This window comes from Candidatus Uabimicrobium amorphum (genome assembly GCF_009002475.1).
GTDB classification, from domain to species: Bacteria; Planctomycetota; Uabimicrobiia; order Uabimicrobiales; family Uabimicrobiaceae; genus Uabimicrobium; species Uabimicrobium amorphum.
The window spans coordinates 4,729,059-4,786,729 of the sequence record NZ_AP019860.1 but is presented as its reverse complement, the minus strand read 5'-3'; the positions used below and the strand labels follow the sequence as shown (position 1 = coordinate 4,786,729).

49 protein-coding genes (2 of these 49 cut by a window edge) are annotated in these 57,671 nt (G+C 40.0%); 22 read left to right on the top strand and 27 right to left on the bottom strand.

Annotated elements, in window-relative coordinates:
• A protein-coding gene (gene dinB / locus UABAM_RS17410; protein WP_229759271.1) for a DNA polymerase IV crosses the window boundary here: on the bottom strand, positions 1-993 show its 5' portion. 108 nt of this gene lie to the left of the window's left edge; 993 of the gene's 1,101 nt are visible here — the first part of the coding sequence; the start codon lies at positions 991-993; the stop codon falls past the left edge of the window.
• Between the two features lie 145 nt (positions 994-1,138).
• Between dinB and UABAM_RS17405 the strand changes: the two genes are divergently transcribed.
• The gene (locus UABAM_RS17405) at positions 1,139-2,824 is read left to right on the top strand and encodes a hypothetical protein (protein WP_151969287.1); all 1,686 of its coding nucleotides are present in this window, start codon (positions 1,139-1,141) and stop codon (positions 2,822-2,824) included.
• Positions 2,825-3,197: 373 nt separating this feature from the next.
• Here UABAM_RS17405 and UABAM_RS17400 read toward each other — a convergent pair whose 3' ends face one another.
• Both UABAM_RS17400 and UABAM_RS17395 read right to left on the bottom strand, forming a co-directional pair.
• Positions 3,198-4,688, bottom strand: coding sequence for an aldehyde dehydrogenase family protein (locus tag UABAM_RS17400; protein WP_315854351.1), 1,491 nt, complete (start codon positions 4,686-4,688; stop codon positions 3,198-3,200).
• Positions 4,689-5,131: 443 nt separating this feature from the next.
• On the bottom strand, positions 5,132-5,794 hold the full coding sequence (locus tag UABAM_RS17395; protein ID WP_151969285.1) for a PEP-CTERM sorting domain-containing protein: 663 nt from the start codon (positions 5,792-5,794) through the stop codon (positions 5,132-5,134).
• A gap of 500 nt (positions 5,795-6,294) precedes the next feature.
• Here UABAM_RS17395 and UABAM_RS17390 point away from each other — a divergent pair, with 500 nt between their 5' ends.
• The 15 genes from UABAM_RS17390 to UABAM_RS17320 all read left to right on the top strand — a co-directional run bounded on the left by UABAM_RS17390 (position 6,295) and on the right by UABAM_RS17320 (position 20,801).
• Entirely contained in the window at positions 6,295-7,194 is a 900-nt protein-coding gene (locus UABAM_RS17390) for an LpxL/LpxP family acyltransferase (protein WP_173013383.1), read from the top strand.
• Positions 7,191-7,955, top strand: coding sequence for a polysaccharide deacetylase family protein (locus UABAM_RS17385; protein WP_173013382.1), 765 nt, complete (start codon positions 7,191-7,193; stop codon positions 7,953-7,955). The genes UABAM_RS17390 and UABAM_RS17385 overlap by 4 nt, the downstream gene beginning before the upstream one ends.
• Positions 7,945-9,630: a C45 family peptidase gene (locus tag UABAM_RS17380; protein WP_151969282.1), complete on the top strand. Its 1,686-nt coding sequence runs from the start codon at positions 7,945-7,947 to the stop codon at positions 9,628-9,630. Before UABAM_RS17385 ends, UABAM_RS17380 begins: the two co-directional genes overlap by 11 nt.
• A 1-nt stretch (position 9,631) precedes the next feature.
• Entirely contained in the window at positions 9,632-9,919 is a 288-nt protein-coding gene (locus UABAM_RS17375) for an acyl carrier protein (RefSeq protein ID WP_151969281.1), read from the top strand.
• On the top strand, positions 9,919-11,127 hold the full coding sequence (locus tag UABAM_RS17370; protein WP_151969280.1) for a beta-ketoacyl-[acyl-carrier-protein] synthase family protein: 1,209 nt from the start codon (positions 9,919-9,921) through the stop codon (positions 11,125-11,127). The genes UABAM_RS17375 and UABAM_RS17370 overlap by 1 nt, the downstream gene beginning before the upstream one ends.
• Positions 11,127-12,674: an HAL/PAL/TAL family ammonia-lyase gene (locus UABAM_RS17365; RefSeq protein ID WP_151969279.1), complete on the top strand. Its 1,548-nt coding sequence runs from the start codon at positions 11,127-11,129 to the stop codon at positions 12,672-12,674. The genes UABAM_RS17370 and UABAM_RS17365 overlap by 1 nt, the downstream gene beginning before the upstream one ends.
• Positions 12,667-14,805, top strand: coding sequence for an AMP-binding protein (locus UABAM_RS17360; RefSeq protein ID WP_173013381.1), 2,139 nt, complete (start codon positions 12,667-12,669; stop codon positions 14,803-14,805). The genes UABAM_RS17365 and UABAM_RS17360 overlap by 8 nt, the downstream gene beginning before the upstream one ends.
• Positions 14,805-15,491, top strand: coding sequence for a LolA family protein (locus UABAM_RS17355; protein WP_151969277.1), 687 nt, complete (start codon positions 14,805-14,807; stop codon positions 15,489-15,491). Before UABAM_RS17360 ends, UABAM_RS17355 begins: the two co-directional genes overlap by 1 nt.
• Entirely contained in the window at positions 15,460-15,891 is a 432-nt protein-coding gene (locus UABAM_RS17350) for a DUF2062 domain-containing protein (RefSeq protein WP_173013380.1), read from the top strand. The genes UABAM_RS17355 and UABAM_RS17350 overlap by 32 nt, the downstream gene beginning before the upstream one ends.
• Positions 15,888-16,283 (top strand): hotdog family protein, encoded by a 396-nt coding sequence (locus tag UABAM_RS17345; protein ID WP_151969275.1) that lies wholly within the window; start codon positions 15,888-15,890, stop codon positions 16,281-16,283. The genes UABAM_RS17350 and UABAM_RS17345 overlap by 4 nt, the downstream gene beginning before the upstream one ends.
• Entirely contained in the window at positions 16,276-16,632 is a 357-nt protein-coding gene (locus UABAM_RS17340; RefSeq protein ID WP_151969274.1) for a hypothetical protein, read from the top strand. Before UABAM_RS17345 ends, UABAM_RS17340 begins: the two co-directional genes overlap by 8 nt.
• A gap of 11 nt (positions 16,633-16,643) precedes the next feature.
• Positions 16,644-18,296: a fused MFS/spermidine synthase gene (locus UABAM_RS17335; protein WP_151969273.1), complete on the top strand. Its 1,653-nt coding sequence runs from the start codon at positions 16,644-16,646 to the stop codon at positions 18,294-18,296.
• A 9-nt stretch (positions 18,297-18,305) separates the two neighbouring features.
• A complete protein-coding gene (gene ssnA / locus UABAM_RS17330) occupies positions 18,306-19,631 on the top strand; it encodes a putative aminohydrolase SsnA (protein ID WP_151969272.1) in 1,326 nt (441 codons plus the stop codon).
• Between the two features lie 462 nt (positions 19,632-20,093).
• A complete protein-coding gene (locus tag UABAM_RS17325; protein WP_151969271.1) occupies positions 20,094-20,315 on the top strand; it encodes a sigma factor-like helix-turn-helix DNA-binding protein in 222 nt (73 codons plus the stop codon).
• Positions 20,316-20,327: 12 nt separating this feature from the next.
• On the top strand, positions 20,328-20,801 hold the full coding sequence (locus UABAM_RS17320) for a hypothetical protein (protein WP_151969270.1): 474 nt from the start codon (positions 20,328-20,330) through the stop codon (positions 20,799-20,801).
• Between the two features lie 271 nt (positions 20,802-21,072).
• Here UABAM_RS17320 and UABAM_RS17315 read toward each other — a convergent pair whose 3' ends face one another.
• Positions 21,073-22,119, bottom strand: coding sequence for an SGNH/GDSL hydrolase family protein (locus tag UABAM_RS17315; RefSeq protein WP_151969269.1), 1,047 nt, complete (start codon positions 22,117-22,119; stop codon positions 21,073-21,075).
• A 1,106-nt stretch (positions 22,120-23,225) separates the two neighbouring features.
• On the opposite strand from UABAM_RS17315, the gene aspS reads away from it, so the two are divergent.
• The gene (gene aspS / locus UABAM_RS17310) at positions 23,226-25,007 is read left to right on the top strand and encodes an aspartate--tRNA ligase (protein WP_151969268.1); all 1,782 of its coding nucleotides are present in this window, start codon (positions 23,226-23,228) and stop codon (positions 25,005-25,007) included.
• Positions 25,008-25,094: 87 nt separating this feature from the next.
• Here aspS and UABAM_RS17305 read toward each other — a convergent pair whose 3' ends face one another.
• Both UABAM_RS17305 and UABAM_RS17300 read right to left on the bottom strand, forming a co-directional pair.
• On the bottom strand, positions 25,095-25,451 hold the full coding sequence (locus UABAM_RS17305) for an Hsp20/alpha crystallin family protein (RefSeq protein WP_151969267.1): 357 nt from the start codon (positions 25,449-25,451) through the stop codon (positions 25,095-25,097).
• Between the two features lie 34 nt (positions 25,452-25,485).
• Positions 25,486-25,914: an Hsp20/alpha crystallin family protein gene (locus UABAM_RS17300; RefSeq protein ID WP_151969266.1), complete on the bottom strand. Its 429-nt coding sequence runs from the start codon at positions 25,912-25,914 to the stop codon at positions 25,486-25,488.
• A gap of 401 nt (positions 25,915-26,315) precedes the next feature.
• On the opposite strand from UABAM_RS17300, the gene UABAM_RS17295 reads away from it, so the two are divergent.
• Both UABAM_RS17295 and UABAM_RS17290 read left to right on the top strand, forming a co-directional pair.
• Positions 26,316-26,573 (top strand): hypothetical protein, encoded by a 258-nt coding sequence (locus UABAM_RS17295; RefSeq protein ID WP_151969265.1) that lies wholly within the window; start codon positions 26,316-26,318, stop codon positions 26,571-26,573.
• Between the two features lie 78 nt (positions 26,574-26,651).
• Positions 26,652-28,301: a protein kinase domain-containing protein gene (locus UABAM_RS17290; RefSeq protein ID WP_151969264.1), complete on the top strand. Its 1,650-nt coding sequence runs from the start codon at positions 26,652-26,654 to the stop codon at positions 28,299-28,301.
• 363 nt (positions 28,302-28,664) lie between these two features.
• Here UABAM_RS17290 and UABAM_RS17285 read toward each other — a convergent pair whose 3' ends face one another.
• From UABAM_RS17285 to UABAM_RS17270, 4 genes are all read right to left on the bottom strand, one after another.
• The gene (locus tag UABAM_RS17285; RefSeq protein WP_151969263.1) at positions 28,665-29,459 is read right to left on the bottom strand and encodes a hypothetical protein; all 795 of its coding nucleotides are present in this window, start codon (positions 29,457-29,459) and stop codon (positions 28,665-28,667) included.
• Positions 29,460-29,521: 62 nt separating this feature from the next.
• Positions 29,522-34,039, bottom strand: coding sequence for a hypothetical protein (locus tag UABAM_RS17280; RefSeq protein WP_151969262.1), 4,518 nt, complete (start codon positions 34,037-34,039; stop codon positions 29,522-29,524).
• A 41-nt stretch (positions 34,040-34,080) separates the two neighbouring features.
• Positions 34,081-35,370, bottom strand: coding sequence for an SPFH domain-containing protein (locus UABAM_RS17275; RefSeq protein WP_151969261.1), 1,290 nt, complete (start codon positions 35,368-35,370; stop codon positions 34,081-34,083).
• A 493-nt stretch (positions 35,371-35,863) separates the two neighbouring features.
• Positions 35,864-36,622: an NRDE family protein gene (locus UABAM_RS17270; protein ID WP_151969260.1), complete on the bottom strand. Its 759-nt coding sequence runs from the start codon at positions 36,620-36,622 to the stop codon at positions 35,864-35,866.
• 264 nt (positions 36,623-36,886) lie between these two features.
• Between UABAM_RS17270 and UABAM_RS17265 the strand changes: the two genes are divergently transcribed.
• Entirely contained in the window at positions 36,887-37,909 is a 1,023-nt protein-coding gene (locus tag UABAM_RS17265; protein ID WP_173013379.1) for a DUF2330 domain-containing protein, read from the top strand.
• 48 nt (positions 37,910-37,957) lie between these two features.
• Here UABAM_RS17265 and UABAM_RS17260 read toward each other — a convergent pair whose 3' ends face one another.
• The 5 genes from UABAM_RS17260 to UABAM_RS17240 form a co-directional block, all read right to left on the bottom strand.
• Positions 37,958-38,698: an alpha/beta hydrolase gene (locus UABAM_RS17260; protein ID WP_151969258.1), complete on the bottom strand. Its 741-nt coding sequence runs from the start codon at positions 38,696-38,698 to the stop codon at positions 37,958-37,960.
• 122 nt (positions 38,699-38,820) lie between these two features.
• Positions 38,821-39,624, bottom strand: coding sequence for a hypothetical protein (locus UABAM_RS17255; protein ID WP_151969257.1), 804 nt, complete (start codon positions 39,622-39,624; stop codon positions 38,821-38,823).
• A 109-nt stretch (positions 39,625-39,733) separates the two neighbouring features.
• Entirely contained in the window at positions 39,734-41,248 is a 1,515-nt protein-coding gene (locus UABAM_RS17250; RefSeq protein WP_151969256.1) for a hypothetical protein, read from the bottom strand.
• Positions 41,249-41,384: 136 nt separating this feature from the next.
• Positions 41,385-42,452 carry a DUF3419 family protein gene (locus UABAM_RS17245; RefSeq protein WP_151969255.1) on the bottom strand — a complete coding sequence of 356 codons (1,068 nt, stop codon included), beginning with the start codon at positions 42,450-42,452 and terminating at the stop codon, positions 41,385-41,387.
• A complete protein-coding gene (locus UABAM_RS17240) occupies positions 42,433-43,140 on the bottom strand; it encodes an iron-containing redox enzyme family protein (RefSeq protein ID WP_151969254.1) in 708 nt (235 codons plus the stop codon). Before UABAM_RS17240 ends, UABAM_RS17245 begins: the two co-directional genes overlap by 20 nt.
• A gap of 271 nt (positions 43,141-43,411) precedes the next feature.
• On the opposite strand from UABAM_RS17240, the gene UABAM_RS17235 reads away from it, so the two are divergent.
• Positions 43,412-44,257 carry a DUF4388 domain-containing protein gene (locus tag UABAM_RS17235; RefSeq protein ID WP_151969253.1) on the top strand — a complete coding sequence of 282 codons (846 nt, stop codon included), beginning with the start codon at positions 43,412-43,414 and terminating at the stop codon, positions 44,255-44,257.
• Between the two features lie 41 nt (positions 44,258-44,298).
• On the opposite strand, the gene UABAM_RS17230 is transcribed toward UABAM_RS17235, so the two are convergent.
• Positions 44,299-45,822 carry a PQQ-binding-like beta-propeller repeat protein gene (locus tag UABAM_RS17230; protein ID WP_151969252.1) on the bottom strand — a complete coding sequence of 508 codons (1,524 nt, stop codon included), beginning with the start codon at positions 45,820-45,822 and terminating at the stop codon, positions 44,299-44,301.
• Positions 45,823-46,175: 353 nt separating this feature from the next.
• Between UABAM_RS17230 and UABAM_RS17225 the strand changes: the two genes are divergently transcribed.
• Positions 46,176-46,580 (top strand): hypothetical protein, encoded by a 405-nt coding sequence (locus tag UABAM_RS17225; RefSeq protein WP_151969251.1) that lies wholly within the window; start codon positions 46,176-46,178, stop codon positions 46,578-46,580.
• Here the strand turns inward: UABAM_RS17225 and UABAM_RS17220 are convergent, their stop codons facing one another.
• From UABAM_RS17220 to UABAM_RS17170, 11 genes are all read right to left on the bottom strand, one after another.
• The gene (locus tag UABAM_RS17220; RefSeq protein WP_151969250.1) at positions 46,581-47,606 is read right to left on the bottom strand and encodes an FAD:protein FMN transferase; all 1,026 of its coding nucleotides are present in this window, start codon (positions 47,604-47,606) and stop codon (positions 46,581-46,583) included.
• Between the two features lies 1 nt (position 47,607).
• Positions 47,608-47,934 (bottom strand): YceK/YidQ family lipoprotein, encoded by a 327-nt coding sequence (locus UABAM_RS17215; protein WP_173013378.1) that lies wholly within the window; start codon positions 47,932-47,934, stop codon positions 47,608-47,610.
• Between the two features lie 122 nt (positions 47,935-48,056).
• The gene (gene nqrF, locus UABAM_RS17210; RefSeq protein ID WP_151969248.1) at positions 48,057-49,289 is read right to left on the bottom strand and encodes an NADH:ubiquinone reductase (Na(+)-transporting) subunit F; all 1,233 of its coding nucleotides are present in this window, start codon (positions 49,287-49,289) and stop codon (positions 48,057-48,059) included.
• Positions 49,290-49,311: 22 nt separating this feature from the next.
• On the bottom strand, positions 49,312-49,923 hold the full coding sequence (gene nqrE, locus UABAM_RS17205) for an NADH:ubiquinone reductase (Na(+)-transporting) subunit E (protein WP_151969247.1): 612 nt from the start codon (positions 49,921-49,923) through the stop codon (positions 49,312-49,314).
• 21 nt (positions 49,924-49,944) lie between these two features.
• On the bottom strand, positions 49,945-50,574 hold the full coding sequence (locus UABAM_RS17200; protein ID WP_151969246.1) for an NADH:ubiquinone reductase (Na(+)-transporting) subunit D: 630 nt from the start codon (positions 50,572-50,574) through the stop codon (positions 49,945-49,947).
• The gene (gene nqrC / locus UABAM_RS17195; RefSeq protein WP_151969245.1) at positions 50,574-51,554 is read right to left on the bottom strand and encodes an NADH:ubiquinone reductase (Na(+)-transporting) subunit C; all 981 of its coding nucleotides are present in this window, start codon (positions 51,552-51,554) and stop codon (positions 50,574-50,576) included. Before nqrC ends, UABAM_RS17200 begins: the two co-directional genes overlap by 1 nt.
• A complete protein-coding gene (locus UABAM_RS17190) occupies positions 51,538-52,797 on the bottom strand; it encodes an NADH:ubiquinone reductase (Na(+)-transporting) subunit B (RefSeq protein WP_151969244.1) in 1,260 nt (419 codons plus the stop codon). Before UABAM_RS17190 ends, nqrC begins: the two co-directional genes overlap by 17 nt.
• A gap of 6 nt (positions 52,798-52,803) precedes the next feature.
• Entirely contained in the window at positions 52,804-54,156 is a 1,353-nt protein-coding gene (locus tag UABAM_RS17185) for a Na(+)-translocating NADH-quinone reductase subunit A (RefSeq protein ID WP_151969243.1), read from the bottom strand.
• Between the two features lie 538 nt (positions 54,157-54,694).
• Complete coding sequence (locus UABAM_RS17180) at positions 54,695-55,399, bottom strand: HAD family hydrolase (protein ID WP_151969242.1); 705 nt, start codon at positions 55,397-55,399, stop codon at positions 54,695-54,697.
• Between the two features lie 12 nt (positions 55,400-55,411).
• Positions 55,412-56,758: a hypothetical protein gene (locus UABAM_RS17175; protein ID WP_151969241.1), complete on the bottom strand. Its 1,347-nt coding sequence runs from the start codon at positions 56,756-56,758 to the stop codon at positions 55,412-55,414.
• Positions 56,759-56,897: 139 nt separating this feature from the next.
• Positions 56,898-57,671: the final stretch of a protein kinase domain-containing protein gene (locus UABAM_RS17170; RefSeq protein ID WP_151969240.1), read on the bottom strand. It continues 2,772 nt past the right edge of the window; 774 of the gene's 3,546 nt are visible here — the last part of the coding sequence; the start codon falls outside the window, past its right edge; the stop codon is at positions 56,898-56,900.

Sequence of the window (57,671 nt, the reverse complement as noted above, 5' to 3'; positions counted from 1 at the left end):
TTCTCCCACTTTTGTTTGCTGCAAAAGCAAGGATATGGTTTCGTATAATTCGTGGGCCGACATAAAGTACCCTTCTTTTGTACTACGGCGCGTGATGGTTTGGAAATCGTGGTACTTGATTTTTAGCGTCGCTGTTCTAGCACGCAAATTTTGTTTGGTGATTGCGCGAAATACGTTTTGTGAACATTCACACAAATACGTGTGAATTTTTTGCATGTCGGTAATATCATCGGAAAAAGTAGTTTCGCGCCCATAAGATTTACGAATGCGATCGGCAACTACCTCACGCTCGTCCACCCCACGCGCAATGTTATGCAAATGAACGCCAAATTTACCAAAGTGATCGATGAGAAATGTCAACGGTCTTTGCGACAAATCAGCGATGGTTTTAATTTGTAAACGCTGTAACTTTTCGTTGGTAATCTTCCCAACCCCTGGAACTTTAGAGACGGGAAGTGGATGAATAAACTTCAATAGCGATGGGGGCGCAACAACACACAAGCCATCGGGTTTATTATAATCGGACGCAATTTTGGCGACGAATTTGTTTGGCGCAACGCCTGCAGAAGCGGTGAGATGTGTCGTTGCCAAGATTGTTTTTTTTATATGTTGCGCTACACGCGTCGCGCTTTCATCATGCAACTTATTTTGCGTGACATCGAGATATGCCTCGTCCAACGACAGTGGCTCCACCATGTCAGTTACGGTGTAGAAAATATCACGAATTTGCCGTGAGACCTCGCGATATTTTTCCATGCGTGGACGTATAAAAACACAATGAGGACAGCGCTTATATGCTTCGCGACATGGCATTGCCGAGCGAATACCGTACTTGCGCGCTTCATAATTTGCCGTAGCAACCACACCACGGCTGTTTGGTTTGCCACCCACGACAACAGGTGTGTAACGCAATTGCGGATGATCGCGTATCTCTATCGCGGCAAAAAACATATCCATATCAATGTGAATAATTTTCTTGATTATGTGTCCCAATCTATATCACCTATGACTACTAAAGTTGCAAAAATAACCACAAATTTGTATGATAACAAAAATAGGCAAAATGATTCATGTAAAATCCGCCTTTACACATGTGCATTTAAGAATGAATGTACCTCTATTTTGCGAGGAGCACCCCTTGAAAAAAAATATTTATTTTACGATTGCGTTGTACATTTTTATTGCGCTTACATTTGCGCAAAAATCAGAAGAGTTGCACGTGGTGGGAGTATACGAAGGGCATTATTCTCCAGGCGTAACCCACGGTGTGCAAGAAGACCCGCAGGACCCCGAAAACAACATCAATGTCCATCCCGCTGGAAAAGTGGAAATTGTGATAAAAAACACCACAAACGAAGCCCGCACCATTACCATTGCTCTATGCGCTCACGAACCGGTAAATTGGCATGTAAAGTGTCCTAAAAACGTTGTCGTAAGAAGAGTGATCTTGGGTGGTGCCTATGAGCAAAAAGTGGCGGGCATTCCTATGAGCACACCTATTTACACAGGTTCGTTTTATTGTCATCAGAGAAAAAGTCAAAACTATTACAAAATGGTCCAAGAGCTAAAGTCCTTCACCATCTTACCTATTTCTAGCTTTCAAGGACGATATCGCGGCAAACAATTTTTTATCAATGCCGCTGCGATAAAACGCGCGCAGCAGCTACAAGAATACGATTACAATGAAGAACTACACATTATAGGTGCCTACCAGGGCAAGGTGCCCCAAGAAAAAGAACTTATTTACAAAAGGAAAATGTTACAATATCATCGTGAAATACAAAAGCAAAGACAAGCGGAAAAACAAAAAAAGCAAGGAAAAAAAACCACCATAAAAATCAAAAAAATACTCCCTCCGCAAAAACCTCAAGGTGTTATAGATGTATTCGTAAAAAATACCATATCCCAACCACAATTGGCCGTCTTAGTCCTTTGTGCCTATGATCGCGTACGGTGGAATATCAAATTAGACAAAGATGTCGCCATAAAACAAATCATTCTCGGCGGCTATTATGATCCAGAAATCACAGGTATTACCGATGATGTTCCCGTATACAAAATTGCCTCTTATGTTTACAAACGTCCTAGTAAAAACTACAACGAAACCATAAAACATATCAAATATTTTTCGCAGTTACCTATTTCTGGTTTTCAAAGTAAATACACCGGGAGTTCTTTTTACGTAAATCTTGGTGATGGTGAGCATTTCAGAAATGTAGAAAAACAAAAAATCATAGAACGCGAATCCATTATACTGCCACCCGAGTTAAGCAAAAAAGTAAACGAGTGGCTCATGAAAAGTAAGTATGTTGTCGATAAACAGAAAAACAGGTCTTATACATTCCAAGGGAAATTACGCTGCTACGATGAAAAAAATATGCCAATAGCGGTGAAACAAATAAACAAATACCTTCCCAAACCAAGCCATCCGCGAGGTCTAGCGTTTGACAGCAAACGACGCAAACTCATTTTAGTGACACTAGGCGGTGTCGGCTATATGTACAACTACAATGTGGATACACAAGAGTGGAGTCTTGTACGCAGTATGAAAAATAAAGATTTTGTCGCGATCACCTATTCAGAAGAAGAAGATTGTGTGTATGCTTTTCCTGCCGCATTTGGCGACAATATGGTAAGTTCAATACAAAAAATGTCTTTTGATGGGCGCATGATTGGTACACTCAAGTTAACGGAACCAATCATTGTCGAAACATTTGCCCAAGTTCAGATGAAAATATTTTCTAACTATTTAGTCATTACCACACGAGGAAAATCTTACGTAGTCAATATAGAAAGCGGTATAACTCGTGAAATGCGCAAGTAGTTGTTTTTTGCCAGTATGCGATGCCCCCTCAATCGGCTTCGCCGATTACTCCCCCAGTGGGCTGACAAGAGTAGGTTTTTGTTAAATACAGATAAATAAAAGAGATAAAAGCTTTTACACTAAAAAATCTCAAGGTTGTCATCCCTGGCTTGACCAGGGACCCAGGCGCTTTCAAGTCGAATTTATATTGCTGGTTTCCTGCTTTCGCAGGAATGACACCCCTGGGAAAATTTAGTTTGAGGCAATATCTGTTTTTAACTACAAGTACTTTTTATCAAATGTTTTACAAAAAACCTACCCCTAACAGCCCCCAGTGGGGGAGCAATCGGTGCGCAGCACCGATGTGGGGGCATCGCATACCAACTAAATATCACTAAATTTGCACACAAACAGACTTAACTTCGGTGTACAACTTCAGAGCCTCTTCGCCCATTTCGCGACCCCAGCCAGACTGCTTGTAACCGCCAAAAGGCATCGCCGCATCAAACACATTGTAGCAATTTACCCACACAGTTCCGGCCTTAATACGTGCGGCAAGACGGTGCGCTTTACTAATATCTTGTGTCCAAATTCCCGCAGCAAGTCCATAAATGGTGTCATTAGCCACACTGGCAATCTCTTCAATATCATCAAAAGGCATCGCCGTAACAACAGGACCGAAAATCTCTTCTTGTACAACCTTCATATCAGGCTTAGTGTTCACAAGAACGGTAGGCTCAACAAAGTAACCTTGTTCCCCATGGCGCTTTCCACCGGCAAGAGCTTGCGCTCCCTGAGATGCACCCGACTCCAAGTAACTACAAACGCGACGCAATTGTTCGTCAGACACCAAAGGCCCCATTTGCGTATCGCCTTCCATACCCGCTCCTAAGCGAATTTTCTTTGCGCGTCCGGCAACACCTTCGGCCACTTGATCAAAAACCTCACGTTCCACATACAAACGCGATCCTGCACAACAGCACTGCCCGTGGTTGAAGAAGATCGCATTCGCCGCCGCCGATGTTGCGTACTTCAAATTAGCATCCTTGAAGACGATATTCGGAGACTTTCCACCCAATTCAAGTGAAACTTTTTTCAAGTTGCCCTTCGCCGCATCTAAGATGAGCTTACCTACTTCTGTAGAACCCGTAAACGCCACCTTATCTACATCAGGGTGTGCGGCAAGCGGTGCACCAGCTGCTTCGCCGTAACCGGTTACAATATTCACAACGCCTGCAGGGAAACCAGCTTCCACAATCAACTCGCCCAGACGCAACGCACTAAGAGGTGTTTGCTCCGCAGGCTTCAATACAACTGTACATCCCGCAGCAAGTGCCGGACCCAGTTTCCACGCCGCCATGAGTAGTGGAAAATTCCATGGAATGATTTGCCCGACGACACCAACGGGCTCGCGCAATGTATACACAAAATGTTGCGCCTTTGCCGACTTCGGAGTAGAAATGGGAATGGTGCTACCTTCGATTTTCGTCGCCCAACCCGCCATATAACGGAATAAATCCGCAGCAAGCGGTACATCGGCAACTTTGGCGACGTTATATGGTTTTCCATTGTCCAAAGACTCTAACTGTGCCAGTTCATCCAGGTTTTCATCGATGAGATCTGCCAAACGCCAAATGAGTTTCCCACGGTTGGAAGGTGTCATACTATGCCACTCGTTGCCTTCAAACGCTTTACGCGCTGCTTGTACCGCAGCATCAATATCTTCTTTGTTTCCCGCAGCCACTTTCGCAAGCTCTGCTCCTGTCGCAGGATTGTAGACTGGTAAGGTTTCTCCTGAAGCCGACGCCACCCATTCGTTGTTGATGAGTATTTTCTTTGGTTCTTCGGTAAAGGATTGTACTTCTTTTAAAACTTCCACTTGCATTTTATCCACCTATCTATGGGATGTCATCAATTAAAGAAATACTTTCCTTACAGTGTCATCCCGCACTTGATGCGGGATCCACGCTTCTTAAGTAACAACGAAAGAAAAATTTTTCATGCAAGAAAAAAAGCTTGTCTTTATTGCGTTTGGCACTTTTATTTGTGGATTCATGGTCAAGCCAGGAATGACACTATGTGTATATTTTCTCTACATTTGATGAGTTTAACTAATTGATGACACGCCCTAACAAAAGATTTGTTTTGCAAATTTTACAGTGTTTTGTTGTAACACATTGTTACCTACATTATAAACATTTGCGTAGATACTTGGCGATGAATTTTTAAAGTTTGTGGAGGAAATATTGAATGGGACTGCTTAAGAGGAAATAAATTTGAGGTTAGTTTTGATTGCTAGGGCAACTAGCAATCAAAGCGGCATTGTAACTACTTTTTGCGGCGGTATCCGATGAGTAAAGAGAACCCTAACAACATCGCAATGTAAGTTGAAGGTTCGGGAACAGCCGCAGATATCCCTAAAACTGTTGCGCTCCCAAGGTTAACAAGCCTGTCAGTAGCAAAATTACCAAAGATTTGGTCAGAGTCTATTTGAAGCTGGGCAACAAGAACATTACTGTCATCAACAATCGCTTGAAGAAGATCATTAATGTCGTTGGCGTCACGTCCTGTTAAGTCGATACCGTCTATAGTTATAGAATTTTCGATATTCACAGGGCCCGATTCGAAGACTTGGAATACACCGTTTGTAGTTCCTACTTGGTTAAAACGAACTATCAGGTTACCATCATCTGCAAGATTGGTTAAAGTTTGTCCGTTAACTCTCCATATTAATCCTTCACCAGATCCCTGTGTTATGACAGTTTCAAAGCCAGCTAAACCGCCACCACCAGAACCTGTAGTATTGGTTAGAGTAGCAAAATCCCCTGTAAATTCGACCTCAAGGCTAGTGATAACTGTACCAGAGGGAATAGTTGTAAAACCACCAGAGGCTCCATTTTCAAAAGTGGCACCTGCAGGATCTATTTGGATAGAAGTTGCCCAGCAGAAGTTCGCCATCATTATGATAGAAAATATAGCTATTTTTCGCATATGTACTCCTTATTCTAGAAATTTTATCGAGTATACCTTATTAAGTTTTATGGTGTAGCATTTCCTTTTTAGAGCCTTAATATACTACAAACATATAATAGTACAAAATGGCTATTTAAGACCATATTACAATCTTAAGCAAATCCTTACTAAAAATCCATATCAAAACTATAAAAAATAAAATTATCACAAAAGTATAAAAACCATAATTTCTAAAAACAAAAAGAACAACTTATAGACAAAAAAAGATGCAAAAACCCACATTTTTAATATTGATTTTCAAATATTCCTTCAGCGTAGAAGCATGATAGTGCTGTGGTGCCTCCACAACCAGATTCGTATCCAAAAAAATCCAGACCCCAAATTGCACTTCAAACACATAGAATCAAATGAAAAATCCGAAATTCTATTACCAACCGTCGCAAAATATTGTAAAATATTCACCGCAAATAGCTGAGCAATAGTATAAAATATTTTCCATTATGATCGAGGAACGGCAAATGCAGCAACAAAAATGGGATGGTAAATCATACGGGACACCTTTGGGTTATAAGATATTCATCTACAGTCTACGCCTTTTTGGACTGCGTTTTGCCTATGGGCTATTGTTTTTTGTGTGTTGCTACTACTATATGTTTCGCCCCAAAAGTCGTCGATCTACTGCGCAATTGCGCAAGATCTATGAAAACTGGGAACAAAGCGACAAACAAAAACTCGGTTTATTTTTTCCCTTCAAACGCATTTTTGTGTTTGGCCAGGTATTGATAGATCGCGTTGCGGTATTTTTTGGCATCAAATTTCACCTCGAAGCTCATGGAACCGATTACTTGGAGAGTTTAGAAAAATCAGGAGGTATTATCCTCGGTTCGCATTTGGGAAACTGGGAAGCGGGCTTATCGATTCTAAAGGACAAAAAAGACATCCACACTCACGTAGCGATGTCGGTGGTTGCCGGAGACTTTTTGCAAAAGATGCTGCGGCAAAAGGCAGATAATTTTGTGTCAATCATTTCCCTAGACGCGCAGCACGATAGTTTGTTTCAAATTAAAAACCGCCTCCAAGAAGACAAAATAGTCGCCATGCATGGGGATCGTTACTTTGGCAAAATGCGTACTTCTGTCGGTGAATTTCTCGGTAAAGACGCGCACTTTCCCGTGGGGCCTTATATTCTTTCGGCGACGCTTGGCAAAAAAATTTGCTTTGTTAGCGTCGTAAAAACAAAATGGAATGCCTATAAAGTTGTATGCAGTGAACCACTGCAATGTGTGTGGGACAAAAAATATACGCGTGAAGAACAACTGAAGAGTTGGTTGCAAAAATACATTGATTTTACCGAAAAAAATCTGGTGAAATATCCCGAACAATGGTTTAATTTTTACGACTTTTGGGCGCAAAAGTGAAACGATTCCACTTGTTCTCATTGTTATTGATTGTCGTGGCTGCTGCCATAAATAACACCACATACTACTTTTTGATATTCATTTTGTGGTTCATAATATTAAATATAGGCGTTTTTTATCTGCGTTCGCGTGTTTTCATCGACGGTATTCCGCGCAAACGCATCCCTGGCAAAATAGTATTGACCATTGATGATGGCCCACACCCGAACTTGACGCCTGATTTACTTCAATTGCTCGGCAAGTACCATTTTCAGGCAACATTTTTTGTCATTGGCCGCGATGCCAGCGAATACCCACATTTGATTAAGGAAATCTGTGATCGTGGACATACGATTGCGCATCACAGCTACCGCCATGTGCCGTGGTTAAATTTTATGTTGCGTCGTGGTTGGGAACAAGAGTTTACAAAAACGCACCGTGCTTGCGAACCGTACATAAAAAAGAAATGGTTTCGTCCACCTTATGCTTTAATGTCACCACATTTGGCAAAAGTATTGCAAAGTGGCGGCTATGAACTTATACTTTTTGATATTCGCGCCCTTGATTTTGGCAATCGCCGTACGGAAAATCTGGCGAAACGCCTTTTAAAAACAGTAGATAAAGGTGGCGTTGTTCTATTTCACGGAAAAATGCCTGAAAACTACACGGAATTTTCCAAAAAACAATTGCTCGAAGAACTAGATATTTTTTTTAATGCCCTACAAAACAAAAGCGATGTTGTCTCTTTAGATCATTACCTGGAGTTAACAAATGGCCCCTAAAAAAAAGTGGCGCACCATACTACGAAGATTACTATACTTTTTTACTAGCGTGTGTGTTTTGTTGTGTATCTTTTTCGCCTTCGTCGAAGAACTTTTTGAATACACTCCCCCGCACATCGACAACTTAGAACAAAGGTTAGCCTCTTTACAAAAAGTTCAAGTTCACGAGACGCATAGCCAACTTGCCAATTCGTGGAGTAAACGCGAACAAAATCTACTATTTCTCATGGCGAAGGGCGACCCGTTCACCGTAGGTTACACTTCGGGCAAACTCGTCGGACAAATTGCTCCTAAATTAGAAGACGCCCTACTACAACGCGTGGAAGAAATTGTCGGAAACACTTCCTTGATATGGATGTTCCGCAAAGTAGGCTATGTCATCTACTCTGATTTACAACAATACTTCTCGAATGACATACTACAGGAAGTCTACGGATACTCGCTAGCGGTTCCCGATAAACATCCCGAGTTGGGTTCGTCGTATTTTCGTGCGCTAAATTACCAAGCGGCTCATGACACAGGGCATCGCGTTTTAGAAAACGTATTGTCACTACAAGGATGCACTTCTTTTGCCGCATGGGGCGAAAGTACCACAAACGGAAATTTAATTATCGGACGCAATTTTGATTTTGAAATAGGAGATGTCTTCGACCGCTTTAAAATCGTACAGGTTGTGATTCCCGATAAAGGCATACCTTTTCTATCCGTAAGCTGGCCAGGAATGAGCGGAGCAGTTTCTGGAGTCAACAAATATAAATTAGCGGTGACCATCAACGCCGGAAAATCTGATCATGTAAAATGGAAAGCAACACCCGTTACTATTGTGGTGCGTAAAATTTTGCAGCACGCAAAAAATATCTCTGAAGCAGCATCTATTTTAAAAAAAAGCAGCACCTATGTTTCCGAATCGTTTCTCATTGGTGATGGTAAAACAAACGAAGTGGTCATTATTGAAAAGAGTCCTAGTATAACGCGCATGCGTCGCGCAAAACATTTTTCGCAAGCCATTGTTTGCGCCAATCACTTTTTTGCCAAAGAGTTCGCTTCACATCACAATCATCAGATTTTTGTTCGCGAAGGAAGTTCGCCAAAAAGATTAGAACGCATGCGTGAACTCATCAAAAATTCTTACGGGAAAATCGATCCCCAAGTCGCGGCTTCCATACTACGCGATACAAAATTAAAAAATAATGAACAAATTGGACTAAGCCACCTCCACTCGATCAATCCTAGCATATGTTCGCACTCGGTTATTTTTGATTTAACCGCCGGAATTTTATGGATAAACAGTGGTCCTAACCAATCCGGACGTTACTTACCTATTTCCATTAACGATATTTTTACACAGCAACCGCAAAAAAGTTTTATTTTGGATGAACAGATCATAGACGCTGATCCACTTGTTTCTCCTGAAAAAGTTTCACAACTTGTCTCCTGGCGGCAAAATGTTCGTCTATGGAAACAAAAAAAAGGGCAACTGGAGAAAATCGTTGCAGAAATGCACGAAGTGAATCCACAACATTTTTTGACAATGGTTGCCGCAGGAGACTTAGATTTCCAACACAAACGCTATAAAGAAGCACGTAAAAAATGGCAAAAAGCGCTTAAGAATCACCCTTACGGAGAGTGGATTAGCGACATAAAAACACGTATCAAAAAAGTCGGAGACCAATAATATGGATAAGGAAATGTCACACGAGGAAATCCTCGAAAAAGTATGTGGAATTCTACATGAAGAGTTCGAAATAGAAAACGAAGATCTGCAACCACAAGCACATTTGTTTGAAGATTTAGAACTAGACAGTCTTGACGCTGTGGATTTGATTGTCGCCTTGGAAAAACTTTTTGCATTTCGCGCCCAAGAAGAAAGAGCGAAAGAATTGCGAACAATAGAGGACATTGTACATTTTATTTTGGAAAATCAAAAAATGGTCAAAGAACAACAGGGAGCCACACAAAGCTAATGAACAGAGTTGTAATTACAGGTGTTGGTATCACATCAAATCTTGGGCATTCTTTTGCAGAGGTTTCGCAATCTCTACAACAAGGGAAAGGCTGTATGCACATAGACGAAGAGCGTGTCAAAAACGGTTTTCGCTCCTCGCTAACTTCGAAACTGCCACCGATTCTCCATACATATGGTTTAGATAGAACCAAAATGAGTGAAGCGGCATTTTATGCAGCACTCACCTGGAAAAAAGTATTAGAAGAAAATGGCTGGAGCGAAGACGAATTCGCCGGTGAAGATGTCGGTGTTGTTGTGGGAAATGATAGTGCGTCAGACCCCATAGAGGAAATTTTCCACAAAACCCACAAGTACAAAGATACGAAAAAACTTTGTGACAATATTGCATACAAAGCCATGAACTCTGCTTGTTCAAATGTTTTAACAGAAATGATTGGTTGTGGTGGTATGAGTCTAACTGCCAGCGCCGCATGTGCTTCTGGTGCTCATGCCATCGGTTATGCCTACAACCTTATACAAACAGGCATGCAACAAGCCGTTATTTCTGGTGGCTTTCAGGAAATGAATTGGCTATCGATGTCAAGTTTCGATGCATTGGGTGCTTTTTCCGATTACACAGATCCGCAACAGGCTTCGCGGCCTTTTGATAAAGGGCGTACCGGACTTGTTCCTGGTGGTGGTGGAGCCATAGTTGTACTAGAAAGTTTAGAACGTGCCAAGGCAAACAATCATAAAATTTACGGGGAAATTGTCGCCTTTAGTTTTTCTTCCGATGGTAGTCACCTAACCGTTCCTTCCGGAGAAGGGGCACAGCGATGTATACTGGATGCGATTGAAATGAGTGACGTCGAAATCGCAGACATCGACTACATCAATGCTCACGCGACATCTACACCAGTAGGAGATCGTGTCGAGGCTTCGGTCATTCACAATATATTTGGTGAAAATGGCCCTTTGGTTTCCTCAACAAAGTCCATGACCGGCCATGAATGCTGGATGTCGGGCGCTTCGGAGATCATTTACTCACTGGCAATGATGCACGATGGCTTTATTGCCCCTAGTGTTAATTTTCATGAGCAAGAAGATGAAGCACCAAAAATCAACGTTACCAACAAAACAGTTTACGAAGCACCGCGCGTTATATTGTCGAATTCCTTTGGTTTTGGCGGCACCAATGCTTGTATCATTTTAAAGTGGTTTGAATAATGGTTGTGGTAAAAGACGAGAATGTTGCCCTTAATGATGTTGTGAAAGTGGCACATGGCAAAGATGTATTAGAACTTCACAATGGCCATCAATATGTAGAAAAAATTAAAACAAATGCTCTTTTTCTACAGGAGCAAATAAAAAAAAATATTCCCGTTTACGGAACCACCACAGGCTTTGGTGATTCATGTCGCGAGTTTGTCGGGGAGAGCTTTGCCAAAACCTTACAACAAAATTTAATACGTTATCACCAATGCGGAACCGGCGAACCTTTTTCGGACCAACAAGCCATTGCCATTATGGCAGCGCGGCTCATCAGTCTCGCCAAAGGTCACTCCGGCATTCGCTATGAGCTACTACAAAATCTACAGCAACTCATCAGCAAACGAGTGATTCCCTACATTCCGCAACAAGGCTCTGTAGGAGCTTCGGGAGACCTGACACCACTCGCTTACATTGCGGCAGTGATGGAAGGTAGCGGACGTGTCATCGAAAACGGCAAGGTAGTTCCCGCACAAGAGGTACTGCGCAACCGTAATATTACTCCCATGGAACTGTTTCCCAAAGAAGGTTTGGCGATTATCAATGGTACATCGGTAATGACCGGGGTACTGGCATTGTCACTGTACAAGATTCGTCGCTTATGTTCCATCGCCGAAAAATTAACCGCTATTTGTATACAGGTCCTCAGTGGAAAACGCGAAGCTTTTGATAAGCGTATCCACAACGTAAAACCCTTTCGCGGACAAATATATACAGCACGGCGCATAGACAACGATTTAGAAGGAAGTACTTTTCTCACCGATTACCGCCAGGAAGCGGCGCAAAATCTCAAGGAAAATCGCAAGCAGCTCTTGCCTTTTGCCATTCAAAATGTTTACTCTTTGCGCTGTGCCCCGCAAATTATCGGTGTGGTCCGCGACAGCCTGGCGATCGCCGAAAAGTGGACGGAAATCGAGTTAAACTCCGTTACTGATAACCCACTTATTTTTCACGAGGAGGAAACGATACTCCTCGGTGGTAATTTCTACGGAGGGTATATTGCCCAGGCCGCCGATAGTATGAAAATTGCAGTTTCACATCTCGCGGACTTAGCCGACAAACAAATGGCACTACTGGTAGATGAAAAACTTTCGCAAATGCTTCCGGCGAACTTGGTGAGAAGCAATAGCGGCATTAACCATGGATTTAAGGGAATGCAAATCACCGTATCAGCGCTCACCGCCGAAGTTCTACGCAACACCACAGCCGCGAGTATTTTCTCCCGAGTTACCGAAAATAACAACCAGGACAAAGTGAGCATGGGGACTATTGCCGCGCGTGATTTAGATCACATCGCAACACTCATTGCCAAAATACTTGCCATCCAAAGCCTGGCAGCGGCACAAGCAATTGATATTAGAGGGCAACATGGTATTTCTTCAAACTCCCTAGATTTTTATCGACAAATCCGCAATGTTAGTCCTGTTCTAGAGGACGATAGACCTATGGATTTTGAAATAAATGCTGTTGCGGATTTTCTTTTAGCAGGATATGAAGATGGTTAAAAATTTTTGTCAATACATACGCGAGTTTGCACAACAAAAGCCACAAGAAATTGCCTTTGTGAGTGGCACCACAAAAATCGATTGGAAAACTTTGGATTTGGACATTCGTCGTTGTGCCTTTTTCTTAGAGCAACAAGGGACATTGTCCACGGCAGCAAAAAATCCCACAGTGCTTCTACTTATTCGCGATACCCTTACCATGCTCCATGCGTTTTTTGCTCTCATCCAAAGCGGTAAAAATCCTGTACTGGTCAATTTTAGTGACAACTTTCATTTACAAGAAGTTCTCACTACCCAAAAGTACGATTGGGTTTTGTACGATGACAAGGCCATTGAGAGTCATCACATCAACATGAACACGGCAACATATATAAATGATTTACCAAAAGACTCCTACGATGAAATACACGAAGTCGAAGACAATGCAACAATGTTTTCGTTATATACCTCGGGAACATCTGGGCAACCCAAATACATTGAAAAAACTTATCACAATATTTTGAGCGAGCTGCAATACCTTGAAGAGCTAGTCGGTATTCGCACAGATCATACGGTTGTAACAATCGTTCCCTTCATTCACATATACGGCTTACTCTTTGGTATCCTACTTCCATGTCGCGTAGGGGCAACAATGGTAGAATGCAGTAAAATATTGCCCTCGAATATACTCAACGCCCTACAACAACACAGCGCCGATTTTCTTGTCGCTTCTCCGGTGCACTATGAATCTCTTATCAAATTAGAAGATCATACACCTCTTAACAAATTAAAACGCTGTATATCGTCGGGTGCTCCTTTGCGAGAGTGTGTTGCCACACAGTTTTTTGCACAAACCAACGTCGCTATTCTCGAAGTATATGGCTCGACAGAAACAGGTGGAATTGCCTCTCGTTTATGGAAAAGTGCCGCGCAGCAACTACATTTTTTTCCTTACATAGTGCACGATAAAACACTAGGTGAAGGTGAGTTACGCATTCAATCTCCCGCCATTTCTCCTAATTTGCATGAGGATTGGTACGAAACCGGAGACTACATATCTCTCAACGAAGACGATAGTTTTTGCATCAAAGGACGTCAACAACATCTGATTAAATTCGCAGGAAAAAGAATATTCGCCACACAATTAGAAGAGGAGCTAAAAGCCTTACCTCTTGTAAAAGATGCGGCAGTTGTCCGCATTGCCGATGCAGGAGCCAAAGGCGAAAGAGCCGTCGCCTTTGTATCTACCGAAAAAGAGGTGAAAGAAGAACAACTCAAAAAACTATTCGCCCAAACTTCTTCAAATGCTAGCGTTGTGTACAAGTTTTTTTTGCAAAACACCATTCTGCGCAATCATAATAATAAGGTAGACTATCCTACGCTTACCCAGATGGCCAAGTGTAAGATACAGGCGCGTTCTCTAAAAATAGGTGTTGTCATCCCCACATACAATCACGCACATCTACTGAAAAAAGTGATTGACGATTGCAGTGACTATATTACGGATATTCTCGTTGTTGTGGATGGGTCAACAGACAATACATTGAATGTATTACAAGAGTGTGATGTGGAAAAAGTCATCTTTACTAAAAACCGCGGTAAAGGCCTAGCACTAAAAGCTGGATTTAAAAAAGCCCAAGAGCTTGGTTGGAGAAATGTTATTACCATTGACAGCGATGGACAACATTTTCCTTCTCATATATGGGACTTTGTACAAAAGATAGAAAAAAATCCGCGCGCAATTATCGTAGGCGACAGAGATATGAGTGCACAACACATCCCTGGCTCTAGTAAATTTGGTAAAAAATTTACTAATTTTTGGCTCAAAGTGGAAACAGGCAAAGACATGAGTGATGGACAAAGTGGCTTTCGCGCATATCCTGTCGCGGAAATCAATCGCGTCAGTACGTATTTTTCACGTTATGAATTTGAAGTGGAAATCCTAGCACGTGCGGCATGGCATAATATTCCAATTACGTCCATTCCCATCCGCGTTGAGTACAATCCTCCGGGCGGTCGCGTTTCGCACTTTCGTCCATTTATGGACAACGTAAGAACTTCGATCCTCAACACCATTCTTGTCACAGTGCGCGTCTTAAACTTGTGTTATCTAGTACGCTTCAAAAAAATTGTCGATAAGGAGAAGTCGTAATGCGCATTATATTTTTGTCGTTCATATTGTGCCTAAGCACAAGTGCCAATGAATACATTGCATTACCACAAAAAGATCAAGAACAGTACTTAAAAAAGCTACAAAAAAACGTTCGTGAAGTCCAAACAATGGCTTGTCAATTCAAACAAGAAAAACGTCTGGAATTGTTTGACGATGTTTTCCGTTTAAAAGGATGGGCGTATATTCGTAAAACTCCACGTAGTATACGCTGGGAGTACGCCAAACCCCTCAAAAAAGTCGTACTGATCAATAACGAAGACATGCAGGTTTACAAGTGGCGAAAAAACAAACGCAAACGCATCATAAATCCCAATGAAAAATACATAAAATTGGCATATGAGTACATACTTGCCTTTTTCGAAGGAGACTTTAGCGAAGCGCGTAAAAGATTCACTCTATCTATTCGCAAAAACTATCAAGGCAAACACCTACTTGTCTTTACGAGTAGTGCCGAACTCAAGAAATTTATACAGAGAATCGAAATCATCGTCGCTGCAGATCAAAAAACAATTGAACGCGTTCTTATATACGAGTCGGAAAAAAACTACACCAACATCAAATTTGCCAAAATACTACACAATGTAAAACTCAAATCAGATGTATTTACCGAAATCTTTATTGAAAACTTCTCTGATGGCATTGAAAAAACTACATCAAAAAATTAAAGTATTGTTTACTGAAGGTATTGAAAATAACTTTATAATGGCAGCTTCTGCAGGTCTGGGAATTTTCATGGGTATCGTTCCTATATGGGGGTTTCAAATGTTTGTGGCTGTGGGAGTTGCTCATCTTTTCAAACTAAATAAACCTATCGTACTCCTATTTTCCAACATATCTATCCCGCCGATGATTCCACTCATCCTCTTTTTATCTATGCAAACAGGGTCTATCTTTCTACATCAAAAATGGTTAACGATTTCTGTTACCGATATCCACTTAGAGTATTGCCTAAAACTCATGGAAAATTATATTGTCGGAAGTATTATCTTCGCTGCATTAAGTGGAATGCTTTGCTTCGCACTTATATGGACTTTTTTACACTTTTTTCGAGGAAACACACGTTGATAGAAAAATTTTTACCACACCGTCATCCGGTACGGCTAGTCGATGAAATTATTTCTCACGATGAAAATGGTATTGTTTGTAATGTAAATTGGCCACAAAAAACTTTTTTTCACAAAAATCCGCGAACGGCAATGGTAGAAATGATTGCACAAACGGCCGCAGTGATGATGGCAAAATTGGGAGGCGATGCGCAGGGATTGGGAATGTTAACCGCCATTAAAAATTTTGAATTTTTTGCCGACCCACAGCAGATGGACATTTGTGTAGAAGTCAACATAGAAGGTGAATTAGGTCAACACAAAATTGTAAATGGCATTGTGAAGCAATGTGAAATAGTTCTTGTAAAAGGGCGCGTTTTTTTGTATTTAGATCGCGGTGAAATCAATGAATAATTACACGATGACAGAGGATATTCTTGCAATGTTGCAAGAAGATAATACAATTAAAATTCCACAAAATTTACATGTTTTTGCCGGTCATTTCGAGGACAACCCCATTGTTCCGGGAATTTATTCGTTAGAGTTAGCAGTTTGTATCATGAGTCGCTTTCTAAAAAAGGAAGTGACACTAGAAAAGATCATACGTTGTAAATTTACAACCCCTCTTGTTCCGAGCATGGAATTGACGAGTAAAGTAGAACTTTTGTCCATAGAAAACGATTTGCAAAAAGCACGGGTACAATTTTGGGTTGATGATACCGTAACCGTCGATATAAAATTTGTCGTAAAGATAATTGAGTAAGGAAAAGTACATTGGGAAAAAAGCAAAAAAATAAAAAAAAAGCTCCACAAAGTAAAGAGAATCACTCACCTTCGCCAGCGAAAAAACCGGCGGCGGCGGAAAAGCCATCTTCCACAGCAAAATCGTCCGCAAAAAAATCATCAGCAGGCCATTTACCTACGGTGTTTTTAAGTGCCATATCCTTAATTTGTGGTTGCCTCGTGATGGTGATTGAGTTAACGTCATCTCGTGTTTTAGCCCCTTACTACGGAAATACCATTTATTGCTGGACGGGTGTTATCGGTACGGTGTTATTTGCCATGTCTTTAGGGTATCTACTCGGGGGATTTTTAGCAGAAAAACATCCGCGACAAAAGCTATTGTACACTTTGCTCATTATCTCAGGAGCTACCGCCAGTACCATCCCCTTTACCGCAAGTGCACTCGCGAACTTTTTAACAAATTACGACTCGTACACAACAGGCCCTATTGTTGGCTCGCTACTCATTTTTTGTTTACCAGCATTTTGCTTGTCCACAATTCCTCCTCTATGCGTAAAAATAATCTCCGATAATGTCAAAATGGTCGGTGTTGCTTCGGGAATTGTTTCGTCCACCTCGGCAATAGGCAGTATACTCGGGACTTTTCTCACTGGTTTTTATCTCATCCCCAATTTTGCTCTATCGCAAATTTACTATTTTACCGCTGTTATTCCTTTTGTACTTTGTTTGGTAGCTTATTTTTTGGACAAGACCTCCTTGAATCAAAAAGCAATAAAAACAGCTGCTCTACTCATCGTGTCTTTTTCTCTGTGGGGAGTTCAAGGGCAAGTGGATGTTTTTCCCGTAGTAAACGGTAAAAAAGAGATATACAAAAATCTAAATTCCTATCATCTCGTACGCGTTTACGATGAAAAGAATTATTATCTACTCACTTTAGATTCGACAAATGAGGGTGCTCTTACGAAAAAAGAGGGTAACTTAATCTTTCGTTACACAAAATACTGGGAACTCATCAAGTGTTTTCGCTCCCAAGAAGAACTAAAATCTGCCTGCTTTGTAGGAGGGGGGGCTTTTGCAATGCCCATGATTTTCCACAAAAACTTTCCACAGTGCAATATAGATGCTGTTGAAATTGATCCTGAGCTAAAGGAAGTGGGAAAACGCTTCTTTAAACTACAAGAAAGTGAAAAATTTCACATCAATATCGATGATGGGCGTCGATGGTTTCGTGGAAAAAGTAATGTCTATGACTTTATTTTCCTCGATGCGTTTCACGGAGTACGCAGCATCCCACATCACTTAGTAACCTCAGAATACTTTAAAGAGCTACACACCGCTTTAACCAATGACGGAGTTATTGCCATTAACGTTATTGCCGCACGTGAAGGTAAGCAGTCGCAATTGTACAAGTCACTGGTCAAAACAATTAAGCAGCATTTTGCCAATATCGTAGTTTTTGCGGTCAATAGAGAGATGAAAAAAGCAAGAACTAACCTCATATTTTTTGTATTCAAAAAGTCGCCCAACATGGTACAAGCGAGACGCAAAGCAGACAAATTACTTTTAGGTTCCATGTACTACAAAAAAGCAGCGGTCATAGATGATGAGTACGTCGCAAAATTCGCTGATCATCCCATACTCACAGATGAATACGCCCCTGTCGAATACATGGTGGCAGAATAGGAGAGTTTCATGAACGAATATTTAATTAGTGGCGGAACAATTGTCACACTAGGAACAGAGAACACCGTCATTCCCCAAGGAGTCATCTATATAAAAGATGGTAAGATTGCCGACTTTGGTGACAAGAGTCTGAAAGATAAATACAACTGTCCTGTGGAAGTGGATGCGACAAACAAAGTGGTTATGCCGGGCTTTATATGTGCACATCACCACTTGTACAGCACTATGGCCAGAGGATTTGCTCCTCCAGGGGAACCGGCATACACTTTTCAAGAAATACTAGAACGCCTATGGTGGAAACTCGATGCCGCACTTGAAGCAGAAGATGTATATTACAGCGCTTTAGTTCCCATGGTAGAGTGCATTCGCAATGGGACAACGACGATCATTGATCACCACGCAAGCCCGCAGTGTGCAAACGGAAGTTTAGATGAAATTGCCAAAGCGACTCTCGAAAGCGGCATTCGCGCCTGCTTATGCTACGAAGTGTCTGACCGCAATCAACTAGGCGAGGGAATCGCCGAAAATGCGCGTTTTTTAGAGAGAATGCAAAACGAAAATTCCGATTTTCTCTCAGCACTATTTGGCATGCATGCTTCTTTTACCATAAGCGACAAAACACTACATGAGTGTCGCGAAGTCGCAGAGAAATACAATGTGGGTTACCATATACATGTCTGTGAAGGTCCAGAGGATGGCGTCGATTCGCAAAAAAAATATGGCATAACCCCCATTGAACGTTTGATCAAAGAGAACATTTGTGGTGAAAAGTCTCTTTTCGCGCATTGTATTCACATTAGCGATCGTGAAATTGAACTACTGCGCGACTCTAAAACGATGATACTGCATAACCCCGAATCAAATATGAATAATGCGGTAGGTGTGACACCTATTTTAAAAATGATGAAACAAGGACTTGTTGTTGGTCTTGGTACAGACGGAATGTCATCGGACATGTTGTCACAAATGCGTTGCGCGTATTTGTTGCATCGTTTGGCAAACAAAGATCCGCGTGTGGCTTTTGCCGAAGTACCGCAAATGCTTTTGCAAAACAATCCACTCATTGCGCAACGCTGTTTCTCACAAAGATTAGGCATTATTGATAAAGATGTCCCTGCTGACTTGGCAATTCTCGACTACATACCTCCCACACATATGAGCAGTAGCAACTTTTTAGGACATTTTATTTTTGGTATGGTAGATGCAACCGTTGATACGACGATTGTTGGTGGAAAAATTTTAATGAAGAACAAAAAAATACTAAATCTAGACGAAGAAAAAATCGCTGCTCGAAGCAGGGAATTAGCAGCAAAACTTCATAAGCGTATTGTTTAATTCATTTTTTCTTCGTAACCCCATTCAGTAAAAAATACAATTAAAAATATGAAAAAATAGCGACTAGATAGTAGAATAAATATTACAAATAGACTCATCGTGGTAAAATTATCTTGGTAAAAAGAGATAATAAATAATATAAATGTACATAGGGTACAAAATAGAAATTTGTAAACACACATTCTTAGAGATTCCATTTGTTTCTCCTGGGAGTTTTTGGGATGTGTAGCATTAAAGTATAGTTTTCAAATTGCTTTTGTTTCTTTTCTATAAAGTTACTGTTTCAAACAAGTGAAAACGACCAAAATCCTTTTGCTATATAAATAGGGGGTTAGCGGTTAGCGGCAACTTCAAAACCTTATAAATAGGGCCTCTAATATTTGTGTGCCCAACAACATTTTTTTTCTTATAGTATTATTTAAGTGATAGGAATAATGCATTCCTAAAATTGAGGGGATATATATGGATGAAAGGTTAATTGAGTATATGAGAAGTTTGCCTGAGCGTGCAGTGCACGCATACATGTTGCAAAGAATGCTAAAATGGCCATTACGAAAAATCGCCAAAGAAATGAAGATAACCTCTCAAACAGTTGGTCGTTACACATATGATATAAGAGAAGCTTTGTATCGTTATGCGGTGGAAAATGGAATAGAACCATCGCAGATATACAGAGATGATTAAAGGAGAACCACAATGTCTGACAAGAATGAAGTATTACAAAACATCGATGAAGTAAATAACCGTAAACTAATTTCCAAAGCACTCAACGGAGATTTAAACTTTTTCGAAAAACTAAAGTTCAAAAAACTACTCAAAACCGAAAAATGGCAAGAGTATTACCAAAAAATTCGCGAAATGGAAAATCGCGTAGACAAACTTCTGTTTACAGATATCTCAAATGGTAGGATCAATCACCAAGCACTATCAAAGTTGGGTCTTCCACAAGAGTATAGAGAACTTGTGGAAAAACATTACAACGGCGAACCACAACAAATGCGCGTAGACATCCTTGATTTTATATTCGGTAAGCCTTTTATTGTTGCCTGTGCGGCATTAGCGATCATTACCGGGGTTAGCATGTATTGGGAGTCCATGCATTGGGGAAATCATCTTTTAGTTATAACAGCTGTAGCTGGAACAGCCTATGCTATCGTAGCCGACGCATAAAAAGATCACTTGCGCAAGTTTTCTCTCTAAGATTTTGTTATAATAAAGTTACCTTAGATCCAAAGTTATCAGAGTCATTAGCACGATGTAAAAAACTCGTGTCTGGACGTCGTATTGACTCGTAAAAAACACACCAAACAACACTTCGAATTATTCAACAACACCATCTAATCTACATACGGTTTTTATCACAAAAAAATACGAATTTTATACTCAATATTATTTAAGCACTCTTACCTAAACATACAACAATTTGCACAGCAACAACTAACTACTTTATAGTTTGGAAGATATCACCAGACATTCTTTTGCCAATAATACCGTTTCCTTGCTCTAGTATGTGAATCCAATCATAAAACAAGGTTCCTTCATGATCTTTTAAAGCATCATCTAAATTCACGATTCCTTGCGGCGACTTCTCTTTAAAAACCTTATAAACACCTGTTAAACCATTGTGGTAAGAAAAACCTTCCTCAAAAAGAGTCTTTTCAAACATTGTTCGATTGGTTTTGGATTCAAGAGTTGGTTGCCAATAAAAAAAAGCTTTAAAACCATAGATCTTAGCGAGTTGTTTCACAGTAGAAACATTTTGCAGATATTTTTCTACAATTTGTCGATCTAGATCCATGCGAGACTTTACAACAGATGATCCTTTTACCCGAAAATACCACAACAAATCGTTTACCACAAAACATACCGGAAACTTTTGTAGTGTTGCTTTAGTAAAAGCTCTGCCCAATTTGTTATATCTCCGAGACATATTAAATTCTTGATGTCTTCTGGGTGCACTTAGAGGAAACCCCGCGACCCCAGATTGATATCCTCCCACGGTATCGTTAAAACCATCATAAAAGATAACATAATCTGGTCTTTTTCCTTCACGGAGTAGCAATAGCAGTTTCAAAACTTCTTGTGTGCTTCCATGTCCCGTTTCTCCATAATTCGTTATATTTGCCACTATTCCTTTTTCGTTTAGGTAGTGCGCAACAAAAGACGGTATTGTGTAATCATCCCTAGCACCGTTTCCCCACATTGTTGAGCCACCAAACATAAAAATTTTGATACCGCTTTTATGATAATTTTTAGTTGCTCGAATGCTATTATTATCAACGTTAATATACTTTCCCTGTGTAGGTTTACATTTCCACACAAGATAGGGGGTCCACTCCGCCTTTATATTTACCAGTTCGTTAAAATAACTTTCACTCCATTTTTTTTCATTCGCAATAACAAATGCACATGGCTTGGGGGTCGTAAAAAAATTTGTTGTATAGATCACAGCACTTGCAATACCGTTGAGAACAAACCAAAAAAACAATGTGACTCCCACGATCAACCAAGAAATTTTAGCGAAATGAAATAAAGTGCTTGTCCATGTTTTTATCCTACGCAATTTTCTTCCCATCAATGATTAAAACAACATCAAAATTCACTATTGATAACGCAAACACCTACAAGGTTTTATAATTGTCATTGTACATTTTTTTGTACTAGGCGCCATCATTTTAGTTACAAAAACAAATTCTTCTCTAAAAACATCCCCATAACCACCTATATTAGAACAACTTATGCCTTATTGTTGAAAATCGTAAGTTTTCCGTAAATTATTATTGACTTTTATCTTTCATGGTGTATAATTAGATTAGCAGTAAAAGTTACAAAGTAAAACATCCTTTGGCAACTTACCAGAGAGAGCAGGTAAGAATAAAAGATTTGTTTCTATTTTGTACCAACACATTTTTATATCGGATATGGTAGGATCGTTAGAACCCCTACAACATGTCACTAAAAAAAAAGGTGAGCCAGAAAACGTACTTTTCTAGCTCACCTTTTTTATTTGATGTGAAGTTTTCACGATAAAATAATTGGAGGTTCGTATCCAAGATAGTTCATTTGTCTTTTTTGAGCTGTTCATCCTGCAAAAAAATTATAGAAAAAATAACAATCTAAATTATTACCACAAAAAAATAACGATTTAAATCTTTATTTAACAGCAACTTAAAAAAACAAGACAAAAAAAACCGCAAGTTTTCCGTATTTCACTATTGACTTTCATTCTATGTGCTGTTATATTGTAATTAACAATAGAGATAACAAAGACAAAACAACATCTTAAAAGTAAGAAACCCAAAAAAACGGGTTTGGCGTTCACGCCAAATAAAGAAAGTTGTTTTTGATTTGCGGAAATACCTAAAATTATATATTGGATATGGTAGGATCGTTAGAACCCCTACAACACATCACACGGATAAGAGAGGTGAGTCAAATGAATTTTGGCTCACCTTTTTTATTTGCTGATAACAAATCGCATTTGTATTTTCTTGATTTTTGCCACCATACGTAGTACAGTTAACAGCAAATTATTCGATCTAGAGATGTATTTTTATTGGAACGACAATAACTAATTTAGAGAGGCTGTAAGAAGTGTTACGTACTCATACTTGCGGAGAACTTCGCAAAGAACATGCTGGTAGCGAAGTTACCTTAAGTGGATGGATTCGCTCTATCCGCGACCACAACCATTTTGCGTTTGTCAATTTAACAGACCGTTATGGTTTTTGTCAGGTGTACTTCGATGAAAACTTAAAACCCCAGCTGGAAAAAGAAGCCTATGTACAACTAAAAGGCGAAGTCAAAGCACGACCAGAAAAAGAGATAAACCCCAATATGGCAACAGGGGAAATTGAAGTTATTTGTAAAGAAATGAAAATCCTTTCGCGCTCGAAGGTTCTTCCCTTTGAATTGTTTGACAAAATTGATGTAAAGGAAGAAACGCGACTCAAGTATCGCTTCTTAGATATGCGTCGTCCACAAATGATTGAGCGTTTGACAATGCGTAGCAAGATAGCTTCTGCTATACGCAAAGCTTTCGAAGAAATGAGTTTTCTCGAAGTAGAAACTCCGGTTTTGGTACGTAGTACACCTGAGGGATCACGAGACTTTGTCGTACCTAGTCGTGTACACCACGGTAAATTCTACGCCTTACCACAAAGCCCACAGCTGTATAAACAAATGTTAATGATTGGTGGGTTAGATCGTTACTACCAATTTGCGCGCTGTTTTCGCGATGAAGATGCACGTCGAGACCGTCAACTCGTACACACGCAAGTCGACGTCGAAATGGCGACAACACAACAAGAAGATGTATTTCGCGCCGTGGAACACGTCATGAAAACTATTTTTTCCGATGTACTGGATGTCGAGTTGAAAACACCTTTCCCGACATACACCTACGACGAAGTCATGGCGCGTTTTGGTATTGACAAACCCGATATGCGCTTTGGAATGGAACTCATTGATTGTGGTGAAGCAGTAAGTGAAAGTGGATTTGTACTTTTTGAAAACGCGCTTAAAGACGGAGCGACTATCAAGGGTATCGTAGCTCCTGGCTGCGCCGCATATTCGCGAAAACAAGTTTCAAAATTAGAAAAATACATACATCAGTTCCAAGCCAAGGGGCTGGTAGCCTTCAAAGTAAAAGACGGAAAACTTGAAGGAAGTCCCGTAAAAAAAATGAGCGAAGAAAGTGTACAAAAGCTTTATGAAAAAGCCGCGGCACAAGACGGCGATTTATTATTGCTATGTGTTGGCAAAAGTGACATTGTTCATCGTTCGTTAGGAGAATTGCGCAACTACCTCGCACGCGAATTAAACTTGATCCCAGAAGGAGAATACAATTTTCTATGGGTAATTGACTTTCCACTATTCGAGTGGGACGAAGAAGCGAATAGCTGGACACCAATGCACCACATGTTCTCCATGCCAAAAGACGAATTTATCGAAAATTTCGAAGAAAACCCAGGTGATGTGAAGGCGCAACTCTACGACTTAGTTTTAAACGGCGTAGAATTGGGAAGTGGTTCTATTCGTATTTCCTATCCAGAAATACAAAAACGCGTCATGAATCTCGTCGGCATGAGCGAAGAAGAAGCGCAAAAGAAATTTGGCTTTCTACTTGATGCATACCAATATGCGAGTCCGCCGCACGGTGGTATTGGTATGGGATTTGACAACTTAGTGATGACCATGTTACAGTTGGAAAACATCCGCGAAGTGATCGCTTACCCCAATGCAAGTAATGGTATGTTTTTATACGACGGTTCTCCGACTCCTATCGAATGCGAACAGCTAGATGAATTGCATTTAAATGTAGTGGAAAAAGAGGAAGACGAAGAAGCGAACAACGAAAAAAGCAGCGAAGAGTAAAGTACATAAAAAAACGTTACGCGATTTGCGTAACGTTTTTAGAAAGCTACATTAAATAGCTAAGTCAAGACTATATTGTCATTTTCACTATGCAGAGCGAACCTGAATTTTTTTCGCAGAACTTTTTATTTTGTGTAGTTTGAGAGTTAATACACCATCTTTAATTTGTGCGTCTATTTTTTCAGGGTCAAGACTTTCCTTAATCGCCCACGTTCGTTTAAAGTCTCCTGTATAATATTCTGTATGTTGAATTTTATAATCGTCTTTAAACTGAGGTTTTTCCGCTTTTGCAGAAATCTGTAATTGATTTTTATCTAATTGAACGTCTACGGACTCTTCATCGACACCTGGTAGGTCCACCACCAGTGTGATCACATCCTCTTCTTCATATACATCTGTATCGGGAACGAAAATCATAGCTTCATCTTTAATATCTGTACTCATTGTTACTCTCCTTGTTTTTTATTTTAATTGTGGCTTAGGCTTTTTTGACAGTTATTTTTTTTGGGGCACTTTGTTGTTGTTTGGAAACATGTATATATAAAATTCCCTTTTGGTAACTGGCATCTACTTTTTCTTCATTTACGTCAAAACCAAGTTGAATAGATCTTTTCCAACTTCCCGTACGTCTTTCTTTCAGATAATATTTTTTCTCACCTTCTTTATCGTGGCGCGTGACACTAACATGCACAATATTACCCTCTATGCTAATATCAATATCTTCAGTGTTGACACCTGGTACTTCGATACTAATAGTTGCTTCTTCATGATTTCCTTGGATATTAACCGGAAGATTTTTTTGTCCTCTTGTACCAGGTTGTACAAAGCGAAAATTTAAATGATCGAATATTTTGTTCATTTCTTCTTGCAAATCATGTACGTTGCGTAAGTCTTTGGTAAAAAACATGGCGCTCTCCTTTTTGTATTTTATGAAATTTATTTTATTTTTATTTTATCATTACATCTCACCCATTAAGCAACTACTGTGCCAAAACGAAAATAAAAAACATAAATATTTGCAAATAAATAACTTAACAAAAACAACACCTTTATAGCTTTACGTAAAATCAAATCAAGAAATTGTCATTTTGACAGAAAAGACTATCAATATGACATAGATCGTTGCTAACGAAAAATTAAAACCTTGTCATCATTTATGTTATTGTTTACTATAGAAATCTATGTGTAATCGATTAAAAAACTCAAAATTTCTCATGCTGCTTATACTTTATCCAAAAACCCACAACAAAAGAAGATGACAGTATGTGTAAACAGCGTGTTTCAAGCACATTCAGATTAGGATATATAATGGATAAACAAAACTCTGCAAACGCTCCCGTAAAACCGATGATGTTCGCTTTTATTCTCGGATGGTGTCTTTTTTTAGTGCCATTTATGGTATTCCTTGCAGTACCACTCATTGTGATCGGAATAATTGCTGCGGTGGTATGTTTGGTTAAGGGCGAAAAAAAATGGGGAATTCGCGGTCTGTTATTTGGATTTATCGTTTCTCCTGGGCTTTTTTACTTAGGCTTGTGGATAAGCGCTAAATTTTTAGTTGGTTAATAACAGATAAAAGCACTTTATTCTATTACCCACAAAGTCACAAATGCGACGTTTGAAAACAACTATGCGAGACCACCTATGAAATTTTCACAAAACGATGCCGCCTTTAATTCACAAGCGAACTTTGACGATACACTACAGCATTCATTTCCCAACTACAAAATTATTCGCGAATTAGGGCGTGGCGGGATGGGTATTGTGCTCTTAGCACAACATCGCCGCTTACAAAACTTCGTAGCGATAAAGGTTCTACTGGGAGTATCATCAAAAAGGTTTTCACGCGAAGGGCAAGCACTAGCAAAATTAAACCATCCTGGAATTGTACGCATTTACGAAATGTCTCCAAATGGTTCGTACTTTATCATGGAATATGTCGAAGGCGTAACACTACGCGACTTATTTCACGAAGGACAGCTTTCACGTAAGGAAGCCATCAAAATATTCATGCAAATATGCCAAGCGATTCATCACGTACATGAAAACGGCATCATACACCGCGATTTAAAACCAGAAAATATAATGATACAACGCGAAACCAACCAAGTAAAAATCATGGACTTTGGCATTGTAAAATTAAATTCAAATCAACAGACAGCTCTTTCGGCAGCAGGATCAATTATCGGAACAATCTCCTATATGCCCCCGGAACAAATAGAGTGTTCACGAAATGCGGGAAAACAAAGTGATATTTACGCAATTGGTATCATGATCTATGAGTTTCTAACAGGAAAGCCTCCTTTTCATGAAGGTGGTCACGTTCAAATCGCATACGAAATTATACATTCGCCCACCCCACCTATCGTGGGTAAGTCACCCGCATTGACAAAAATATGTATGAAATGTATAGAAAAAGATACCAACAAACGCTACCAAACCTGCAACAGTTTGTACAAAGCATTGCAAGGTCTTTTGGTTAGAAAACCTATTGGTAAACCTGTACAGAAAGAGAAAAAACCATACATCCTCTACCTTAGTGTATTTTTGCTTATGGGTATTTGCATTGTCATTGCCGGCGTTTTCTCGTCTTCAACCGCTTCGACGAAAAAAAATTCACTAAGTAACAAGCATACCACGAATAACAAAGACAAAAAGAATGGAAAGTTGGTATTGCCTGATGGAGTCGTTTACAAAGGGCAAAGAAAAAACAATAAACCACACGGCAAAGGAAAGATGCTCTACAAAAATGGTGATTGTTATACAGGAAACTTTGTCAACGGTAAATTCCATGGGCAGGGAGAAATGATTTACAAAAATCAGCGCAAGTACATCGGAGAATTTGCAAATGGCGAGTACCAAGGTACGGGGCGTTTTACATACAAAGACGGCAGCCAATACATCGGAGAGTTCGTCAAAAACAAAAAGCATGGTACAGGACTTTACATAGATCCCAAAGGAGAGGCAATTTTAGATGGTATGTGGCGCAACGACAAGTGCATACAAACCAAACGTCGTCCCTCTGCCCCAAGCAAAACACAAAGTTATTTCCGGATTGTCAATAATACCCCTTTTAAGCTCAAACTATTTTGGGTAGATTACGGTAACAAACTCCGCGCCTATAGTGATATTTTACCGGGGAAAGCATTTGTCCAGCACTCCTATATTGGTCACAGTTGGGAAGCGTATGCCGAAGGAAAACCCATTGCGACATTTACCATCGGCAACGAACAACAACTATGGGAAATTCAACACAATGATCTCTATCGTCATTGGTTGGAAAATAAAGAGTGAAACACAAACGTCAGTGAAAAATTGCAAATAACATAAACTGTGCAAAAATAAGAAAGCCATGCGCACACAGTACATACACTTTTGATTTTTTCTCAGGCAAAAAATTCGCGATAAAAAAAAATCCCAATGGCAAAAACAAAAAAACAGACCTAAACATAATTTTTTGGTCGAGGTGCCACATCAACGTTACAAAGTACGAATCCGGATAAAACAGAGTATAGAGACTTAAGGTTGAGGTAAACATCAATATTGCCAAATGCGTATACACTAGAATTCGCGCAATGGCAATACTTCGGTCTTGAAAAGTATCGACAACCTCAAAAAATAAGTGTTGTTCTTTTTCCATAAAGCTCTTATTCCAATTTACAACACAAAACACTTAATTTGCGTTTTATCCATCACCACTTTTTGTTTACCGCGCTGTGGTTGCACGTTTTTTGTCGCTGCGAGTAGTTGCATGACGATGTCCATGTCCTGTGGATTTGTAAGTTTTCCTTGCTGAGGATCGCGAAGCGTCCGCTTTTCTTCATTACCAGTGTGCGGCCAATTGCATTTGTAATCCAAGTCAATAATTGTTTCATGATCGGCAAACGAAAATACGTACGAAAGAATAGGCTCTATACGACACCAAGTTCTTTCGTCATAGTCGGGTGTTTCTATGCGTAAAAAGCGTTCACAACACGCCACCCACAACGGCAACATCGCCATCTCCTCTTGCGGCGCGTCTTGGTTGACACAACAATAGTCAATCCAATAAAAAATTTCGGGTGTAAATCGATGCGTATCTTCCACCCATTTTTTGCGCCACTTGGTAAATTCGTTGATCGCTAGAGCCTTGCGGTTGTCTTTGTCATCGGGGTGTGATATGGTTGCGTCCATGGATGGATTTAGCCAGCGATGGCTGACCATAAAGATTTCCACAACAGGTGCTCCGTAGTGACGAATACCGTCAAGCGCATCTAGCGTCATATTTTCGCTACTGCGCGGTAAGCGGCCTATTTCTTGTAGGGTGTCGCTGTGAACTAGGCGCATCTTCGGTCCAATTTTATTGGCCATTTCAATCATTGACACACGTGAAGCTGTCGCCGTACTCTTCGCAAAATCGTATTGCTGTATCAATTCAGTTACTTTTTGCCAGGTTTGTGCAAAACGACTCATTGTTCTATTTCCTTAAAAAACAAAGGACGGATTAACCGTCCTTTGTAAACAAAAGTGAATATCTAACTCCAAGTTTTCAAATCTTCACGCCATTTACTCTTCTTGTCAGATAAGTATTTGCGTATATCGTTTAACCATTCCTTTTTGTACTCGATAATTACCCACGAACCGATGCACAGAACCCCAAGCCCTGCCCACCATATCGACTGAGGAATTACACCAAAGTTGACATAGGCAAACAACACCAGGGTCACATCAGCGAGTAAGAAAGTTAAACCTGTAAAAAAGAATAACAATTCTTTGCGATAGGCACCTACCAATAAGATAATTAGTGACTCCACCACAAGGAAGAATGAATGCGTTAAATGATAATATGGTGAAACGCCTAATGCATACAGATGATCAAACCATCCATGATAGCTTTGAACCAATGTCGGAACAAAAATCATCAACAAACCCACAAACAGTAAGTCTTTGTAGTAGGCAAAACTATGCTTCCGATGTAGATAGTAAGCATAGGCGATCATGGCCATTCCCACAGGAACCGTGTAGAATTCCCATACGGATGTTGCCCACGAAAAAAGAATCACGTAGTAGGAGAATGCAAAAGAAACACCTGCGACCGTAAGATGTTGCTTACTTCTAGTATATAAGTACAAAAGTACCACACTATTGGCAAGAGTCAACACCGCCACTAGATATACCGAAACATTGGCATCGACTAAAAATAGTAACAAGAACACCGCATAATTGCCATAAGCAACTAGAGTCAACGGTTTCATTGCATAGTCCGCAAATTTCTCTGGTATAAAATGCGCGGCATACAGTAACAACACACCCATCATTACTGACAGTATCATCAAATTCTCATAGCTAAAGTACATGAAGGCAACAAAAGAATAACACGCAATTGCTGCCGTTGTCAAACCAAGGGGTGCGAACAATGTAATGCGTTGCTTATATCCCACAACCAAATACATGACAGACGCCAAGGCCATAAATAACGTTATGTGTAGACTTGCATGCGCGTGAATTAGCGAAAGAAGCGGTAAAACTGTGGCTGCAAAGAAAAAAGCTTTTTGTAGAGATGGTACGGCGCTGGATATTCGCGCAACAAACAAGTGAACCGCGGCGAGAAAAATGACGAGTAGTCCACTTGGCACAGGGTGTAAATCCATTTTTTCGATAATCAAGTAATTCGCAAGTGCAAAGAGAGCCATCGAAAAGAACGCACAGGTATTGTAATATCCTGCGGGCGTTGTTTTCAAATATACTGTTACCGCAGCGATCATCGAACTCAGTAATAAACTGAGTAACGTTGGATAATTGATTTTGCCAATAAAAACTAGTGACAAAGATATCAAAAGTACGTTGGACATCACCACGTAAAAAATGGGTCGGGCAATATCCTGCTCTTTTTGCAACACAAAATAACCTGCGGTCGCAATAAGTGCACTAATCACTGCCATGGCCAAAGCAATTTCAGCCCCCCACAATGATTTCGAGGCAAAAAGTGCCACGAGAGCACAGCCACTAAACAGCGCAGTGCTTATGTAACTGTACAAAGGCTTTTTTTCGTAGTAAAGACATACAAAATAAAACACAAATGCCATCGCGATCACCCACATCGAAATAAAGGCCGATGGCACCATGCCGGGAAGTGCTATGGGCAAGAGCAAGAAAAACAATACCGTGGCATGGGAAATCATCCATGTGGGAGATACCCATATTTGCGGCAAACGCTTGCAAACAGCAAACAATCCAATGGCTACAGGGATAAAGAACAACGCGTACTGAAAAGTAAATAGTCCCTGAGGTAGTAGGAAAAAGTATAGTGCGTATGAATGAACAAAAAAACCATACACGAGCCACAAACGTACGTCTTTTATTGCCAATACAGCGTTTAAAACGACAAGAAGCGCAGGAAACCATGCGTTTTCATGATAATAGAAACGAATAAAAGCAATAAATTGTACACTACATACGATAAACAGTATTCGTACGTAATTGAGAGTGGTTTCGGTTATTTCCTCGGCAAAGAACTTAGTACCTAGAGCTAAAATAATCGCAAGTATGGCAAAATGCATTCCCCAATCGAAAAACGATTCGCCATTACATGTAAACATAAAGTAGCTGAGTGTAATATAGCCTAGTCCCCAAAAAACAGTCGTTTTCTGTGGATGTAGTGCGTATTTCATCACGAAAAACAACACCGCTAAAATGAGAACGATATGGACTTGCCACACCTCATTTCCCAACGCCATACATGTAGAAATTGTCGAAAATGTAGTAACGATCGGAATTAAAATAAAGCCTAAGATACGCTCACTTATTTCAATCTCGCGAACTTTTGCCCACATCCGTGCCAAATACAAGGCAACAATACAGAAAAAGACAACAGCAGCGGCAAGGTAGTGAAAAGAGTAATCGTAATAGTTGTGGATCATGGTACACAGCGTGATAAACACCGCAACACCCGCCGCAATAAGATCGTTGCGTCGTAGTAAAATCGCCGTGTAAATGCAAAAAGCACTTGTCATTAATAAAATGAGGCACATGGTAAAGAAGTGATTGTAGTAAAAATCATGTCCCCATATGACAAGATAAAACAACACTGCTGGCATTGTCCACAGAGAACAGCGCTGCAAAGGAGCCGTGAGCCACTCATATTCACGCCATTTTTCGTGTACGCTCAACCATGCGGCGATCGTAGCCCAGACTAAAAATACACATGAGTATATATGAACATCTAAATGGAGAATTTTTAGAATTTCAGCGATGGCCAACAATTGAAAAATAATCGCACAATAACTAATCGCTGTTTTTTGTAGTCGTGCATTACAACTCGTGTATCCCCAAGTCGAAAGCAAAGAGAATAGCAACACCGACAACTGTCCTTCGTAAGAGCTATAAGCTCCGTAGTGGATGTATATCAAAAACAATACGATCGGCGTCACGAAACCGCAGTGATGTAGTGCCAATGTCGTTTCTTTTTTTCCTATTTTGTTATGTAACAATAGCAGCGCAACGCTTGCCGTTGGCACACCTAACCAAAATGTAGACAAATCGGCAATGCAACACAGGGATATTGTGAGTCCGAGACTTGAACCGGCGAATAGCAAACCATAAAAGTAGGCATTCCACGTGTGCAAAATTGTATTGATTTGCCATAATGCAAAGCCAATACCACACATCATCACAAACGCAAAGACATATGCGTCCCAAAATAATAGAGACGTAATACATGTCGCCACAAATACGATATTCGCTGTGCCGATTAAAATCCACTCACAGCGTTTGTTTTCGCTCACAACTAAACGTGTCGCAAATTGCAATAAAGCTAAAATGGCAAATGCAATGGCATACGTTTCATAATATGGTGATACAAATTTTTGCAATGTCAAAAATGTCGAGGAAATGGTCAAAACCGAAGACACAAACGTAAAAATTGTACTGTGGTACATACGCATATGTATTACAGACAATATCGTTGTCATCCAAAACACGGTATATTTGTTACCGTGATCTTCAAGAAGACCTATTTTGACGGCAAAATAAAACACAAAGGGAAAAAATATCGTCGCTAAAAGAGACAACAACAATGATAATTTGACAAGGCTCTTTTTCTTAAAGAAAATATAATAACTACCGGCAAACAAACTTATTGTCAGTAAACAATAGCAAACAAACACAATATATTTAAATTGATCCCAATTACTACGTAAAAAAGTGACAAGTGCTGTCAATACAAACAACACACCAAATAGTAGTAAGAGATTTCCTATATTGTTTTTAATAAAAGCTGCGACATTTTTCCAAAACTCACTGGGCTTTTTCGTAGGTACAGGCTTTGGCTTTACAGCTTGTACCTCACGCTGCTCACCTGATTTCGCTTCTTCGCTCTTTTCTTTTGCAGGTTCTGGTGTATCTTTATCTTCGGTCTCAAGAGCATTTATTGGTTTGGATGATACGACATTAACTGTGTGTTCTCCGTCACTACGACGTTTCCGATATGCTAGGAAGGACAATATCCCAAAAAAGAGCAACATCGTCAATGTCGACCCAACGTGGTAAGAACGGTAGTAGTTAGAAGGCATCATGCTTATTACAGAAGCGAACATACAAAAGCCATAGGCAATTTCCACTCCGAAATTTATTTTTACAGCGTTTTTCTGCTGGATATAGTCACTCAACTCATGGTGGCGATAGAAAAAGTACCAGTAAATGCTCAAAACAATTACCGATAACTCGTGCATCATACAACATAAGCACATAAACACAAAAATAGATAACCACCAATACTTCGAGGTGTGTTGCACCATCCCAAAGCGATTGATAAAGAAAAATATCAAAAAATAAATCGCATAACTGATTTCCGACGTGGCCACAATGGTAACGCCAAATACAAAAATCCAAAATAAATGCTTTAAGATACTGAGAAAGTTCCAACGTACCTCGCGAAGGTTTTGTGTAATGACAATCCACAAAATGCCTAACATGACCACAGCAACAACGGATTCAGAGACGAGTCCCATGAAAATGGCAGCAGCAGCCAGTAAAGTTACGAAAAACTGTAACATACTTAGCTCCTTACTAATAGTTGAAGAAACATAGATTTTGCCTACTTGCTCTTGTCATGCATTAAGTTGTCGATGCTTAGCTTATTGTCATTACTTGGCATCACAATTACTTTGACTTTGTCTGATATCTTATCCACATATAAATAACGTAAAATATCTGGGTTTTCCGCAATGATCTTTTGTACCTTTAGTAGCGCTTCGGCCTTACCTTCTGCACGAATAATTTCCGCTTCGCGTATTCCTCTAGAACGTATTAACTCCGCTTCCTTTGCGGCCTCTGCATCTAGTTTTTCATTTTCGCGCTTTCTCGCCAAAGCTTTATCTTCTATTTCCGCGCGTATTTTATTTTCTTGTTCTTCGATCTTGAGGCGTTCCATATTACGGCGTGATTTTTGGATTTGGTCGAGAATGTTTTGATAATCGGCGTCAAAACTAACATCGGTGATCATGACATCATCAATTTCAATACCATTGTCCGCCATTTTTTCTTTTAAATTCTTTTCGATATCTGCTTCTACTTTTGCACGGGTTTTGCCGTTGTAAATATCTTCCATAGGATACAACGTGGTTACGCGGCTAATCACACTTTTTGCAGCAGGTTCAATGTCTTTCTTTACATATGCTGTTCCCAATTCATTATGAACACGCTCCGCATTTTTGGGATCAATGTGGTAGTACACTTTAAAGTCAAGTATCAGACGTTGCTTATCACTGGTGTTACAATCAAAATTATTCAGGCTCATTGGAATGGAGGTCGTTGGATAACTGTTAATATCTTCGGTGTAGTTATTTGGAAAAGACACATCTTCAATCACCACTTCGTTGATCATAATTCCTTCAGCATCAAAACTATCCTTCATCCTCTTTGTCATAAGCTCCACCAATTTTGGTCGTTCTTTGCCAAAAACATCTTCGCGTGAAAACTCTGACAATGTCGCTTTGAGCTTCCACTCAAAAAACGATTTCACTTTATTGTCAATACGGTATGAGTTATCGTATTTTTTGTGTAAATCTACCAATTTTTCTCCCTGCAGTTGGTAGTACACAGTACCACGAGCATTTACCCACTTTTTGTGCTGATCTAATGCATTACGCATTTCTATTCTTGCGGATCTTTCGTTAATCGAATATGTTTCGATTTGCACCATCAAAGGACGCCGCCAGTACCAACCAGCACGTAAGGGCTGTGGTAAAACGCGCTCTTTACCCACAACGCTAATCTCGACACCCATATAGCCGTCTTGAATATAACGAAAGCCAACAGAAAACAATACAACCGCGGCCACAACTAAAACAATGCATATGACCATGCGAATAATAATTTTGTTCATAAAAAATTCCTTAAAAGAAAATCCCTGATTCTAACTTTTGGTGATTTCATTTACTTTGTAAAGATCCATACGTTCTACGGGCTGTCATCAATTAAAGAAATATTTCCTTTACGGTGTCATCCCGTACTTGATGCGGGATCCACTCTTTTTAAGAGAGAAAACAATAAAAGAAAAAAATTCTTATGTAAAAAGAAATTCTTGTCTTTATTGGGTTTTGCACTTTTATTTGTGGATTCCTGGTCAAGCCAGGAATGACACTAGGTGTATATTTTCTCTACATTTGGCGAGTTTCGCTAATTGATGACACGCCCTAATCGATGTGTGATCATTGCCTTTTGAAAAGACCTTTGGTACGGATTCGCGCTCACAAGCGGGCTCGTGCTAAAATAGACAATGACCAAATTCGTCAGAATCACATAAACTCCGCACATAACGCAGTGCGTTATAATAAGTACGTAACATCTATTATATCTGTTGAGATTTTTTTATAAATTTATAATTTTATAGAAAATTCAAGTAGTTGGGTATCTTTATCTTGGTGAGTGTATTCGTAATAGTTTGCCGTGCCGTCATGAGTGATGAAAAGCAGAGTTGTAGTGCGCGTACCGTAACCGCGCATATGGACAAAAATGGAGGAAAAATACCACTCAAAATATTTAGAAACACCGGTCTTGGGAAGTTTAAAAATAGAAGCACGACGCTTGTTTTGCATCAAATGCAACAACTGATCGCGAATTTGCCGTTCGTCTTCACTTTGAATCGCTTTAGTAAACGCCTGCTTTCCATAGACCAATTTTGGCCAAGAAGTGTCCAGCAAATGATTCGACAAACCATAAATACCTGGAGAGAGTTCGTGAATTTCTTGTGTGATCGTTGAATAATAGCACAATTGTTTCGTATCTCCGGCAACGACATTACTACCGCCATAAAGTTGCGCTTCCTTGTTAATATCCTCAAAATATACACTAGGTGAGGTATTGGACAACAGATAATTTGTCACAAGCGCTCCACGAGACTTTTGCCCAGAAATAGGCCTTGAACCGCTGCGAAAGTTCGTTAACCACGAATAACGGCCAGTTGTTGTCATACCAAACCACGTCCCACCACGTACGGCATCTTTTCCTGCCAGTATCGGAGTTTCATCCCAAAAGTGCGCCGCCAATGTCTCGCGATCCAGATACTCATCGCGATTAAACGCCGCGATTAGAAAATAGCGCGGGTGCGATTTATAGCTAAAAAAAACAATACACATGTGTTCACCTATATTATCAGCCTATCGTAAAAGTTATCCACAAAGTTATCCACATCCATCCACATTTTGTAGGTTTGTCTATCATTTCATTTTATAATTTTGCTAAAATGAATTTTCTACTACTCTAACTTGAAAATGCAACGCAAGCAATTTAATTTTAGTAGTGATCGCAGAGGCGAAATAAAAAATATACGAAAAAACGTCAAAAATAATTTAAACGGACTTCAGCAAAACAATAAATACCAAAGGATAAGGAAATATAAAATGCAAAAACTTCTTCTCTTATTAGTTACAATATGGTCTTTGATTGAGACAACGCAAGCCTGTGCGCCAGCACCGCCCCCAAATGTACAGGTGGATATTGCCACAGAAAGTGCGATTATTATTTGGGACCCCACGACAAAAACGCAGCACTTCATACGTCGCGCCTCTTTTGTTACCCCAGCAAAAGACTTTGGCTTTTTAGTTCCCACACCTACAAAACCAACATTGGCAGAAGCAAGCGACGACGCATTTGTATATTTGCGCGAATTGACCAAACCGCGTGTTATTACCCAAAGTCGTCCGATGCGTCTAGCATGCAGCTGTACAGCAATGGATAAATCAATGGGAGCGCAAGGCGTAACGGTACTAGAAGAAAAACGCGTTGCCGGATATGATGCGGTCATTTTGCAAGCCAGCGACAGTAATTCTCTGCAAACGTGGCTACAACAACACGGCTACACATTTCCCAAAAATCTGGTTGATTGGGTCAACCCTTACGTTGAAGCTGGCTGGAAAATTTCAGCGTTTAAAATTGCCAAAACAGACGAAACCAATAAAGTATCCACCTCAGCTGTACGCATGACCTTCGAAACCCCGAAACCTTTTTTTCCCTACCGCGAACCGGTACAAGAAGTCCATAATGAGCAACAACGGTTATTGCGTATCTTTTTCTTGGCCAAAAAACGCATGCAGGGAACTCTGGGAAAAAAATTGTGGCCAGGGAAGGTGGTGTGGGCAAATAAACTAAATAAGGGTAGCAAGGAATTGTTGCTCCAGCGACTAAATCTTCCGCTAACAACACCACCCGTCAATTGGTTTCTCACAGAGTTTGAAGACTATTCATCGCCGCGTCCAGGTAGCGACGACGTGTATTTCTCCATATCAAAAAACCAAAGCCCTGTAGAACGTCCACCGATCACACAGTATGTGTATACAGGACATGATGCGGGATTTTATTTGGTAATTTTGTTTATTGTCTTTCCCAAGATTATGCGCCGTAGAAGACGACAAAAACACAGTTAGAGATGTGATATTAGGCTAAGTTTAGGAAAATTTCCTAAACTTAACTTTTCAAATATGTTTGTGGCAAAAATCTTCAATTGCAGGGAAATAATTAGGTGCGCCCATGATATCGTTATGTCCTACATGCTCTAACACCACGAGCTTCTTATCTGTGGCTTTGGCATTCGTATAATTTTCCTGCGCTTCTTCCACGCGAATAATATAATCCTGTTTGCCGTGCAAAATGAGTAGCGGTTTTGTGACTTCGCGTATCTTTTCACCGTTGTCGAAAATACGTTCTTCGGGACTCAGGCGATCGAGTTGTATACCACGTCGCGCCGCTAACGCAATAGGATCAGCATAACCACTTTCCACAATCACGCCACAAATTTGCGTCAGAGCAACGCCTAGTTCAATGGCTGCCGCACTTCCCAAAGATCGTCCCATAATAAAATGATTGTCATGTAATTTATTTTCCTGTTGGAGGTAATCGTAAACCTTATGGCTATCCGACAACAAATTGCGCAACGTCGGAGTTCCTCCGCTTTTTCCATAACCACGATAATCACAAACGATAAATTCACAACCAATACGGCGATACATTTCCTGGATAGTATCATAATCCGCAACAATTTCACCGTTGCCGTGAAAGTACAGTATGGAGTATTCCGCTTGTGTGTTTGGATAACGCCGTGCGTGAATTTTCACACCCGATTCCACTTCGATCCAAATCTCATCGGCCTCGCGACCACTACCGCGCCGAGGATAAAACATGTTATTGTTAAAAGCGTCCGTATCAAATATAGACATGAGAAGTTCCTTTTGGTTGTTATTTAAAAACGTGTATCCACCTGTATTTGAGGGAACGGGCGGACATTGGGTCCGCCCCTACATTTCCACAACGACTCCCGAGGTGTTATGGTTGACAATCATTATATATCGCTTGTTAGGATAAATTTCCAATCGCTTTTCATCCTATGCCCAATAATACTCGCCGTTGCCGAAGGGGTTAAACCTTCGGCCTTGACTTGTTGTGACAATGGATCATCTTTGGGAGTGCAAAACATATGCACGTGCTCTTTTTGCGCTTCGCAAGTGTTCTCGGCGCATTTGCCAAACTGCATATGTAGTAGCGGCATCGCTGCATTGGTACTTTGCAATACGATATCTTTTACACCTTTATGCGAGTGGAACGAGATTTTTCCGCGGTGTTTTTCGATTGCAGGTTGTAGGTTTTGTAGTTCATCATAGCTCAAGTTGTACAGTTCTAGTTCGTGTTGATAGGAAATAGGAATCCATTTAAAGCGACATAGAATCTTGACAACGCGATTTTCACCCTCACTGGGATTCATTGAAATGGTGTAGCCACGCATGCAACGGAAATAATTGGGAAAGAAAGCACTGTATAACATCTGTAGAGGAATGCGGTTGCGACGAAATTCGGGGTGTACTTTTAGATCACACAAATACCAACACTTTTTTAACTTGCCGTCTAGAGTAAATGGAACGTAACGTATAATGCCACAGCCGACAGCCACTACGCGATCTTCGACAATTGCGGCGTGGTAAAACATATTCCCCAAACGTTCAAAAAAGCGAAAATAGTCTTTTCCGTGGTCTATCTGGAAAAAGTCGTCTCCAATGGGATAGGTAGCTATCTTTTCCAAAGCGACGATTTGTTCTTCGTACAAATGACGATTTTTTGGAGTAATTTTAACAACACGCACATTTTTCATCAACAAATCCTACCACAACTTCACTTTAAAATACGAACGATTTGTCCTCTATAAGTGTGAATGCGCCATTATAGTAATATGACACATTCACATTTATCACTTCAGCAATCTATATTTGAGATATCTTATCAAATACCTCAGAAATCTTTTCAACAAATGCTTTTGCTTTTTGTAGCTTCTCAATGCCGCTTTGAATGTCTTGCACACTTTTTAAAAACTTTGATCGGTTCTCTAAAGCACCTTCAACGGCTTCAATGGTCTCTTTTGCATCGTCATACTCTTGGATCAAACTTTCATGCTTTTCAGACATTAATTTGATGTCTGCCTCTAAACGATTTATTTTCTCTAAGTTACCTTTTGAGATAATGTCTTCTTCTTCATAATCCTTTATTCCATCACGAAATTCCTCTAACTCGGCGATCTCCGAGCCTAACTCACTTGCTTTATCAATGACTCCGGCAGCTTTATTCATGAGGCGTAATGTATGAGTTCTTATATCTGCTTCCATTTTTGTGGTTTTAACGTCACTCAAGAATGCCGTTAGTGTTCCTTTACCTTCGGCAGCCTTATGCTGCTTGGTATACTCTTCAATTTTTTTATTCAGTTCTGCTGCTACTGTCTCGCAATCTTTATGCGCTTGATAAATTGTCTCTACTAAAGTTTTTAGAGACTTTGCCGCCTGAAAATAACCGCTAATATCTGTCCCGCCACTAGCTACCAATCTAGCAATAGCGGAAGTCGTACCTATAACACCTTTGGCAATAGTTATTGCTGTTTGTAATTTGTATTTACCATAACGTACTTTTGCTTCTCTAATTTCTATCCACAGTGAATCCACGACATTTCCAAAAACTGTTTCGCATCTATTCACCGACGTCCTGAATTCTTTCTGTGCCTCTTTTGTATACTCATCTATGGTCTTTTGGTCTAACGGTTCCTCACCAATTTGTTTCTTTAGGCGATTGTCGATACGAATTAACTCGTCCCTCAAGGCTTTACGAATCGTCTTCAATTCCTTATGCGTACGCGCTTTAATTGTTTTAAAGTACTTCTTCATCGCTGCGTCAGCCATCTTGATTTCAAATTCTATTTCGCCAGATGGTTCCAACAAGCACTCGGTTTTTTTGTCACATAAAATTAAATCAAATTTAATTGTTTTTACTTCCAAATCCGTATTACGAACACTCCGCATGAATCTTCTCATGGACTTTTCAATTTCATCCAGATCTTCTTCAAATATCTTGGTTGCCTTCAGTGTATCAGGATCTTTTGCCCTTTGAATGTCATCATCTTTAAGAAAGATCTCAAAATCATCTTTTCTTTCACAAAAAATATGCAAATGTTTTTTAAAATCTTTGAAAACTTCGCGAAAGTTTAACTTCGGATCTTTTAACTTTTCATAATCCTCATCTAGATCCTTAATTTTATTTGTTAGGCCTTCTTTGGTGATAAAACCTAGAACTTTTTCCCTGGGGAGCTCATCGCCTTTTTTAGCATTTTTTTCGTAATCTTTTTTTGCCTTAATGTATGCTTTGCCCCATTCCCCAAACTCAGGATTTGCCAATAGTGATTGAGTAAAAAAAATACTCAATAATGCAAACATGATAAAAATTTTATTTTTCATACTACATATCCATTCCTAATACTTTTAGTTAAAAAACGAAACTAAATAGTTATCCCATTACAAAATTTTTTTATGTTTTGTTCAAAACAGTGGTTACGATTTCTCTTTACACAAAGAAAAGTGTTTTTGGGTAATTTTAACAACGTGTACACTCTTCCTCGACAAATCCCACCACAACTTCACTGTAGAAATACGAGCGATCTGTTTCCCATAGATGCTGGTTAAAGTCGTCATTGCAATAAAATGACGCTTTGACAATGTCACTTAAAACATGATCTCCATTTAAGCGCCGCGCTATAAGAGCCCCACCGTCATTTAAGCATCCATGCACAATTGTAAACATTTCTTTCATTTCATTTATCGGCATCCAATCCGATATATTTGATGTTTGGATAATGTCCCATTTTTTATTGATATTCTGTATTTGTGACAAGAACGTTCCTTCGTAGAAATAAAGTTCTGCCTTACCTGGTTTTGCGTAATGCAAATACGGCGGAACGCCGGACTCTCCGTTGCAGTAACTCTCCAGCCAAATTTGGTCCACAAAGTAATTTGTACCTCGTGGATAACGACGAATTGCTCGCGCAAAGACTTCGGAAAAATGAGCGGCAAATGATTTGCTCATCGAGTAGTCTACAGCAGCGCGACCAAAAGTTTCCGCTAGTTTTTCACGCTCAAACACAATGTCAAAACATTGTTGCCAATTTTCGTGATTTACCGCCCGCTCCGGATCATCGATGGCTAAAAAGCCTAGCTTTTCGTTACACACGCTTACTAGTTCACGAAATAGTTCTTCAAACTTACCTACGCGATTTACGCCAAATGCAACTTGGGAACGATTTTTTTGCCAGTATTGCTGTTGTTCTTTAGAAAGAGAGCAATATAGCTTATCAAACAACTTTAGACGCGCGTCACTTTCTCCACAAATCCCCAGTAGTATTCGTTGCTCATCTTTCTCTAAATGCTCTATTGTAGAGTAGCGCAGCCTTATCAACTGCAACTGCGCATGGTTTGCGTCGATACAGCTCACAGATTTTACCTGTGGTAAGTGCAAAAGTCCTAACGCTGTACATCCTCCGGAGCCAATAAGCAATATATCTAATGGCTTATTTTTGTAGCCAAATACTTTTTCAATCACTTGGTGTTCAATAAGTGGATCTTCTCGTACTTGGCTAAATGCAATATCACTCCCCGGCCACTTCACTTTTCACCTCTTCTAGCATTGCGAGATACACATTCCAAAAATAGTGACCTCCTAACGCTGCCGCCGTCGCAATTTCCCCACGCGATTTGTCCCACGTATCCCGACAAATATCAAATAACTCGCGAGCATGCTCTACATCAAGCACTTCGTGAGTTGCATAGTGTGATTGAGAACCAGGCTCCACCCACTTGTCTTCACAAATTTTTTTGGCAATTTGTGCGCTAATATCAATATACAAATATTCAATCATCCCCAATAGCGCAGCGCCGTGTTCCCCAGGGTTCGCCAAACAAAAATTGCGAATAGATTCATTAAAGGCATGCACTCCTACGCTACATGGTCTCTGTACTTCCTGTTCCTTAGCTCCTAGAGCTTGTAAAAACTCAATAAAGGTGTGCTTATGCGCTTTGCGCAAATCACCGCTTCCATGTTCTTCTTGGACATTTTCCGCTAGATGAATGCGCTTTTCTAGACAATTTATTTTCGACAAGCATGCCGCCAGCGCGCACGAAAACGACTCAACAGCGTAACGAAAACTCAGTTGCGACTTCAAAAAACTTTTGCGTGTTGCTTCGTTATTCATCCATACAAAATAAGGATGCTGACGAAAATTGTATTGTTGTGCAATGTATACATACATCTTGTCTAAATCTTGTTGTTCGTTCAGTTTTGTGATAGCAATGTGCATATTTTTCCTCTGGTACTTTGTTATCGAACTAGACTAATCCATCGAGTATTATTCGTTCATTATCTTATTCATAAGATAGCGATTCACTAAATAAAAATACAGGATATTTTTATTGGACAACAAAATTGTACAATAGTTACAAACAATCACTTGTAAAAGTCGTTACAAGAATCTATGTTTTAATTTGAACTAATAAACATACTTGGCTATAATCAGAACTATAGCCAATTTGTGAAATATCAACATGGGATTTTCCAAAGGAAAAAATTGAATGAAGTGCCCAAAGTGTGATAGCGAGTTAATGCCAGGGGAAAGATGTTCGTGTGACCAACCCACCACAGAGCGAAGTACACGTCCGATGAGTACTTTAATCGAAAAAGTGGTATCACGAAGGTCAAATCGCAGAGTAGAACATAAAAATAAACCCGGTATTTACATCGAATGTTTTCCTTTTCCTCCAATACGCCTAACAAAACACAACGAGATTCAAATTGGACGTGGACCTGAAAACGACTTAATTTTAACATCAAATGATGTTTCCCGACGTCATGCGGCAATAAAATGGTGCGAAGAAAAAAATTGCTACATTGTGCGCGATCTCAACAGCCATAATGGCGTAACGGTTAATAATGAACTTGTAGAAGAACAAGAGTTAAAAAATAATGACATTATCAAAATAGGTGCCAATGATATTTCTTTCTACGAGTTGGTCGATCAAACAGAAAAGGCCATGAAATCGTCGTCTTTTTTGAAAACGGTAGGTACAAAAGCCGATGCCACCGAACTATTAGAAAATTTTCGTGACACCTTGCGCGGTAGTTTGGGAATTCTAGAACTCAGCAGTGTTTTGCAGATGATTGCTGGAGAAGAAAAAAGTGGTCATATTTCGCTACAAGAAGAAGAAGATTTGGCCAGTATATTTTTTGTAAATGGTATGGTTGTACATAGTGAACTCAATGGCATGGAAGGCGCTGACGCATTTTATAAAATTATGGAATGGCGCGTGGGAAATTTTGAATTTATTCCCGACGAAACATCAGCAAAAACAACAATGTCGCATGATTTGCAATTTTTGTTGATGGAAGCGGCCAGACGCATTGATGAGGATAATCGCTAGACTCTTAAGAGGCGCTGGGCGGCTAAGCCGCCCGTAGCGTTTTATCTCGACTGCTTTACAGCAAGTTCATAACATACAGCTTTACGATGATTACGTAATAAGAGATAATTACCTGCCAACGCGGGAGGATTCCAAGTTTTTTCGCCTAGCGTGGAGAATTGAGATATTTCTTTAAATTCTTTGGAGTTGGCTTCCACTAAAGCCAGGTAACCTGACTCAGAATGTATCAGTAATAAATCACCAACTAAAATCAACTGTCCATGTCCATAACGTCCATCACGCCACATGCGTTTACCTGTTTTAAAATCGATACATCCCAAAACAGCGGAGTCTAAACCGTACACATAACCATCGCGATACACCATATTGGTAAACTTTGGCTTCATGCGTTTACTTTTCCAAGCAATTTTAGCACTGAACTTACCATCCGCCACAGAAATATCGAATAGTTTGCTTCCGATCCCATAACTTGCTCCAAATAGAACTTGGCTTCCCACAACAATAGGCTGTGCAATATTTGCCGAACCTCTTTTCGACCACTCATGTTCCCACAAAATGCTACCGTTATCCGGATTATGCGCGGCAACAGTATATCGGTTAAACATCAAAATTTGTTGAACACCGTGAATTGTGGCAATTGCCGGAGAGCTATAACTGGATTCATCTGTTCCTCCGCCCCACACAAACTTACCCGTTTCTTTGTTATATGCGACGAGAGAACGATTTTCTTTTCCACCAGCACTTACGATCACGTTGTTGCCAATCACTAAGGGAGAGCAACTTTTTCCCCACTGTGGAATTTTAGCGTTATTTCCTTTTACGATGTCAACTGACCAGATTTTTGAACCATTGTCTAACTGCAAGCAGTTGAGAATACCTGTGGCCCCCAAAGCATAAACAAATTGTCCGTCTATCGTAGGAGTAGAACGTGGACCAACACCTCCCTGAGGACTTGAGTGACGAACCAAATCTTCATGAGCCCACTTTATTTTTCCGGTGTCAAGCTCATAGCAAATGACCATTTCTTTGTCATCGTGTTGTTCTTGTGTTACCGCTAACTTGTCTTTTACCGCAAAAGCAGACCAACCAAGCCCCACAGATCTTTCCCATAAAAGTTTCGGTGGGTGTTGTTTCCAATCTCTCTCAAGTTGAATCTTCTTTACAATAGCATCGCGGCCTCTACCTAAGTATTGTGGGTAGTCCTCAATTTTACCTTGTTCCAACTCTGTATTGCCGCGCGTAATTTTCGAACTATACTCTGTTTTAGACCAGCGCCAAGTAAACGTAGGAACCAAATCTCCGTCAATATCTTTTACGCGAAATAGAGTAAAAAATAACGCAATAAAGCCCAAAATTCCGCCAAGCCAGCCTAAACGAGTTTTTCCTGGCAAACGCGAAAGGAACATTAGCCATAAAAATGCCAGCAAAAATGTGAGAATTTGCGAAGCCATCATCAAAAATCCCAGCAAGGATTCCTGGAAGAGCTGCAAATACGTGACAAGCCCCAAATCAAAAACTAGTATAGCCCATAACGGCCACCAACGTACAGATCTTTGATCAGACATACTGTATTCCTTCTTGAAATTACATTACACATTAGTTATTAATTTTATACAGTTTAACTGAACCTAGCATCGGCGAAAAACAATTTATATAATAAATACGACTTGTTCTGTAAGAAAGAACAAATCGATCCCGACCCCGATCCCGATCCCGATCCCGAAAAATAAGTAAACAAAGGAAATTACCATCACGCAATTTTTATTAAAATAACAATACTAATAAATTTTTAGGTATAGGTAATCAAATTCAAGGAAGGAAATAATGGTATGATCACATGTGTTCTTATTCAGAGTGAATTTTTTGTTGACGACTATTCGCTTTTTGAGCACAAAAAATAATCTTCAGAGGGTATATCATGAAAATATTTATTATAAAAATATTTGTCATAATCACCGTAGCGATGTTAAAACCCCCTTTTGAGTTTGTAGAGAATTACCAATTCGGGGTAACAACATACTCCAACACCAAAATCACGATATTCGCTCTTTGGTTTGTTGGTTTCCTTTTATCTGTATTATGGCTATCAAGAAATAGCGATGAACTCACCATATGTGCATTACTCGCACTATGCCGCCCCAGGTTCGACACTTCTTTTTATTTTGTCTCATGGGCCAAGGCCAATAGCTTCATGGCAACAATTGTCGGTTTTCTATGGTTTTTTTGGCTATTGTTATTTGTGGCATACCTAATTTATATAGGTCTTTTCAAAAAGCGTCCACAACAAGAGCAAGAAAAGCACTTTGTCATAAAATTATGGTGACTACTTCATTTGCAATTTTTTAAATGCGTCTGTTTGCAAAATTTTATAGTTTCCTGGTTTTTCGTGTACAATAAAATAACACGCTAATTTTAAACTTTGTGCCAGTTCAAAACCACGTTTTTCACCAAGTACCATAAGCGCTGTGGCCATCGCATCGGCATGCATGCATGTAGAACTAATTACCGAAACTGATGCTAAATTGTGTGAGATAGGTCTTCCTGTTTGCGGAGAAATGGTGTGTGATAGGCGTTTTTTGGTTTTCGCATCGTAACGAAAATTACGATAATTGCCCGATGTAGCAATTGCCATACCTTTTAAGGTGACCGCTTTTTGGACACTACGTTTACCTGGTTGCGGCGATTCAATGCCAATGATCCATGGGGTTTTATCTTTTTTGAAGGCGCTCGCACGAATTTCTCCGCCGATTTCCACCATATAATTTTGCATTCCCGCATTGCGTAAACAGTCACAAACGGCGTCCACGGCAAAACCTTTGGCAATCGCCGATAAATCTACATACAAATCAGGGTGCGCCTTTTTTAGGGTTTTACTCTGTGGGTCGACAGTGAGTTTCTGGTAGCCCACTTGTTGTAACATGTCTTTGATTTTTTGAGCAGAGGGGTTATTTTTTATTTTCTGTGGACCAAACCCCCACAAGTTGACAAGAGGACCAACCGTAATATCAAAGGCACCATTCGATGCTTGACTTACGGTTTGTGCCTCAATAATCACCTGCAGAGTCTTTTGTGAAATAGGAAAGGGCTCAATACTATGCAATTGATTGAATTTAGACAATTCTGAGTCGCTCAGGTACGTAGACATTTTATTGTTAATGTCTTCTAACTCTTTGCGTACCGTCTCGCGTATCTCAACCAGCTTTGCCTTGGAGATTACATGGGCAATTTTAATAGTATAAGTAGTGCCTAAAGCTCGCCCTTTTATGGTAGGGGAGTATTGTTTGCTGGGAAATAATAACCATGCAATGATTGCGATAACAACAATGAGTATTTGAACAATGGTTCTCATGTTATTTTGCAGCGCTACCCTCTCCCGTTCTTACTTTCAATCTTTCCGCTTTGTTTTTTGCCTCTTCTTCTGCTTGGCTTTCTGCACGCATTTTGGCAAAGTAAACAACCGGTAGCGTTAGAGTGTCAAACGCTAAACTCATTGGAAAATCGAAAATAGCCATTGGACCTATTTCCGAAGACATTGCGGCTCCACCATAATATTCCATCGTGGGGTGATTTCCTATATGCAGTGGATTTTCATCTGCTTTTGCAGGACGGGATAAATTGAGTACAGTACCACAACCAACCATTGCAAAAACAGATATCAAGATAATAAGCTTATTCATCCTAGGCTCCTTCGTAAGTTGATCAACAACAAATTGCGAAAGAAACATTCTACAAAATTTACAACAGCGTGTCACGTTTTAGTTCAAAAAATATAGGCGACAAAATGTCGCCCATATTTTTGTTAACCTCCGAAGTCGTCGAACATAACATTTTCTTGCTCAACGCCAAGGTCCTCCAGCATTTTAAAAACCGCGGCATTCATAAGCGGTGGCCCACAAATGTAATACTCGCAATCTTCTGGTGCCGGGTGATCTTTGAGGTAATTTTCGTAAAGTACTTGGTGAATAAATCCAGTGTAGCCTTCCCAATTGTCTTCAGGAAGAGGATCAGAAAGTGCCACATGCCAAGTAAAATTATCGTTTTCATCTTGCAGTTTGTCGTAATGGTCAGCATAGAACATCTCACGAAGACTACGCGCACCGTACCAGAAACTTATTTTGCGTTTGCTGTGAATACGTTTCAACTGATCAAAGATATGAGAACGCATTGGCGCCATACCAGCTCCACCACCGATAAATACCATTTCGGCGTTGGTCTCCTTGGCATAGAATTCTCCGTATGGACCAGATATTTTTACTTCGTCTCCTGGTTTCAAATTAAAAATCCATGAAGACATGATTCCTGGCGGAGTTCCCTTAGGAGCTCGTGGTGGCGGTGTTGCCACGCGTACGTTTAGCATAATAACCCCTTTTTCTTCGGGATAATTTGCCATAGAATACGCACGGATGGTCGGATCTTTTACTATGGACTTTATTTCCCATAGATTAAACTTATCCCAATCTTCATGGTATTCTTTTTCCACATCAAAATCACTATATTTCAATTCGTGAGGTGGACATTCTATCTGAATGTAACCCCCTGCTCTAAAATCTACATCTTCACCTTCAGGTAATTCAAGAACAAGTTCTTTGATAAAGGTGGCAACGTTATGATTCGAGCGAACTTTACACATCCAAGTTTTGGTGTCAAATACTTCCGCAGGCAGCTCGATTTTCATATCTTGTTTTACGGCGACTTGACACGAAAGTCTTTCGCCTTCACGAGCTTCTTTTTTAGAGATGTGAGACAATTCTGTAGGTAAGATGTCTCCACCACCCTCTTTAATAACTACCTTACATTGGGCGCAAGTTCCCCCACCCCCACATGCTGATGAAACAAATATCCCACTGTCAGCTAACACGTTGAGAAGCTTTCCTCCTGCCGGTGCACTAATAGCCTTATCTGGATCATCATTTACGGTAATTGTGACATTTCCCGCGGCCACCAATTGTGCTTTTGCGGCCAAAATAATGGCAACCAAAGCGAGGATGACAAGAGTAAATGTCGTTACTCCGAGAAATACTTCAAATCCCATGTTGTTTTCCTCGTAATACAGATTAACTAAGTTTTATACCGGAAAAGGCCATGAATACAATCGACATCAAACCTACCACAATGAAGGTAATGCCTAAGCCCCGTAAACCCACGGGAACATCACTGTATTTCATTTTTTCACGAATGGCCGCGAGCGCAGCAATTGCAAGTGCCCAGCCAAAACCGGAACCAAAACCATAAACCACACTTTCAGTGAAATTATAGTCGCGTTGTACCATAAAAAGAGAACCACCTAAAATAGCACAGTTTACGGTAATGAGAGGGAGAAAAATTCCCAAAGCGTTGTATAGCTTCGGAAAATATTTATCCAAAGTCATCTCTAGAATTTGAACCATCGCCGCAATAACACCGATGTAACTGATCAAACCCAGATATGATAGGTCTGCTTCCGGTAAACCCGCCCAAGTAAGAGCTCCTTCTTTTAAAATGTACTGATAGAGAAGGTTATTTACCGGAATGGTAATGGCCTGCACGATGATAACAGCAAAACCAAGACCAATAGCTGTATCTACTTTTTTGGATACCGCTAAAAATGTACACATTCCTAGAAAAAAAGCCAAAGCCATATTTTCTACAAACGCGGACATTATAAATAAATTGATATAGTATTCCATGTTCATATATCCTTTTTGGAATTATTCAGCTTCAACTTGATCCGTTTTCCAAGAACGAAGTGCCCAAATGAAAAGTCCAATTAAAAAGAAAGCACTTGGAGGAAGTAACATCAAACCATTGGCAACATACCATCCACCATCGGTGGACAATGTCATCATAGAGTGCCCCATCAAAGATCCTGAGCCAAAGAACTCTCTAAATGCCGCGACGATAATCAAAATTAGGCTATACCCTAAACCGTTTCCAATTCCGTCGATGAAACTCATGGTAACGTTGTTTTTCATCGCATATGCTTCTGCGCGTCCCATCACAATACAGTTTGTGATAATAAGACCCACAAATACAGACAACTCTTTACTCACATCATACATGTATGCCTTTAAGAACTGATCGGCAATAATTACCAGTGAAGCAATAATGGTCATTTGCACAATAATGCGTATGCTTGAAGGAATGTGGTGGCGAATCAAACTTACCGAAGCATTGGAAAACGCCAATACAAATATTACCGCACCACACATAGTGAAAGATGTTTGGAGTTTCGTCGTTACAGCAAGAGCTGAACAAATCCCCAATATTTGTAGAGCAATTGGATTGCGATCAAATACGGGCCCAAACAGGACATTTTTTACACTGTTTTCGTTGCTCATTACTGGAACCCTTTTTCTCTAATATTCTCTAAAAATAATCCAAAACCCGATTGACTAAGCCAATATTCAAGTGATGTAGAGACGCCGTCACTGGTAATGGTCGCTCCGGATAAACCGTCAATTTTGTATTCGGCATCTTTTCCTTTGGGGTCCACTTTACCTTTAATCACATGGATCGCAGGATTCCACTCGGAGTCAAATGCTTTTTTGCCCGGCCATTGACCTTTCCAGTTTTTGTTATCTACTTCTCCACCCAAACCTGGTGTTTCACCATGCTCATAGTACGCGAAACCTTTGATGGTTGTGGTGTCGACGTCCAGGGCTAAAAAGCCTAGCATCGTGGACCATAGACCGTAACTTCTTACAGGCAAAATAATTTTGCTAACTTTTTTGTCGTCATTTTCAACAAGATACACCAAGGCAAACTTTGCACGTGTTTTAATAGAACTGCCTTTATTATCTTGAACATCAATGCTAAGAGCCTTGTCTTTACTTGCCTTTACTTGGTTGTATGTTCCAGAGAGAAGATTCCCTTCTTCATCAACCTTCATGTAAGCTTTTATACCTTTCATTTGGTCGATGTATGTATTCAAAGCGTCGATGTCTTGTTGTAGTTTTTTCTTAGTATCTTCATCAGCCGCTTTTAGCTGTGTTTCTAAATTTTGCAGGTTGTCTTTCAGCACTTGCTGTGTTGTGTCGGACTGTAAATTCGCCATATCCACAACATAGCCATACTGCAAATCAACAATCTGCGGTTGTATTTTCGCAAAAGCTTTCTTTACATTTTCCTTGTCTTTTACTTCTTCGGCGGTTAATTCACCTGCGCAAAGTAATATATTGCGTTGTTTATCAAGTTTCTTATTTATTAGTTGCGCTTCTTTTAAAGAAACGGAAATACTTGACACCAAAGTTGCGCAGACAATGCATAGCAGTGTTGCTACAACAAGAGTTTTTAGTGTACTACTACTGGGCGAGCTCATATTTGCGCGTTCTCCTTCTAATGTTTGCAGTCATCACAAAATAGTCGATTAGAGGTGCAAAAACATTCATAAAAAGTATTGCCAACATCCAACCTTCCGGATAAGCCGGATTGGCAGAACGAACAATAATACCAATGCAACCAATACCGAAACCGTAAATCCATTTTCCAGTGGTGGTCATTGACGCACTAACAGGATCTGTTGCCATGAACACTGTTGCAAATGCAAAACTTCCCAATACAAAGTGCCATTGCGGTGTCAGACTAAACATTGGATTTGTTGTTATTCCCGCATTGTACATAGCGTTAAATGCAAAAGACGTAACGAACATACCAATAGCGGTTGATAGCATAATGCGCCACGAACCAATACCGGTCATGATGAGGAATCCTGCCCCAAAGAGACACGCTAACGTTGATGTTTCTCCCATCGAACCTGGGATAAATCCTAAAAAGGCTTGCATCCAATATCCGTCGGATAAACCTTGTACAGCAGCAAGTCCACCGTTAGGTGCTGCCGCCACAGCCAAAGCCGTAGCTCCACTGTAACCATCAATAGTTGCAAGAAGAGCACTTTCTACCGGAACCCAAATCTCACCGGTGATTTGCATTGGATAAGCAAAGAATAAAAATACGCGCGCAGTTAATGCAGGGTTTAGGATATTTTTTCCTGTTCCCCCAAAAACTTCTTTACCGATAACCACACCAAAACTAATACCTACCGCAACTTGCCATAGAGGTATGTTCGCGGGTAGAATAAGTGGAAATAGCATTCCTGTGACGAGGAAACCTTCGTTGATTTCGTGTTTTCTCACAACAGCAAATAAAGATTCCCAAAGGCCCCCGACCATGTTACATACAATGAACACGGGGAAAAAATACAATGCTCCATGAACCATGTTCGCAACAATGCTACTTGCGTCATAACCAATTCCCAAAGCGGCCAAAACGTCGTAGCGCCATCCGACAAGCAACGAAGGGTCGATCTTCGCCAAAGCCAAATTCGCTTGCAAACCTGTGTTGTACAATGCCATTAATATACAAGGGGTCAATGCCATAACGACGGTGATCATTGTTCTTTTTAAATCAATACCATCGCGTACATGACTACAACCTTCGGTAACTTCTCCTGGTGTAAAGAGGAAGGTATCGCCCGCTTCATAAAAGGGATAAAGTTTTTCTAGCTTTCCCCCTTTTTCAAAAAGCCCTTTTGGCTTGTCGAGTAAATTTCGTAAAAATTTCATGACTGATTAACCATCCTTCTCAATAGTTGTTAAACTCTTTCTCAAAGCGGGACCAAAATTAATTTTCCCCGGGCAAACAAATGAGCACAATGCTAGATCCTCTTCATCGAGCTCCAAGCATCCTAGAACCTGTGCACGATCGGTATCCCCAGCTAATAGAGAACGTAAGAGTAGGGTAGGTAAAAAATCAAAAGGCATTACTTTTTCGTAAGATCCAATTGGCACCAATGCACGTTTACTACCGTTTGTTGAGGTATTAAATGCGAATTTTTTACCTGGGAAGAGTTTCGAAAAATAGATATTTTTAAAAGAAAATTTATTGAATCCTGGGGAGTGCCATCCCATGAACTCTCGTTCTCTTCCTTCCGCCAGTACACTTACTTGATGGTGGTAACGTCCTAGATACTGAAAAGGTCCTTGTGCGTTGCGTCCGGAAAATACGGAACCAGAAATCAAACGTACTTCTCCGTCCTGCACTTGGTCTTTAGCCATATCAGCAACACTGGCACCTATACGTGTTTTGATAAGACGTGGGCTTTTTGCCGCAGGACCCGCAAATGAGATAATGCGATCCGTGTATAACTTTCCTGTTGTAAAAAGTTTACCGTACATAATCACATCTTGGTAATTGATATGCCATACAGTTTTTGCAGCACCAACAGGGTCAAGAAGGTGTATATGCGTTCCGACATTCCCTGCAGGGTGTTTTCCTGTAAATTCCTGATGGGTAACCCCTTTTACATCTTTACCTGGAACAGAGCTATTTGCGCCTGTGCACAAAAATACCTTACCATCTGTCAACTTGCATAAAATACGCAAACCATTCTTAAAATCTTCTTCGCTCTCTTTTACGATCACGTCCACAGAAGGTGCTAAAGGATTTGTGTCTATAGCTGTAACAAAAATAGAATGTGGTTTTGTATTCGGGTCTGCAACTTTACTGTAAGGTCTTGTTCGCAGGCATGTCCATGTCCCTGACTTCAGTAGTATTTTCTGTATTTGATCTTGTTGTACATCTTTGAGAGTTTCGGAAGAGTAGGACTTGAAAGTAACCTCTTCATCTCCTTCTAGACGGATCACAACAGATTGAAAGACTCTTTTTGCTCCGCGATTTATTTCAATAACTTCCCCTGCCCCTGGAGCTGTGTAGTTAACATCAGGAAGTTTTTTATCTGTAAAAATAATTTGGCCTTTTTTGACTTTGTCACCTACTTTTACCTGCATTGTAGGCTTCATTCCAACATAATCTTCGCCAAGTAGAGCAACCGTAGTTATTTTAGGTTCATCTTTGATGGCTTGCTCAGGCTCACCTGTTATGGGAAGATTCAGACCTTTTTTTATTTTAATAGGATTTGCCATAATGAATATAGATTCCTTGTTCTAACAATGTGAATTCAGCAAACAGACCAGAAACTATCTAAGGAATGTTGAAGAACAATAGCTTCTAGACAAAATGAATTTTCCAGCAAGTATTTATAGATACAAGCGGTGTTTGCTGTCATATATAATATTAAGAGTGCAAGAGTGCAAAATTTTTTGAGATGATGGATATGTAGAAAACACTACACACCTAAATTTGAGAGATTCTCTCGGAGGCGTATAATCTTTATTGAAAAGAACAAGATATATTTTAACTGTTAGCTAAAAATTACACTCATAACTTCAATGCTATATTTTGCAAACGCATAATTTGATATATACACTGGCAAAATCGCACTAACAACTAAAAACACTTTACTTTAATATACCGCATAAGTACCACCTTTGTCAAATATACTTCACAGAACAGAGAAAAAATGTTGCCAAAAGTATACTTTGCAATTAGAACTGCACCTAGCGTAGAATATTTTTTTTAAATAGTCAAGTAAACATTTTCGCGATGAGCGATGCAGTTGCATTACATAACTCGATTAATTGCCTCTAAAAAAGCCTTATCATCTTCTAGGTTATCAAAATAGAAATCGGGATTTTCACCAAGTAAAACATTTTTGTCCTGTTTTCCCGTTCCTACAGCTATAGAGCGTACCCCTAAAGATTTTCCACAGTTGACATCATGAATGGTATCGCCAATAATAACAACTTCTTTACCTGAAAACGATATCCCCAATTTCTTTTGCGCTCGTGAAACTGCAATTGCCGGTAATTTGTGGCGATCCCAGTTATCGTCTCCCCAGGCCCCTATCTCGAAATCAAAAAATGCATCGAGATTTTTGCAACACAACTTAATTTTTGCCCCTACAAAAATATTACCGGTAAGTAGTGTCAAAGTAATATTTTTTTGTTGCTTTAATCTTTGCAACAAGGTGATCACCCCAGGAAGAATCTCTACTTTATCAGCATATTGCTGAGCAGCCTTATGCGCTTTACCTTCATATCGCTGTAAAATAAAATCGCACTTTTTTTCCAGCTCTATCAAAGGAATATTTGAGTACATAAGTATTTCGCGACAAATTTGCAGATCTGTTTTTCCTGCAAAGGAAACATTTTGTGGTTTCTGTATATGGGGAAATACTTCTTGTAGAGCTTCTAAAAAACATTTTCCCCATATGCCTTTACTGCATATTAATGTAGAGTCTATATCAAATAATAACAATCTTTTCAATAAATTTTCTTTCTATTTCCATATTCCCTGAAAAGGATTGTACATATACTCTTTAACCATTTGCGGGATTTTATAATATATAGAAAATAACCTTGCAGGATCTAGAGCCATTTCTCCACCTTGCAAGAACTTTCCATCGTCCTTGTCATCCCAAGTCCAAGGAGTATTGGCATTACCGCCAATTCCTTTGCTTTTCAAAAAAACCCCAAATTTCTTGAATGTTTCTTTGGCAAAACGCCGCGACCATAATTCTCCAGGGGCAAAGATGTTGATTAGTCTGTAAGTGGCATTTTGGTCAAAACGCGATTTAGGAGTAGAACCAACAGTAGAAGGATAGTAAACAATGTAGTCATTCTCACTACCGAATTTATGTTTTTTTTGCAGTGCATGACAACCGTGCCCTTTGGCTTCTTGGTATGTACAAAATCTATTGTGATTTTTCTGGTCACGTTGCCAAATAAGATTGCCGTCTATATTCTCTTGGTTACCTTGTAGGTCACTTCCAAGCGGAACATACGAGTAAAAATCGAGATGTGCACAGGTTACGATCCCCTGCAATTTTCCAAACTGACTACCATCTTTTTTCACTAAAACCACAATACCTTCCAAGTCGTTTTCATGATCGGTTTCTAAATCCCACGGATTAATCCAATCGCGCGGATGATAAAAAGAGTAGTTGACGAACCAGTGAGATGCGGTTTCTAAAACAAAATAGTAAACGACACCGCGTAAATCAGAATTTGCTTTATGTAGTGCATCCCAATTATTATCGGTTTTCCAGTCGCCATCGTAATTTACGCTGGTCAACGCATCGGCAAGCCACTGCTCTTTTGCAGTGTCTTGGTAGTGAATAGGTGCCCAATGAAATGCTAGATCATTGTGAAATTTAGGAGTGGGAATGTTTGCGTTTTTGTGGTCAAAAGGATAGATAGTAACCGTAATGGTATATGAACCGTGTTTATTGTCGGCATAGGCCCCTTCACCGTCAAAAGCTTTCACGCTTAGGTAACCATCGGCACGCGCGTGCCATTTTTGCCCAAGAGCTTTTTCAGCAAATCGTGTAAAAAAAGACGGAGCTTCATCTCTGTTACGACGAATATACTCCATTCCTGGTTCCAGTATTACCATTCCGCCTTCGGTAGTGCACATTTGACCTTTCTGATCGCGCCCATATGCATCGCGAAGTTTATTTTCCCCTGAGAACGTTACGTAACCACTGATGTGGTCTATCGAAAACATTTGACCTGTTTTCAAAAAAGCGATTTGAGTAAATTGTTCTTTGTTTCCTGGAACTGTTACAGTGACGGATTCGCAAAATAGCAATGTCACCAATACAAAATAAAGTACTATGTTTCTCATGTATTTCTCCCCCTACTCAATACGTTTTAGTTGGCTACATATTAGCAATTCACTTTCGGGAAAGCAACTAAAACTTGACATAGAGCGATCAAACATAGATTTATTTACTGTAGATGGGTATTCCTTAAGATACGATAACTTAGCGATGGAAACGCCATATGCGTATATGACGATCGAAACCACCACTCACCATAAGGCTACCATCGTGGTTAAAACATAAGGTTTTCAATTGTTGGTTGCTCACCTCGATGGTAAGAACTGCTCGTGATTTTTTAGATTTTTCGATATTATCCAAATTCCAAATACGAATGGTCCCGTCAAAACTTGCGGATGCTAAGCGATTGGGATAGTTGGGAATGAAGGAAAAAATTTCTACGCGATCACTATGCCCTTCAAATGTATGCACTAATTTTAATGTTTTGCTATCCGCAACCAAAAGATTGTCTTTCGCCCCTTTTGAAGAAGCAATGATATATTTTCCATCTGGCGTATATTCGCAATAGAAAACCTCTCTCGCTAATTTTAATCCGCTCTTTATCGGTGAAAGCTTTACATTTTTCTTCCCTTGCAGTTGTCCTTCATCAATATTCCACATCTTGAGACCTGGTTGCCCACCAGCCACGATAAGGTTTCCATTGGGTTGAAAACACGCAGCATTTAAGTCTCCCTTGAAACCTTGAAGAACGAAAAGAGAATTCCCCTGTGTTTTTGGTGCAAAGTCGTCAATATCCGAATTCCAAATACGTATAGTACTATCATAGCTTGCCGAAGCGATTCGCGACCCATCATGATTAAAAACGCAATGACGTATATGTTTCGTAATTTTATGTCCTGAGTATTTTCGCACTTTTTGCCCATTTTGCATATCCCACAACAATACCTCGCCAAAATCGCTTCCATTTACGATCATGTT

Excerpts from the sequence above, each read along its gene's own strand:
- UABAM_RS17400 (WP_315854351.1), bottom strand. The coding sequence starts at position 4,688 with ATGCAAGTGGAAGTTTTAAAAGAAGTACAATCCTTTACCGAAGAACCA.
- UABAM_RS17395 (WP_151969285.1), bottom strand. The coding sequence starts at position 5,794 with ATGCGAAAAATAGCTATATTTTCTATCATAATGATGGCGAACTTCTGC.
- UABAM_RS17390 (WP_173013383.1), top strand. The coding sequence starts at position 6,295 with ATGCAGCAACAAAAATGGGATGGTAAATCATACGGGACACCTTTGGGT.
- UABAM_RS17380 (WP_151969282.1), top strand. The coding sequence starts at position 7,945 with ATGGCCCCTAAAAAAAAGTGGCGCACCATACTACGAAGATTACTATAC.
- UABAM_RS17375 (WP_151969281.1), top strand. The coding sequence starts at position 9,632 with ATGGATAAGGAAATGTCACACGAGGAAATCCTCGAAAAAGTATGTGGA.
- UABAM_RS17370 (WP_151969280.1), top strand. The coding sequence starts at position 9,919 with ATGAACAGAGTTGTAATTACAGGTGTTGGTATCACATCAAATCTTGGG.
- UABAM_RS17365 (WP_151969279.1), top strand. The coding sequence starts at position 11,127 with ATGGTTGTGGTAAAAGACGAGAATGTTGCCCTTAATGATGTTGTGAAA.
- UABAM_RS17360 (WP_173013381.1), top strand. The coding sequence starts at position 12,667 with ATGGTTAAAAATTTTTGTCAATACATACGCGAGTTTGCACAACAAAAG.
- UABAM_RS17355 (WP_151969277.1), top strand. The coding sequence starts at position 14,805 with ATGCGCATTATATTTTTGTCGTTCATATTGTGCCTAAGCACAAGTGCC.
- UABAM_RS17350 (WP_173013380.1), top strand. The coding sequence starts at position 15,460 with ATGGCATTGAAAAAACTACATCAAAAAATTAAAGTATTGTTTACTGAA.
- UABAM_RS17340 (WP_151969274.1), top strand. The coding sequence starts at position 16,276 with ATGAATAATTACACGATGACAGAGGATATTCTTGCAATGTTGCAAGAA.
- ssnA (WP_151969272.1), top strand. The coding sequence starts at position 18,306 with ATGAACGAATATTTAATTAGTGGCGGAACAATTGTCACACTAGGAACA.
- UABAM_RS17325 (WP_151969271.1), top strand. The coding sequence starts at position 20,094 with ATGGATGAAAGGTTAATTGAGTATATGAGAAGTTTGCCTGAGCGTGCA.
- UABAM_RS17320 (WP_151969270.1), top strand. The coding sequence starts at position 20,328 with ATGTCTGACAAGAATGAAGTATTACAAAACATCGATGAAGTAAATAAC.
- UABAM_RS17305 (WP_151969267.1), bottom strand. The coding sequence starts at position 25,451 with ATGAGTACAGATATTAAAGATGAAGCTATGATTTTCGTTCCCGATACA.
- UABAM_RS17300 (WP_151969266.1), bottom strand. The coding sequence starts at position 25,914 with ATGTTTTTTACCAAAGACTTACGCAACGTACATGATTTGCAAGAAGAA.
- UABAM_RS17295 (WP_151969265.1), top strand. The coding sequence starts at position 26,316 with ATGGATAAACAAAACTCTGCAAACGCTCCCGTAAAACCGATGATGTTC.
- UABAM_RS17290 (WP_151969264.1), top strand. The coding sequence starts at position 26,652 with ATGAAATTTTCACAAAACGATGCCGCCTTTAATTCACAAGCGAACTTT.
- UABAM_RS17285 (WP_151969263.1), bottom strand. The coding sequence starts at position 29,459 with ATGAGTCGTTTTGCACAAACCTGGCAAAAAGTAACTGAATTGATACAG.
- UABAM_RS17280 (WP_151969262.1), bottom strand. The coding sequence starts at position 34,039 with ATGTTACAGTTTTTCGTAACTTTACTGGCTGCTGCTGCCATTTTCATG.
- UABAM_RS17275 (WP_151969261.1), bottom strand. The coding sequence starts at position 35,370 with ATGAACAAAATTATTATTCGCATGGTCATATGCATTGTTTTAGTTGTG.
- UABAM_RS17270 (WP_151969260.1), bottom strand. The coding sequence starts at position 36,622 with ATGTGTATTGTTTTTTTTAGCTATAAATCGCACCCGCGCTATTTTCTA.
- UABAM_RS17265 (WP_173013379.1), top strand. The coding sequence starts at position 36,887 with ATGCAAAAACTTCTTCTCTTATTAGTTACAATATGGTCTTTGATTGAG.
- UABAM_RS17260 (WP_151969258.1), bottom strand. The coding sequence starts at position 38,698 with ATGTCTATATTTGATACGGACGCTTTTAACAATAACATGTTTTATCCT.
- UABAM_RS17255 (WP_151969257.1), bottom strand. The coding sequence starts at position 39,624 with ATGAAAAATGTGCGTGTTGTTAAAATTACTCCAAAAAATCGTCATTTG.
- UABAM_RS17250 (WP_151969256.1), bottom strand. The coding sequence starts at position 41,248 with ATGAAAAATAAAATTTTTATCATGTTTGCATTATTGAGTATTTTTTTT.
- UABAM_RS17240 (WP_151969254.1), bottom strand. The coding sequence starts at position 43,140 with ATGCACATTGCTATCACAAAACTGAACGAACAACAAGATTTAGACAAG.
- UABAM_RS17235 (WP_151969253.1), top strand. The coding sequence starts at position 43,412 with ATGAAGTGCCCAAAGTGTGATAGCGAGTTAATGCCAGGGGAAAGATGT.
- UABAM_RS17230 (WP_151969252.1), bottom strand. The coding sequence starts at position 45,822 with ATGTCTGATCAAAGATCTGTACGTTGGTGGCCGTTATGGGCTATACTA.
- UABAM_RS17225 (WP_151969251.1), top strand. The coding sequence starts at position 46,176 with ATGAAAATATTTATTATAAAAATATTTGTCATAATCACCGTAGCGATG.
- UABAM_RS17220 (WP_151969250.1), bottom strand. The coding sequence starts at position 47,606 with ATGAGAACCATTGTTCAAATACTCATTGTTGTTATCGCAATCATTGCA.
- UABAM_RS17215 (WP_173013378.1), bottom strand. The coding sequence starts at position 47,934 with ATGAATAAGCTTATTATCTTGATATCTGTTTTTGCAATGGTTGGTTGT.
- nqrF (WP_151969248.1), bottom strand. The coding sequence starts at position 49,289 with ATGGGATTTGAAGTATTTCTCGGAGTAACGACATTTACTCTTGTCATC.
- nqrE (WP_151969247.1), bottom strand. The coding sequence starts at position 49,923 with ATGGAATACTATATCAATTTATTTATAATGTCCGCGTTTGTAGAAAAT.
- UABAM_RS17200 (WP_151969246.1), bottom strand. The coding sequence starts at position 50,574 with ATGAGCAACGAAAACAGTGTAAAAAATGTCCTGTTTGGGCCCGTATTT.
- nqrC (WP_151969245.1), bottom strand. The coding sequence starts at position 51,554 with ATGAGCTCGCCCAGTAGTAGTACACTAAAAACTCTTGTTGTAGCAACA.
- UABAM_RS17190 (WP_151969244.1), bottom strand. The coding sequence starts at position 52,797 with ATGAAATTTTTACGAAATTTACTCGACAAGCCAAAAGGGCTTTTTGAA.
- UABAM_RS17185 (WP_151969243.1), bottom strand. The coding sequence starts at position 54,156 with ATGGCAAATCCTATTAAAATAAAAAAAGGTCTGAATCTTCCCATAACA.
- UABAM_RS17175 (WP_151969241.1), bottom strand. The coding sequence starts at position 56,758 with ATGAGAAACATAGTACTTTATTTTGTATTGGTGACATTGCTATTTTGC.